This is a genomic window from Pseudomonas sp. MEJ108 (assembly GCF_030208985.1).
GTDB lineage: Bacteria > Pseudomonadota > Gammaproteobacteria > Pseudomonadales > Pseudomonadaceae > Aquipseudomonas > Aquipseudomonas fragariae.
On the sequence record NZ_JARVSW010000042.1, the window covers coordinates 1 to 57,671 of the forward strand.

The window sequence follows — 57,671 nt, forward strand, 5'->3', positions numbered from 1 at the left end:
TGGTTACTTTGGCCTCATCAAAGTAACTCGCCGAGGGGCGAAAAGGTGACCTGAGTCGAACCCGAATCCACCTGATATCGCAGAACCGCTGTGTGACGCGGAGCGTCATGAACTGCATGCCGACGCGGAGCGTCGGCACGATAGTCAACTTGCATCGGATCGAATCCTGCTCGCGTCCAGCAATCAGCGATCATCCAGAGGCTCAGCGCACCGCCGGATCAGGCGGCACATCGCCATCCTCGCTGGTGTCGATGCTCACGACCACCGACATCCCTGGCCGCAAGTGCTCAAGCATGGGCTGATCGGCATCGACCACGATGCGTACCGGGATACGCTGGGAAATCTTCACGAAGTTGCCGGTGGCATTGTCGGCGGGCAGCAGGCTGAATTCAGAGCCGGCAGCGGGCGAAATTCTTTGTACGTGGCCGTGCATCTCGTGGCCATCGAGCGCATCGACGGTAAAGCTCACCGGCTGGCCCAGGCGCACGTTGGCCATCTGGGTTTCTTTCATGTTCGCCACGATCCAGCGCTGCTCGGGCACCAGCGCCATCAATTGCGCGCCCGAATTGACATAGGCACCCAGACGTACGCCAATCTGCCCCAACTGCCCGTCCCGCGGGGCAACGATACGGGTGTTGTCCAGGTCTATGCGCGCCAGCTCGATCGCCGCCTGCGCATTGGCGACCGAGGCTTCCAGTGAGCCACGGTTGACGATGACGGTCTGCAGGTCCTCACGGGCGATCTGCAAGACTGCCCTGGCTTCGGCAACGGCGGCGTTTGCCTGTGCATCGGCGGCACGCGTGACATCCAGCTCGCTTTTCGAAACCGAACCGTCGGTCACCAGCGCCTGATTGCGCCGCAGATCGGCGGCGCTCTTGCGGCTCTGGGCGATGCTGTTCTGCAGTTCGGCCTGACGCTGGCCGATGGTGGCTTCGGCACTGCGCCGTTGTTGCAGATTATTGGCCAGCGAGGCCTTCTGCACAGCCAGTTGTGCAATGGCCTGATCCAGGCGCTGACGATAGATACGGTCATCCAGACGCACCAGCAAATCACCGGCCTTGACGAACTGGAAGTCCTGCACCGGCACCTCGTAGACATAGCCGCTCAGTTGCGGCCCGATCAGCGTGGTCTGGCCCTTGACCTGCGCGTTCTCGGTGCTCTCGATCGGGCTGGCAAACGGGGGCAGTTGCCAGGCGTACAGCACCACCAGCACCCCGGCCAGGGCGACGGCGCCGAAAATCACGGAAGACACGACACGCTTGCGGGTCGAGCGCGGCTTGCTGGTCACCGGGGACGTCAACGGTGCCGGTGGCGGCGAGTTGCGCGGAGCTTCGGTATCTGGGGTCTTGGATTCGGTCATGAAGATTTAACGCCGGAGTTGGATACGGAGGGCGAAGCAGCAGGTGCAACGGGTGCCAGCGCCAGAGGTTGAGTGGTCATTTTCAGCCACAGGACCCGGGCTGAAATCCAGATCATGGTCAGCACCGCAATCAGCGCGATCAGCATGAACACATCGTTGTAGGCCAGCACATTGGCCTCCCGGGTCGCTGCCGTGGCCATCGCGCGGATGCCCTGACTGTTGCGCAATGACGGGTCGGCGAGCACCGAGCTGTAACTGGCGCTGTAGCTCTGCAGTCGCGCCTGAACCAGCGGATCGATGAGGGTCAGGTGTTCAACGATGTAACTGGAATGAAATTTCTCGCGCACCACCTGAAAGGTGCCCAATGCAGCAGACCCGATCAGCCCGCCGATGTTCTGGGTGATCCCGAACAACACCGAAAAGCTGACCATGTTGCGCGGGTTCGCCAACACCCCGCTGATCCCCAGCACCAGGGTGGGCCCGAGGAAAAACGTGCCGCCGAACGCCAACAGAAACTGGCTGAGGTACATGTTCGATTGGCGGGTCAGGTTGGTGGAATGACTGTCCATCCAGGCCCCCACTGCCATCATCGCCAGAGAGATCAGCAAGGGTTTGATCAGATGCGCCGGGTTGATGGTCAGCGCACTGACCGCCAGCCCCGAGACGCTGCCGAGCAACATCACCAGATACAAGGTGTGCAACTGCTGACTGCCCATATTCAGCGCTTGAAGAAAACCGACAGCACCGACCGACTGTTCGGACAGCACCACGCGAAACAGGATAACCGCCAGGCCCAGACGCAGGATCGCCCCACTGCCCAGCCAGCGCGTGATCAGCAACGGATTGCTGCGGTTATGCTCGATAGCCAGCCCGGTGCAGATCAGCGCAATCGATGCCGCTGAGGCGATACCCAGCCACTGCGCTTCCAGCCACCACTCTATACGCCCCAGCGACAGCACCGCACAGAACAGCGCAAAGCCGCTGGCCAGCAGGCCGAAGGTCAGGAAATCGAGCTTCTCGAACGCCTTGAAGCGATCACCCGGCGGCAGTTTGAGCAGCAGCACGCAGCCCAGCGAGAGCAGCGCCATGCCCAGTTCGAACAGGTACAGGCCACGCCATTGGGCAATCTGCAGCAAGTCTTCCGACACCAGCCGGGCCAGCGGCGTTGCCAGCTGGGCGGTGCCAATCCCCAATACCAGCGCCTTGAGCCGCCACTTCTGCGGGAAAGCCTGAATCATGTAATACAGGCCCAGAGTGCTGAGCGCAGCGCCGACCATACCGTGTGCCGCACGTACAGCGATGGCCGAATCGATGTCGTTGACGAACAGATGTGCCAGCGTCACCAGCGCATACAGCACCAGAAACAGCTCGGTGAACGCACGCAGACCAAATTGCTGGCGAAACTTCACCAGCAGCAGATTCATCGACACGTTAGTCATGATGTAGGCCGCCGGCAGCCAGGCGATGTCCTGCGATGTCGCCCCCAGCGCGCCCTGCAAATACGGCAGGTTGGCGACTACCAGCGCATTACCGAGGCCGCCGGTCAGCGCGACGATAACCCCCACGACGGCAAACGCCCAACGCCGCGCGGTCGAATGCAGTGGCGTCGACGGCGAGCCGGGCATGGTCGGACGCTCGTGGGCGGCCCACTCGCGCGGGGCATACTTATCGCTCATAAACGACTGGCACGGGGACTTTCATGGGGTACACCTGAGGAATTCCCTTTTGTGACATTAATGACACTCATAATACTCATCCGCCAGGCAATGATTCGTATCGGTCAGTCCAATACCGCAACACTCAGGCACTTGCGAAGGCGTTAAACAGTGGCTATCTGAAACTTCAGACTATGCTTAAACGCAGTTTTGCTTTGCACATTTGCGCTGCTACGATCTTCTGCGACGCTCGAATGCTCGAATAAGAAAAAAGCGCAACCGAACAAGGAGTTCAGAATGAGTTCACAGGTTTCATCCGCCCGCCCGGTTCGACCGTCCGCCAGCCGGGATTCGATCGTTATCGACGTGCGTAACCACATCGGACACTTGACCCTCAATCGTCCGGAAGGCCTGAACGCAATCGATCTGGACATGGTCCGCACACTTCGCCAGCAACTTGAGCGCTGGGCCGACGACCCCTCGGTTCATGCCGTGGTCCTGCGCGGCGCAGGCGGCAAGGCGTTCTGCGCCGGTGGCGATATCCGTTCGCTGTATGAAAGCCACCAGAGCGGCCAGGATCTGCACCACACGTTTTTTGCCGAAGAGTACGAGCTGGACCTGGCCATTCACCGCTACCGCAAGCCGGTACTGGCCCTGATGGATGGCCTGGTGCTGGGCGGCGGCATGGGGCTGGTCCAGGGAGCCGACCTGCGCGTGGTCACCGAACGCAGCCGCCTCGGCATGCCGGAGGTCGCCATCGGTTATTTCCCTGATGTCGGCGGCAGTTATTTTCTCTCGCGGCTGCCCGGCGAACTCGGGACCTGGCTGGGCGTGACCGGGTCGCAGATCGGTGCTGCCGACGCGTTGTACTGCGGCCTTGCCAACTGGTCCATGAACAGCGAACTGCTGCCGCGCCTCGACCACATGCTCGATCATCTGAAATGGAAGTCGACCCCGCTCAAGGACCTGCAGGGTGCGCTGGCCAAGCTGGCGACCCAGCGTCTGCCCTCCCCTCCGCTGGAATCCCTGCGCCACGCCATCGACCACTTTTTCGGGCTGCCGGATGTTCCCAGCATGCTTGAGCAACTGCAACAGGTGGTCATCGGCGACACCCGCGAGTGGGCGCTGGATACCGTAGCCCGAATGAAAGCTCACTCACCGCTGGGCATGGCGGTGACCCTGGAAATGCTGCGCCGTGGCCGTCATCTGTCGCTGCCGGCCTGCTTCGCCATGGAGTTGCACCTGGACCGCCAATGGTTCGAACGCGGTGACCTGATCGAGGGCATACGTGCGCTGATCATCGATAAAGACAAGAAGCCGCAATGGAAACACGCCAGCGCGCAGGACGTCAGTGCCGCGCAGGTGCAGAGTTTCTTCAGCGGTCTGGAGAATTGAGCCGTGCACGACCTTGAATTGAGTGAAGAGCAGGTAATGATTCGCGACATGGCGCGCGACTTTGCGCGTAATGAAATCGCGCCGTATGCCCAGGCCTGGGAAAAGGCCGGCTGGATCGATGACGCACTGGTTGCCAAGCTCGGCGAACTGGGCCTGCTGGGCATGGTGGTGCCGGAGCAATGGGGTGGCACCTACATCGATTACGTCGCCTACGCCCTGGCGGTTGAGGAAATCTCCGCTGCCGACGCGGCCACCGGCACATTGATGAGCGTTCACAGCTCGGTGGGCTGCGGGCCGGTTCTCAACTACGGCACCGACGAGCAGAAACATGCCTGGCTGGAAAAACTGGCCACGGGCCGGGCCATCGGCTGTTTCTGCCTGACCGAACCACATGCAGGCTCTGAAGCCCACAACCTGCGGACTCGTGCCGAGTTACAGGGCGATGAGTGGGTGATCAACGGCGCCAAGCAGTTCGTCAGCAACGGCAAGCGGGCACAACTGGCTATCGTGTTTGCGGTGACCGATCCGGCGCTTGGCAAAAAGGGCCTGTCAGCCTTTCTGGTGCCGACCGAGAACCCCGGTTTCGTGGTGGATCGCAGCGAGCACAAGATGGGCATCCGCGCATCGGACACCTGCGCAGTCACCTTAAATAACTGCCGAATCCCGGCTGCCAACCTGCTGGGTGAGCGCGGCAAGGGCCTGTCGATCGCCCTCTCCAACCTGGAAGGCGGCCGCATCGGCATCGCCGCGCAGGCGCTGGGTATCGCCCGCGCCGCCTTCGAAGCTGCGCTGGCGTATGCGCGGGAACGTGTGCAGTTCGACAAACCGATCATCGAACATCAAAGCATTGCCAATCTGCTGGCCGACATGCACACCCGCATCAATGCCGCCCGCCTGCTGACCCTGCACGCTGCACGACTGCGCAGCGCCGGGCAAGCGTGCCTGTCGGAAGCCTCTCAAGCCAAGCTGTTCGCGTCGGAAATGGCCGAATGGGTGTGCTCCAAGGCGATCCAGATTCATGGTGGCTATGGCTATCTGGAGGACTACCCGGTCGAGCGTTACTACCGGGACGCGCGCATCACCCAGATATACGAAGGCTCCAGCGAGATCCAGCGCCTGTTGATCGCCCGTGAATTGCGCCATTATCTGGTCTGACAGGCACGAGTGCCCCGGTGACGTCGGTCGCCGGAGCATGCCCTCAGCGCCTCACAAAGCGCTCGCGCCCCAGCAATGTCACCAGCAACGCCACGGAATCCGCATTTTTGAGCATGACGTCGGTACGTTTATGGACGTCCTGGTAAAACACATCACGCGCTTCTTCGAGGGTCTTCTTGCCGCAGATACGCAGAATCGTCTGCTTACCGTTACCGTCCATTCGCCGCAAATCGCGCCACGTGTCTTCATCCAGTTGTTTGAACAGCTTGTCTCGGTCAGTCTGGTAGGACAGGGTTTTCTGCTGCTGGGTAATCAGTTCATTCCTGATGCGCAATCGATACGTCGGGGTATCCTCGATCAGGTCAACGTACGGGGCCTGAGAGTCGACATAGGCAATGTCGTCGGTCTTGAGCACCATATGCGATAACTCGTGAATCAGAATGGCGGCGCGATAATGCGGGCCATGCTTGAATTCACCCGAGCGAATGGCGCTGAGCTTGAAACGGTAAGTAGGTACACGAAAGAACTGTTCAGTCAGGAACACCCGCCTCAACGGATCCGCCTCGAAGATGAATGCGCTGGAGGCCTCATTGCCCATGCGGTTGATACCCACCACATAACGCTGAGAGTCGATGGGCGACATCGAAGGGTTCATCAATTCCTGATAAATATCGGTAATTGTCTTTTTAGTGACGTCGTACAATCGGTCGTCCGGATTCTTCTGACCAAAGAAATCGGCGATGATTTTTTCCGCGCGTGGTTCGACTGCTTTGGCGGATACGGGTATCGCCAGGTTGGCCAGGCTGTTTTCCAGATAGTACTGCGCCTGCTTGTGCGCGTCCTCGATGGCCAGGGCCATTTCCCGGTATGAGTGGCGGATCTCGGACATCCCCCGGGCGTTTACAACCATTATGTCGTCAACCAGGTCGTCGACAAGGCTGCCCTCCATACGCGTCAGCGCGCCCCCTCCGCCCCTCAGCCCGCCCTGGATATCAAGCTTCCATTGCTGGTCCGCATCAAGACTGACCGGGGGCCCTACCATGGTTCCCGAGACGATGAACCAGCCGTTAGCATCAGACTTCAATTCGTAGATCTTGCCACCAATGGCTGCATACTCTCTATTTGGGAGCGGATCGTGGTAGGTACTCAACAACTCATCTCTTTGCAGCGTGTTCAAGGCAACATCATGCACTTCGAATTGGCGCAGCCGCTCTCGTATCTGCTGGGTCAGTGAGCTGTTGCTCCAGGAAAACTCGGGCACATCGGCGTCGTCATCCAGCTGTACAAGCGGGTCAGACAGGACAGCTTCCTCCGCTGTCATGTTGACCTCGTCAACCGCCCGTGACGGGAATGCCGAGGGCGCCTGTCCAGAAGAAATCATCACACTCAGAGCAGCCATGAACTCCGAAAAAGCCTTGCCCCAGCTCTGATCCCCGGCCGAGATGACCGACATATTCAGCAGCGTCTGCCCCTGGATAATGCCGATCAACGCACCCACCCTCCCCGGCATGAGCGCCATGACTTGCTCGGCGCCCAGCGTGAACAGGTAGCGGGACGTAGCACGGTGCTGTTCGGCATTGGTAACGCTGTGCTGTTGCACCTGTAATTTCAGGATATCGAGGGCGCCCCTGAACATCAGCAGCAGACAGTTTCCCTCATACGGGTCGATTTGCAGGGTGACCGGTGCAGGTGTTTCAAAAGGAAAATCAAACGAAGACTCTGCACTGAAAGGCAGGTGCGGCTCCATAAAGCCACCGTTGTCGTAGAGCTTGCGCACATCGGGATCAACACGATCCAGAATGTATTGTTGAAGAAACGCAGAGGTGTGTATGTCATGCAACAGCGCGGCCCGATCCGGGTATTCCTTGAAAACGAAATCTTCATGCAGCGGCGCGTAAAGCACCCACGGTCCCGGCTGGTTGTCCATCGGCCCCATCAGATACGTATTCAGTACGACAGTCGGCTCCCAGCCTTCTTTGGCAGGGAGCAATTGCAAGGGGCTCAGCACCACTTTGCAGCCGTTGACAGGAAGTCGCGCGATGGCATCAGGCATGCTCAGCACATTTTCAATCACTTGGTAGGCTTGCTCGCTGAGCTCATTTTTAAGCCGGAGCGCAAACGCTTGCAGAATATCGAGAGAAGGGACCTGTTCGACGAACAGCCTGCGTCGCTCCGGATAATCCGCAGCCGTCACGGCCAGCCGCGAGTCCAGCAGGCTCCGGTAACCTGCGGCAATGTCCAGCGACTTCACCAGCTCACGCACATAAGCCGGCGTCAGCGACGCGTTCAGCGGCTGATCATCTCGTGAGGAGAGAAGAATGACGCCGTCCTGCCTGGACAGGAAACGGTTGATGGCAAACTCCGCCAGGTTTTCACTGACTGCGTCCGTGGCCGCCGGTATCGATTGAGGCGTCTGCCCCGGCGCGACTGGAGCGGGAACAAAATGCTCCAGGGTAACCCGGATGTTTTCAGGATCCGGACGAGGCTCGGTGAAATCGGTCTGGAACCTGAGCCTCAGTTGTTCACAGGAGTATTCGTAGAGGCTGGGAATATCAAATAGAAAGTCCTTCTTTCCAGCACAGGTCACATAGAAACGCCGTAGGGCATCAATCAGCATAACCTGATCGGCCCTGGACGCTTCGCGGACCCATGAGGGCACGATGGCTTTGTAGATGATGAACTGAATGGCGACCCCCAGATGGCTGAGATTCTGGCGATTTCGGTCATCCCGCTCCCCTGCCCCCAACAGGTTGACAAACAGTTCTGACGGCACCCGCCAGGTCACGGCCTGCTGATAAAGTTCTGCCATCGTGCGCCGCTGACGCTCTATCTCGTCGTGTTGCAAGGCCTCGATGAAATGCCCTTCGATGCGCTGCAATACGACCTTGAGGGTGAGAGCACCCTTCCGGGCACGATAGTCGAGCAACGTCTGCCGGTCAGGCTCGGCAAGAACGCCGGGCAAGTGCGATCCCAGTTCTTTGCCGGTAAACCGCTCAGCAACATACTGTTCCAGTACCTGCAGGGTTTCGAAACATATGAGCCCCTTGTTCACTATCCACAGAGCGGGCTTGTTGCCGGGCAACCTGTTATTGATCACGAATGCATTGGGCACTTTGATCGCGGCTGATTGCGGGTCGTACTCGACCGAGACGGTAAAAGCATCGACACGCGCCTCGCCCAGCGCAGCCCTGAGCGCTGGTAACGGTCTGTCCAGTACTTGCTGGACGTTCGCGATGACCGAATCAGGAAGCGTAGCGATGCGTTTTTCAACCAGCAGTTCCAGACGCAGCGAGTACTCCCGAATCAGACCGCACATCACGTCGGGCCGTAATCGGGTATCCAGATGACGTATCGAGCGTGAATAGAATTCGCTTATCTGCTCGTTGAAGCGGCGAGGGAAATCCAGCTGGACGCAGGACAGAATCTGCTCGATCAATGCCAAGGGCAAACGTTGCACCGGTTGATCCATAACCGGCTTCAGCAGCCCGGCAAGAACCACGCCGCCTGACAGCGGTGCCGGTGCATAACCGCAAACGCGGTCAAGCGCCAACGAAAGCAGGCGCACGGGCGGCGCATCGATGGCATCCGGTAACACCCAGAGCATCCATGCATCAAGATGCGGGCCGCCAATCACTGCCAGATAGCGGTTCAGCGCAAGACGCATGCAGCTGTCCACGCCCGTATGCAGGGCATCAACGCGCTCAAGCATCCAGTCGAGCTTTTTCAGTTTGCTGACCCAGTTATAGGACGGCTCGGGAATGAGGCTCGGCTGCACACTGGTGGTTTGCACAGAGGCACCCCAGGCCTGATCAAAGGTCAGACGTTCCGAGCGCCAGCGTCCTGAGTCGTGCAGATTCAGCAATCGGCCGTCCAGCAGCCCCCGAATATCCAGCGCATCATCAACCCGGACGGGAATTTTTGCCGCATCGATCGCCGGCAACGCCAGCGCGTAACGCAGATTGCGCTTTTGCAGGGCGATGAGCGACCCGACGAAATCACTGAAAAACTCTGTGGCGAGCGTATCCTGACGCACCTCCACGGGTCCTTGCATCCGAATGGAAACATGATCGTCCAGCGAAGAATAAAACAGCATTCCGTTACGTGAAGGGTCGCTCAGGACGTGCTCGATGGCGTTGGCCGAATCGCTGAAGCGCAGCAAACCCGATAACGAGGAATAAAGGTATACACCCGCCAGTTCGTCCGCCGGGAACTCGATCAGGGCCACACCGACCAGCTTGACCGGCTCCTGCCCCGCCACAGACACCGACAACCGTCGGACCCTGATCGATTGTGCATCGATCGCTTCAGGGGATGAAGGCAACAGGGTGAGCAAATGGCGGTACTCCGCGTCCGTCATCGCGCCATGTGCCCGGCTCGACAGCAGGTGCTGACGAAAGCACTCTGCCAAGGCGCGAGTGGCGAAGTCCTTCACGGTCCGGCCGTCGGGCCTTAGGGACGTCCAGTAGTCAACCAGCAATTGCTCGTAGGCAGCGCTGACTGCGGAAACCGAGTCAGACAATGCTTGCTCGAAGAGCGTTGACTGGGCCTGGGACAGGATATCCCCCCTGGCATCCAGAAACTGCCGCGTCAGACCTGTCGGAATCAACTCGCCGATGAAGACCTGCACAGCGGCATCGATCAGGTATTGGGTGCCCACGACCGATGGCAGTCCCGGATCGGCAGCAGGGGACATTTCCAGGATCTGCACGATCTGAGTGAAGACGTCGATGCCGTCTCCCAACCCACGCGCCAACAGAACCGCCTGCAAAGCCTTGCCACAGGCTGAATACAGATCAGGCAAGTCCTGTAACAGTGTCCACAGGTCTTCCAGGTACCGGGCTTGCTGGCGTATCACCGCAAGACTGCGCGCTTCGAACAACGCCTCTTCGACACGATCGGCTTCGACAATCGACATGTCGCTGACCTCGGCCAACCGCTGCTGCAATCCGGCGAGTAGCAAACTACGGCTAGCAAATCGCTCGATACCGAACGCCAATGTACTCAGAAAAACAGGAGCGTCAGCGTTATCGGGATCACTGATGAACAATGCTCCGGCCAGCTCGGCATTGCCTGCGGAGCCGTCTTCAATTGTCAGCCTGTCGACTCTCGGGGAGGTTGTGCCGGAATCTGCTGAAGTGTCTGTAGCGACCAGTGACCTTAGCCACCGTCCTTCGTCGCTGGTAATTCGAGCCTCATCCGTTGCGTACTGGATGTCCTGTGTAAATCTGCTCCGCAGAGCCTCACTGAAGAAATACGGCAGTGCTGCTGGCATGTACTGTTTCCCTTGGATAACTCCTCGTAGCGCATTGCGCGTGAGCGCATGGCAGAGGAAAAAAGGAAACAGCTTATTGAGGTAGCGCGAAGCGCCTGCGTTAGATAAAGCAATTTATCCGCAGACGCGCTTCGTCAGCGTCAGCGTCAGTTGGCGGAGACTTTGCCGTTCTTTTCGACCCAGGCGGCAAAGGCATCGATGAACTTCTGCAGGAAAGGCCTGGTTTTATCGGACAATGCGCCGGACTCGTCGAAAAAGCTCCCGGCACCGCCCAGGTAGGCTTCGGGCTGCTGGAGACACAGCACGTCTAGAAATACCAGCGACTGGCGCAGGTGATGGTTGGCACCAAAGCCACCGACAGCACCCGGCGAGGCACTGATCACTGCGCCCGGCTTGCCGCTGAAGGCACTTTTGCCATAGGGACGCGAGCCCACATCAATGGCGTTCTTCAGGGCACCCGGCACCGAGCGGTTGTATTCCGGGGTGACAAACAGCACGCCGTCGGCAGCGCCCAGCTGCTCGCGAAAGGTAGTGTATGCAGGCGGCGGTGAATCGCCGTCGATGTCCTCGTTGTACAACGGCAAGTCACCAATCTCGACGATATTCAGTTTCAGGCTGGCAGGTGCCAGTTCTGCCAGAGCAAGCGCGATCTTGCGGTTGATGGAGTCTTTTCGCAGACTGCCGACCAATACGGCAATGGTATGAACCTGGCTCATGAAAATATCCGTCATCTGATTCAAGGGAAGGTTAGGTATAGAACAGAAGCCCGGTTTAGACGACCTTTGCGCCGGTCAATTCCCTACGTGCTGGAACAGCAGGGATTATTTTTTCCCTCAAAGGCAAACTCACCTATAGATCAGTGGTCTACTAGCCTCGATGGATTCGTAAACCAGCAGTTATATTCAGTTTCAGAGGTTACAGAGCAAATGGCTTCAGTTCTCGTCGGACAATTTCATGCCAGGGACGCCGAAGGTCGCGTTTATCCGGTTCATGAGTTCCAGGAATCGCAGCCGGATGAGGCGCAGAGCGGGCAACCGGTGATCACCTACAGGCTGGCAATCGGCGACCGGGTCAAGCATCTGGGTGGTGAGGACTTCGAGCTGGTGCAATCGGGCATAAAAATTACCCGCACCCCCACGTAATACCGGCAGCATTCCCGCTTTGGCTGCACGGCCGGCGGGAAGCTGTTAATCCGAAAAGATCAGATACCAGAAAATCGCCGTTTCACGAGTGCTCGGATCGATGCCGCGATAGCGCATGTGATCCACCCCGCCGACCACGTACCCGCAACTCTCGTACAGCCTGCAGGCTCCCAGATTATTGTTCTGGGTTTCCAGAACGATGCCCGGCAGATCGCGCTTGCGAGTCCAGAATTGTGCGGCGTCGAGCAATGAACGTGCGACGCCATGACGGCGCGCCGACTCGTCTACCGCCAGTTCATCGATGTAGGCGAAGCCGCTCCAGTGAGTGCTCATCACGATATGGCCGACGGGGTGGTCATCCAGCCAGGCAACCATCACCGAACTGGTGGCGGCGTCACGATGATCGGCGAACTCCTGAGAGTCGATGCCGTAATTCTTGCTGTACGGCTCGACCAACTCGACCGGCCATGAATCCACGGGCTCGCCGATGCGCGGTTGGGCGTAGCCAAGCACTGTAAACGTGAATTCGCTATTGAGGATGTAGTCCTCGAAGCATTCGTCTGCAACCCGAATGCTCAAAGCAGGATGTGCCACGTTCAGTTCACCTTTGCCGCTTGCTGTCAGGAAGATGCCTGTGCTCCGGCTTCCAGCATCTGTACCCAGAGCGGAGGAGCACCGCAAGCCTTGGCGATGGTGCTCATACGCACTTCGTGCTCGGCCAGTTCACTTTCAGAAGCGCGAATGATGCGGCAAGGCTTGCGATCGGCCGGCAGGCGGCGAATTTCGCTGCCACGGTTGCCGGAGCCTTCGCCCGAACCATTGCCGTCGGAAGCATTGCCGGCCAGCGACAGGCTGGTCTGCCCGCCGGTCATCGCCAGGTAGACGTCGGCCAGAATCTCGGAGTCGAGCAATGCGCCGTGCAACTCACGGCCCGAGTTGTCGACGCCATAGCGCTTGCACAGTGCATCCAGGCTGTTGCGCTGACCCGGGTGGCGCTCTCGCGCCATCATCAGGGTATCGAGAATCGAACAGTGCTGGGTGATATCAGCCCTGTCCTGCGAACCCATCAAGGCAAATTCGTTGTTGATGAAGCCAACGTCGAACGCTGCGTTGTGAATGATCAGCTGCGCGCCCTTGATGAACTCGAAGAATTCATCGGCGACTTCGGCAAACCGCGGCTTGCCGACCAGAAATTCGTTGGTGATACCGTGAACACCGATCGCGCCTTCGTCACTTTCGCGATCGGGTTGCAGGTAAACGTGAAAATGCCGCCCGGTCAGGCGGCGACCGATCAACTCGACACAACCGATCTCGATGATGCGGTGACCATCCGTCACCGGCATACCGGTGGTTTCGGTATCGAGGACGATCGATCTGTTATCCAGGTTTTGCAATGCCATTGACTGTTGCCTCATGTACAGGCCGCGATTCTAGCACGCAGCGGCCGTTGCGAGCCCGTGCGCGTCTAGCCGTGCCGGATGCCGCGCACTTCGTCGACGCCACGGTTGGCGAGCTGGTCGGCACGCTCGTTGCCAGGGTGGCCGATGTGCCCACGCACCCACTGCCATTTCACCGTGTGGCGACTGACCTGTTCATCCAGAAGCTGCCACAGGTCGGCATTTTTGACCGGCTCCTTGGCAGCGGTTTTCCAGCCGCGCTTCTTCCAGTTGACCATCCACTCGGTAATGCCTTTCATCACGTACTGAGAGTCGGTCACCAGCGTCACTTCGCAGGGGCGCCTGAGTTCTTCAAGCCCGCGAATCGCACCGGTCAGTTCCATCCGGTTGTTGGTGGTATTGGCTTCGCCACCCCACAACTCTTTTTCGACGCCCTTGCACACCAGCAGGGCTCCCCACCCGCCCGGGCCAGGATTACCCTTGCAGGCACCGTCGGTGAAGAGTTCAACGCTATCGCTCATTACGACCTTTCCAGAATGATGGGCTTCATTTGCGGCATGGCATTGCTCAAGCCTGATCCTGAGTATTGCGGCTGACCTTGGCCATCGGCATGGGAATCAGCTTGCCGATCGGGTCACGGCGCACTTGGCGCAAAGGCCTGAGGCCTACCACCAGTTTGCGCGCCACCAGTACATAGAAGCCGCCACCGGGGCTCTGACGTCCCTCACCAAGGCGTTCAAGCCCTGCAAGACGCGACTGCCATGCTGCTGAAGCAAGGGGCGGACGATAGCATCCGAAGCGTCGTTTCTCCAGCGCGAAGCCCAGCAGATTCAGCCAGTCAGCGACCCGCGAGGATGAAATGCAGCGTGCCTTGCGCAGCGCATCCCGGGCGAATACATGGCGTATGCCCCAGGTGCTCCAGGGGTTGATACCGATAATCAGCAAGTGCCCGCCCGGTCGCACGCTGCTGGCCGCTTCGCGCAGCAGGCCGTGGGGCGACAGGCAGAAATCCAGGCCGTGTTGCAGTACCACGACATCGGCCGCGTGCTCACTCAATGGCCACGCCTGTTCTTCACAGACGATCTCGACACCCGGCAATGGCGCACCAAGGCGTACATTGCGCTGCACCTGGGGAGCCACCGGCGGGCTTTGCGCCGACGGGCCGTAATGCACCAGATAGCCACCGAAATACCGCCCCAGTTCTTCGTCGAGAATGCGCCGCTCCTCTTCGAGCAGAAGCTGCCCGAGCGGCCCGGAAAGCCATTCGCGGGCAGCGCGGATCAATGCAAGCCACTCAGGATCAGCCTGAGCGAACGCTTCATCGGTCATGAGTTCTCCTCCAGAGGTGCTCGCATACAGCGGCAACAGACTCTAAGATGCACCATTGTCCGCCGCTATGCGAACTGCGCCATGATACAGATCCACGCCCTTCCTGCTTTCAATGACAACTACATATGGTTGTTACAAGACCTTTCGAGCCAGCAGTGCGCTGTCGTCGATCCGGGCGACGCGAAGCCGGTGCTGGGCTGGCTGGCGCAGAATCCCGACTACCGGCTGACCGATATCCTGATCACGCACCACCACAATGATCATGTGGGCGGTGTTGCGGAACTCCAGCAGTCGACCGCGGCGCGGGTGCTGGGCCCAGCGGCCGAGACCATACCGGCGCGCGATATCGCGCTGGTCGACAATGACCGGCTGACCGTGCTGGGCCTGGAATTTGTGGTGCATGCGGTTCCAGGCCACACGCTGGGGCATATCGCGTTTTATCATGAGGACGCCACGACGTCCCTGCTGTTCAGCGGCGACACGCTGTTTGCCGCCGGCTGTGGACGGCTGTTCGAGGGCACGCCACAACAGATGCACGATTCTCTCGGCCGCCTGGCCAAACTGCCGGACAGCACACTGATCTACTGCGCTCACGAATACACGCTGAGCAACCTGCGCTTTGCCCAGGCCGTCGAGCCCGCCAATGTCGATATTGCCGAACGCCTGGCCGAAGTGACGCGCTGGCGCAGCGAAAATCGCATCAGTCTTCCTTCGAATATGGCACTGGAAAAACGCACCAACCCCTTCCTGCGTACCGGGGAAACATCCGTTAAAGAAAAAGCGGACGAACGGAGCGACGCGCAAAACACCTCGCAGAGTGCGGTCTTTGCAAGCCTGAGGGCATGGAAAGATAAGTTCTGACCCGACCCTAAAACCGCAATAAAATTCTGAAAGGTTGACCGACGGCAGGCTGCTTCCTAGAATCGCCCGACATTTTCGTCTGGATGTACCCCCCGAACAATGTCGTCATCTACCAGCAAGCCTTCACATTCGGACGCATTGACTCGGTTGGCTCAGGCCATGGCCGTCACCGCGAGTGCCCTTCTGGCCGGTTGCCAGAGCACCGCCAGCGTCGACCCGGCCAGCAATCATCGCGCGCCTAACCTGGCCGCCGGAATCAAGCAAAAACCGATTTTTCTGTCACACAAGCCTGCCACCCCTCTCGCACCTCCACAGGATGTCTGGGAGCGCATGCGTCAGGGCTTTCAACTGCAACAAGGCAACGATCAGAACCCCCGCATCGATCAACAGCGCCTGTGGTTCGCCAACAACCCTTCCTTTCTGGAAAACGCTGGCGAGCGCGGCAGCCTGTACATGCACTACATCGTCGAGCGCCTTGAAGAACGCAACATGCCGCTGGAACTGGCCCTGCTTCCGGTTATCGAAAGCGCCTACAACCCGATGGCCGTTTCACGCAGCCAGGCGGTCGGCCTCTGGCAGTTCATCCCGTCGACCGGGCGTTACTTCAACCTGCGCCAGACCAGCTTTTATGACGGACGTCGCGACATCCAGGCCTCGACTGTTGCGGCACTGGATTACCTGACCCGCCTGCACGACATGTTCAACGGTGACTGGCTGCTGGCCCTGGCAGCCTACAATGCCGGCGAAGGTACGGTGAGCCGCGCCATCGAGCGCAATGACAAGCTCAACCTGCCGACCGACTACTGGAACCTGCCGCTGCCGCAGGAAACCCGCGATTACGTGCCCAAGCTGCTGGCCCTGTCTCAGGTTGTATTGTCGCCGGAAGCTTATGGCGTCAATCTGAACCCGATCGCCAACCAGCCCTATTTCGAAGTCGTCGAGCTCAACAAGCGTGTCGACCTGTCCAAAGTGGCCAGCGCCGCCGACATCGACGAAGACGAGCTTATCCAGCTCAACCCCGCCTACAAGAAGCGCCTGACCGTCGATGGCCCCCAGCACCTGCTGGTGCCCACCTCCAAGGCGCAACTGCTGACGGCCAGCCTGCTGACCATGAAACAGGAAGAACTCGTCGCCTGGCAGCCTTACCGGGTGCGCAAGGGCGACACTCTGGAAAGCCTGGCAAGTCGTTATCAGGTCACGGTCAGCTCGCTCAAGGGCAATAACAAGCTGTCCGGCAACCGCCTGAAGGTCGGTCAGTCGCTGAGCATACCGGTCAAGCCGGGCATGCAGAATTCACAGCCTGTGTTCGAAGCGCTGGCCAGCAACGACAAGCCGTCACGTACCCGCAGCTACAAAGTGCGCAGCGGTGACAACCTGACCAACATCGCGCAAGCCAACAAGGTTGACGTCGAAGACTTGCAACGCTGGAACAAGCTGACCGGCAAGAAGCTCAAGGTCGGCCAGACGCTGGTCATGCAGGACACCAGCAAACCTGCCGGTAAAGCCGCCAGCAAGGCGGTCGCCAGCACCAGCGCCAAGGATGGCGAAAAGAAATCCATGCAGTACAAGATCCAGAAAGGTGACTCGATGTACCTGGTCGCCAAGCGCTTCAACGTCGAGATGCAACATCTCAAGCGCTGGAATCCACGTAGCGGGCAGGCCCTCAAACCCGGCCAGACCCTGACCGTTTACCTGCCACATTGATGAGCTCGGCCACTTGCCCTTCGATAACCTTGGGGCGGGTGGCCGATGCAGCCCCGGCGACGCCATCACCTGCAGTCTTTTTCCAGCTGGAACAAGCTGTTACTGTTAGCGACCCGAAAGCCCAAGCCGCCTGGATCGTGATACGTCCCTTCCTGCTAACCCTCAGCCTGGCCTTGAGCTTCTGCGCCAACGCAGCCATCACTGAAAGTCATGGTTACGCGCAGTTTGGTGTTCTCAAGTACCCGGCCAGCTTCACTCATTTCGACTGGGTCAATCCCGAGGCGCCGAAAGGTGGCACCCTGAGAATGATGGCCTTCGGCACGTTCGACACGCTCAACCCCTACACATTCAAGGGCAGCAGCCCGGTCTCGACCGGCAACTTCCTGCAATATGGCGTCAACGAGCTGAATGAACCGCTGATGGTCGGCACGGGCCAGTACGACCCGTCCGGCGATGAACCGACCTCCAGTTACGGGCTGATCGCCCAGTCCGTGGAATACAGCGAGGACCGCAGCTGGGTGGTGTTCAACCTGCGCCCACAGGCGCGCTTCCATGACGGCAAGCCCATCACCGCCTACGACGTGGCGTTTTCCTACCGGACACTGCTCAAGGACGGTCACCCTCAATACCGCACCGCCCTGCAGGAAGTGCAGCGCGTCGACATCCTCAATCGTCATCGCATCCGCTTTGTCTTCAAGCGCTCCGGCAACCCGCTGCTGATCCTGCGCCTGGGCGAACTGCCAGTGTTGCCGCAGCATTACTGGAAAGACAGGGATTTCAAGGCGACCACCTTCGAGCCGCCGCTGGGCAGTGGTCCCTACCGCATCACCCGCGTGCAGCCGGGTCGGCAACTGGTGTTCGAGCGGGTCAAGGATTACTGGGGCAAGGACTTGCCGGTCAACCGCGGCAAATACAATTTCGACCGCGTCGAGGTCGAGTTCTACCGCGACAGCGACGTGGCGTTCGAAGCGTTCAAGGCGGGTGAATTCGACATCTACATCGAGCATCAGGCCAAGAACTGGGCCAATGGCTATGACTTCCCTGCAGTCGCCAACGGTCAGGTGATCAAGGCGCAGATTCCGCACCGCATACCGACCCAGACCCAGGGCCTGTTCATGAACACGCGGCGCGCCGCCTTCGCCGACATCCGCGTGCGCGAAGCCCTGGGGCTGCTGTTCAATTTCGAATGGACCAACCGCACGCTGTTCAGCGACGCCTATGACCGCTCGACCAGTTACTACCCCAACAGCGAATTTTCCGCGACGGGCCTGCCGACCGGGGCTGAATGGCTGCTCCTGGCGCCCTACCGTGATCAGTTGCCTGCCAGCCTGTTCACCCAGCCGTTCGCCCCGTCGAAAACCGATGGCGGCGGGATCCCGCGCGAGACCTTGCGCAAGGCCCTGAAGCTGCTTGCCGAGGCAGGCTGGACGCTCTCGGACAAGGGTTTGCTCAATGCCGACAAGCAACCTTTGCGCTTCGAGATCCTGCTGGTCAATCCCAACCTGGAACGCATTCTGCAACCCTACATCGAAGACCTGCGCCGCCTGGGAATCAATGCAGGACTGCGTACCGTCGACCGCGCCCAATACAAGCAACGCCTGGACCGTTTCGATTTCGACATGATTCTGATGACCCTGCAACAGACCCTGAGCCCCGGTCTGGAGCAGTGGCAATACTTCCATTCCAGTCAGGCCGCGATCAACGGCAGCAAGAACTACGCGGGTATCGCCAACCCCGTGGTCGATGCCCTGCTGAACAAACTGCTGGCCGCGCAGACCCGCGACGATCAGGTCGCCGCGGCGCGGGCGCTGGACCGCGTACTGCTGTCTCAGCACTACAGCATTCCCAACTGGTATCTGAACAATCATCGGCTTGCCTATCGCAACCGATTCGCCATGGTCACTACCCCGCCCTATACCCTGGGGCTGCGTGCGTGGTGGCTCAAGACTCTGGAGAAGCCCCGATGAACCCTCTGCACTCCCTGCGCTCGCAGGCAGCCGGCCTGCTGCTGGCCAGCCTCGCCTGCACGGTACAGGCTGCGCCTCAGCATGGCGTGACGCTGTACGACGAAGCGCCGAAATACCCGGCTGATTTCAAGCATTTCGACTACGTGAACCCGGATGCCCCCAAGGGCGGCACGCTGCGCCAGGCAGGCTTCGGCGGTTTCGACAGTCTCAACCCGTTCATCAACAAGGGCGTACCGGCAGACGACATTGGTCTGATCTACGACACCCTGGCCCGCGCTAGCCTGGACGAACCCTTCAGTGAATACGGGCTGGTTGCCGGCAAAATCGAGAAAGCGCCGGACAACAGCTGGGTGCGCTTCTACCTGCGGCCTGAAGCACGCTTCCATGACGGCCACCCGATCCGCGCCGAAGATGTGGAATTCAGCTTCAAGACCCTGATGGAACACGGCTCGCCCATGTACAAGGGCTACTACGCCGACGTCGATCAGGTCGTCGTCGAAGACCCGCTGCGGGTGCTGTTCAAATTCAAGCACAAGGGCAGCCGCGAAATGCCGCTGATTCTTGGCCAGTTGCCCGTGCTGCCCAAGCACTTCTGGGCCGACCGCGACTTCAGCAAAGGCAACCTGGACTTCCCGCTGGGCAGCGGGCCGTACAAGGTGGTCGATGTAAAAGCCGGGCGCTCGGTGAGTTATGAGCGGGTCAAGGATTACTGGGCAAAGGATTTGCCGATCAACAAGGGTTTCTACAACTTCGATGTACTGACCACCGACTACTACCGCGACAACACAGTAGCGCTGGAGGCCGGCAAGGCCGGGCAGTTCGACTACTGGATAGAGACCAGCGCCAAGAACTGGGCGACCGCCTACAACACCCCGGCAGTTCGCGATGGCAGGCTGGTCAAGGAAGAGCTGCCCAACGGTAACCCGACCGGTATGCAGGGGTTCGTTTTCAACTTGCGCAAACCGGTATTCCAGGACGCGCGGGTGCGCGAAGCGCTGACCTTGCTGCTGGATTTCGAGTGGACCAACAAACAGCTTTTCAACGGTGCCTACAGCCGTACCAAAAGTTATTTCGACAACTCGGAAATGGCCTCAAGCGGCCTGCCCTCTGCCGAGGAACTGAAAATCCTCGAACCGCTGCGCGGCAAGATTCCGGATCGGGTATTCACCGAGGCTTTTCAGTTACCGGTTAACGACGGCAGCGGCATGATTCGCCCACAACAACGTCGGGCATTCCAGCTGTTGCAGGAAGCGGGCTGGAAGATCGTCGACGACAAGATGGTCGACGCGCAGGGCAACCCGGTAAAACTGGAGTTTCTGATCGCCCAGACCGAGTTCGAGCGCATTCTGCTGCCTTACAAGCGCAACCTGAGTGACCTGGGTATTGAACTGGTGATCCGCCGGGCCGACGTGTCGCAATACATCAACCGCCTGCGCTCGCGGGACTACGACATGATCGTCACGGGCTATCCGCAGTCCAGCTCGCCCGGTAACGAACAGCGCGTGTACTTCGACTCCTCCAGCGCCGACAACCCGGGCAGCCGCAACTTCATGGGCCTCAAGGACCCTGCGGTGGACTCTCTCGTCAACGGCCTGATCAACGCCGACTCACGGCAAAGCCTGATCACCCATACCAAGGCGCTGGACCGCGTGCTGCTGTGGGGCTTTTACGTCGTCCCGAACTGGCACATCAAGACCTGGCGGGTGGCTTACTGGAATCACCTCGACCATCCCAAGGCCGAAGCGCTTTCCGATATCGGCCTGATGACCTGGTGGGCCAAGCCGGATGTCAAACCGGTGACCGCGACCCCGTCAGCCCCTGATCAGGCCAAGCCTGCGAACGCGGAGCAATAAACATGCTGGCTTATATTCTGCGACGGCTGCTGCTGATCATCCCTACCCTGCTGGGCATCCTGATCATCAACTTCGTCATCATTCAGGCCGCCCCCGGTGGCCCGGTCGAACAGATGATCGCCAAGATCGAAGGCTTCGATGGCGCCACCAGCCGGATTGCCGGAGGCGGCGCCGAAGTATCGGTGGCAGGCTCCAACTACCGCGGCGCGCAAGGCCTGGACCCGGCACTGATCAAGGAAATCGAACGCATGTACGGTTTCGACAAGTCGGCGCCGGAACGTCTGTGGATCATGATCAAGAACTACGCCACGCTGGATTTCGGCGACAGCTTCTTTCGTGATGCCAAGGTCATCGACCTGATTGTCGAGAAGATGCCGGTGTCCATTTCCCTCGGGTTGTGGAGCACCCTGATCATGTACCTGGTGTCGATCCCGCTGGGGATTGCCAAGGCCACCCGCCACGGCAGCCAGTTCGACGTATGGACCAGTTCGGCGATCATTGTCGGCTATGCCATCCCGGCGTTTCTGTTCGCCATTCTGCTGATCGTGGTGTTTGCCGGGGGCAGTTACTTCAACTGGTTCCCGCTGCGTGGGCTGACCTCCAACAACTACGACGAACTGAGCACGCTGGGCAAGGTATTCGATTACTTCTGGCATCTGGTATTGCCGGTCACCGCGCTGGTGATCGGCAACTTTGCCACCATGACGCTGCTGACCAAGAACAGCTTTCTCGACGAAATCAGCAAGCAATACGTGACCACGGCCAAAGCCAAGGGCCTGAGCAACCACAAGGTGCTCTACGGCCATGTGTTTCGCAACGCCATGCTGCTGGTCATCGCCGGCTTCCCGTCGGCGTTCATCGGCATCTTCTTCACCGGCTCGCTGCTGGTGGAAGTGATCTTTTCGCTGGACGGCCTGGGCCTGATGAGCTTTGAAGCCGCGATCAACCGCGACTATCCGGTGGTGTTCGGCACGCTGTTCATCTTCACCCTGCTGGGGCTGGTGGTGAAGCTGATCGGTGATATCACCTACACCCTCGTGGACCCGCGCATCGACTTCGAAAGCAGGAAGCATTGATATGAAGCTGTCTCCTCTCAATCGCCGTCGCTTCGAACGCTTCAAGGCCAACAGGCGTGGCTGGTGGTCATTGTGGCTGTTCCTGATTCTGTTTGGCCTGAGCCTGGGCGCCGAACTGATCGCCAACGACAAACCGCTGGCCGTGCGTTATGACGGCAGCTGGTACTTCCCGGTATTCGAGCGTTACCCGGAAACCACCTTTGGCGGTGAATTCCCGCTGGAAGCCAACTACAAGAGCCCGTATATCAAGGAACTGCTCGCCGCGAAGGATGGCTGGACCCTGTGGGCGCCCATCCCGTTCAGCTACCAGAGCATCAACTACGACCTGAAAGTCCCTGCCCCGGCGCCACCTTCACGGGAGAACCTGCTGGGCACCGATGATCAGGGCCGAGACGTACTGGCACGGGTGATCTACGGTTTCAGGATTTCGGTACTGTTCGCCCTGACCCTGACCATCCTCAGCTCGATCATCGGCGTCATCGCCGGTGCCTTGCAGGGCTTCTATGGCGGCTGGGTCGACCTGCTGGGCCAGCGCTTCCTCGAGGTCTGGTCGGGCCTGCCGGTACTGTATCTGCTGATCATCCTCGCCAGCTTCGTACAGCCCAACTTCTGGTGGTTGCTGGGCATCATGCTGCTGTTTTCCTGGATGAGCCTGGTGGACGTGGTACGCGCCGAGTTCCTGCGTGGCCGCAACCTGGAATACGTAAGGGCCGCGCGGGCGCTGGGCATGGAGAACGGCGCGATCATGTTCCGCCATATCCTGCCCAACGCCATGGTGTCGACCATGACCTTCCTGCCGTTCATTCTCACCGGGGCCATCGGCACCCTGACGGCGCTGGACTTTCTGGGCTTCGGCCTGCCCGCCGGCTCACCGTCACTGGGCGAGCTGGTAGCGCAGGGCAAATCCAACCTGCAGGCACCCTGGCTGGGCATCAGCGCCTTCGCTGTGCTGGCCATCATGCTGAGCCTGCTGGTGTTCATCGGCGAATCCGCCCGCGATGCTTTCGACCCAAGGAAATAAGATGAACAATGACAATCTGATCGAAATCCGCGATCTGGCGGTCGAGTTCGTGACGGGCGACTCGCGGCAACGCGTGGTCGAGAACATCAGCTTCGATATTCGTCGCGGTGAAACGCTTGCGCTGGTCGGCGAAAGCGGTTCGGGCAAGTCCGTCACCGCGCACTCGATCCTGCGCCTGCTGCCCTACCCCATCGCCAGCCACCCGAGCGGCACGATTCACTACGCGGGTGAGGACCTGCTGAAAGTGGAAGAGAAAAAACTGCGCACGATCCGTGGCAACCGGATCGCCATGATCTTCCAGGAGCCGATGACCTCGCTCAATCCGCTGCATTCGGTGGAAAAACAGATCAACGAGGTACTGGGCCTGCACAAGGGCCTGACCGGCAAGGCGGCCACCGAGCGCACGCTGGAGCTGCTTGAACTGGTTGGCATCCCTGAGCCACACAAGCGCCTCAAAGCGCTGCCACACGAGCTGTCAGGTGGCCAGCGTCAGCGCGTGATGATCGCCATGGCCCTGGCCAACGAACCCGAGCTGCTGATTGCCGATGAACCGACCACCGCGCTGGATGTGACGGTACAGTTGAAGATCCTCGAATTGCTCAAGCAGTTGCAGGCTCGCCTGGGTATGGCACTGCTGCTTATCAGCCACGATCTGAACGTCGTAAGGCAAATAGCCAACCGAGTATGTGTCATGCAGCGCGGTTGCATCGTCGAACAGGCATCGTGCGAAGAATTGTTCCGTTCGCCGCAACATCCTTACACCAAAGTGCTGCTCAGCGCCGAGCCCAGCGGCGGTCCTTCGACCAACCCCGCAGGTGCTCCGCTGCTTGAAATCGAGGACCTGAAAGTCTGGTTCCCGATCAAAAAAGGCCTGCTCAAGCGCACCGTCGACCACGTCAAAGCGGTGGACGGCATACGTTTCAGCCTGCCGCAAGGGCAAACACTGGGTATTGTGGGTGAAAGCGGGTCGGGCAAATCGACGCTGGGCCTGGCGATTCTTCGACTGATCGGCAGTCAGGGCACCATACGGTTCAAGGGCAACGCGCTAGAATCCCTGTCGCAACAGCAGATCCGTCCGCTGCGCAGGCAGATGCAAGTGGTTTTCCAGGACCCGTTTGGCAGTTTGAGCCCGCGCATGTCAGTGGCTGAAATCGTTGGCGAAGGCTTGCGAATCCACGGCATGGGTACGCCCGCCGAACAGCAGACGGCGATCATCGAAGCACTCAGGGAGGTTGGTCTGGACCCGGATACCCGGCACCGCTACCCTCACGAGTTCTCCGGTGGCCAACGCCAGCGGATCGCCATTGCACGTGCGCTGGTCTTGAAGCCGGCGCTGATTTTGCTGGACGAGCCGACCTCGGCCCTCGACCGGACCGTACAGCGTCAGGTCGTCGAGCTGCTTCGCTCACTGCAAACCAAGTACAACCTGACGTATTTGTTCATCAGCCATGACCTGGCTGTCGTCAAAGCGCTGAGCCACCAGTTGATGGTGGTCAAGCAAGGCCAAGTGGTCGAACAGGGTGCAGCGCAGGATATCTTCGCCGCACCGCAACATCCTTATACACAGCAGCTGCTGGAGGCCGCCTTCTTGGCGCCGGTAGCTGTCGATTAACCTGAAGAGGAACAACACATGGGTTTTCTCGCCGGTAAGCGCGTCCTGATCGTCGGTGTCGCCAGTAAACTGTCCATCGCATCCGGTATTGCCGCCGCCATGCATCGTGAAGGCGCAGAGCTTGCCTTCACCTACCAGAACGACAAACTCAAGGGTCGTGTCGAAGAGTTCGCCGCAGGCTGGGGCTCGGGCCCTGAGCTGTGCTTCCCTTGCGACGTGGCCAGCGACGAAGAGATCAACAAGGTCTTCGAAGAGCTGAGCAAGAAGTGGGACGGCCTGGACGTGATCGTTCACTCGGTGGGCTTCGCGCCTGGCGACCAGCTCGATGGCGACTTCACCGAAGCCACCACGCGCGAAGGTTTCCGCATCGCTCATGACATCAGCGCCTACAGCTTCGTGGCCCTGGCCAAGGCCGGTCGCGAGATGATGAAAGGCCGTAACGGCAGCCTGCTGACCCTGTCGTACCTGGGCGCAGAGCGCACTATGCCCAACTACAACGTCATGGGCATGGCCAAGGCCAGCCTGGAAGCCGGCGTTCGTTACCTGGCCGGCAGCCTCGGCCCGGAAGGTACTCGCGTCAATGCTGTATCGGCCGGCCCGATCCGCACTCTGGCCGCGTCAGGCATCAAGAACTTCCGCAAGATGCTGGCTGCCAACGAAGCGCAGACCCCTCTGCGCCGCAACGTCACCATCGACGAAGTCGGCAACGCCGGCGCGTTCCTGTGCTCCGACCTGGCGTCGGGCATCAGCGGTGAAATCATGTACGTCGACGGCGGCTTCAACACCACCGCGATGGGCAGCATGGACGAGTAATACGGTAAACGCCGCTCCTCGCGAGCGGCACTTTCCCGGACTTAAAAAGAAGGCCGCTCAATGAGCGGCCTTTTTGTTGTCCTGAATTATCCGACTGCTTCGCCTTGCCCTTTCACGCTTTGGCAAAAATGGATGAAACTCCACATCAGCTATGAAAATGCCCTTTCGCTGATCCGCGATATCGCTGGAACCTCTGCTGTGATCATTAACCGATTTCCAGTGCACTGATCAGTCCGTCAGTCACTGCGAAGCTGAACCTCACCACGGCAGGGCTTCCAGGAAATGTTCCGCTAAGCCTTACCTTCACGATAACCAGTCCATCGCTTTCCAGGCTCTCGACAGGCTCGACGGTATATTGATATTTGTGTTTCGCCGCTCGCTTCCACGCCTTGATCGCTTCAATCCCGCAGACCGTCACTCCCTCATCAGTGACGCGGGCGTCATGGGTGAACAGGTCCTCCAGCACGTCCACGGCTGTGCCTGCTTCGCTGGCAAAATATGCTTCAATGACCGGGTACCGAGTGATATTCATCGAGATGCCTCATTATCAAATGACGAGACACTCATGATCATCGCCAAGGGGTAACCCCACAAGAACGCACGAAAAAGTAAGTGACAGCAATGAGCCATCGAACGTTGTATACACCGGACTCTGCTGCCGAAGACGTCAACAGCGTACTCGCGCTGTTGCGCGGCAGGTGGAAACTGGTGATTTTGTTCCACCTGTTCGACGGGAAGATTCAGCGCTTTTCAGATCTCGAACGCCGAGTGACAGGCATATCGCAAAAAATGCTCGCTCAACAATTACGTAGCCTGGAAAGCGATGGGTTGGTCATTCGAACCCTCCACGACTTCAAACCCCCTCAGGTTGATTATCGCCTTACGCCATGGGGACAACGGCTTTGTCCAGTGCTGGACAGCATGCTTGGATGGTCAGAGTCTCGTGAGTGAATACGAGTCATGACTTACCCTGACGCAGGTACGTAACTGGCCCACCGCCATCCAAAAAAAAGGCCGCTCAATGAGCGGCCTTCTTTGTTTGCGCGTTTCGAGATTAGAACTTCTCGATCTTCGCCTTGCTTTCCAACTGTGCACGGTACGCCGCGAAATCCTGTTGCCCCTCACGCGAGGAGAGGAAGCGACGGTATTGCGCCTTCTCGGCGTCAGTCGGTGCAGCCGCCTGATTGACGCCATTGAGACGGACGATCACGAAGCTGCCATCCGAAGCAGTGATGCTGGCGAATTCCGGCTTGTCCTTACCTGTCGGCTTGGGCATGCGGAACAGCGTCTGCAGCACTTGAGGGTCAACCCCTTCCTGACTGCGAGTGACCGCTTCCATCACCTTCCAGTCACGACCTTCCTGCTTGGCCGCCAACGGGATCTTGCCGTCACGCAGGCCGGCCAGCAGCGCCTCGCCCTTGGCCTTGGCAGCGGCCGAAGCATGTTCCTTGACCAGTTGAGCGCGAATCGAGCTGGCGACGCTCTCAAGTGGCAACTGCTGCGGCTGCAGGTGCTCTTTGGAGCGCACCACCACAACAGTTTCCGGATCCAGCTCCAGCGTGTTGCTGTTGGCGCCTTCTTCCAGCACTTCAGGGCTGAATGCCGCCTGGATGAGCGCACGGTTGGCCGTCAGGCCTTCGCCGCCTTCACGACCGAACGGTGCAGTGGTCTGAACCTTCAGGCCCAGGTCCTGTGCCGGCTGGGACAGGTCGGACGATTCGAACGCCGAGTCTTCCAGTTGCTTGGTCACTTCGACAAACTTCTGCTCGACCAGCTGCGATTTCAAATCGTTGGTCAGCTTGCCTTTCAGACTGGCAAAGCTCGGCACCGAAGGTGCTTCAACGCCCAGCAGCTTGATCAGGTGCCAGCCGAAGTCGGTGCGCACCGGCTGCGAAACCTGGTCCTTGTTCAAGGCATACAGCGCCTCTTCGAAAGCCGGGTCATAGACACCCTTGCCTGCGTAGCCCAGATCACCGCCCTTGTTCGACGAACCAGGGTCCTGCGAGTATTCCTTGGCCAGTGCCGCGAAATCCTCACCCTTGGCCAGACGCTGTTGAATTTCTTCAATCTTCGCCTTGGCCTGCTCGTCATTCAGCTTGTCGTTCACTTCGATCAGGATGTGTGCCGCACGACGCTGTTCGGACAGATTGGCGATTTCCTTCTGATAAGCCGCCTGCAAGTCCTCGTCCTTGACCTGCACCTTGTCGAAGAAGGACGACTTCTTCAATTCGATGTAGTCGAGTACGACCTGCTCACGGCTCATGAACTCCTTGGCATGCTCGTCATAGTGAGCCTTGACTTCGTCATCGGTCACTTTGACCGCCGAGGTATCGGCAGGCAGGGTCAGCGAAGCGAAATCACGGGTCTGCTTTTCGAGGCGTGCAAAGGCTTCAACCTGTGCGTCGGTTACAAAGGCGCTGCCGGCAACACCAGCACGCACCTGACCGATGAGCATTTCCTGACCCAGCATCTGGCGGAACTGCAGACGGCTGTAGCCTAGCTGGCGAATCACCTGATCGAAACGGTCTGCGTTGAATTTGCCATCCACCTGAAACTCAGGCGTCTGCAAAAGCTGCTGATCCAGTGCCGCGTCGGAAAACGAGAACTTGGCATCCGCCGCGCCTTGCAGCAGCAGCTTGCGGTCGATCAGGCCTTTGAGGGCTGATTCGCGCAACAGTTTCTCATCCAGCATGGCCGGATCGAAATCCTTGCCCAGCTGTTGCGAGAGCTGTTGAGCCAACTGACGGCGCTGCATGTCCACGGCCTGGCTCAACTCATTCTGAGAGATGTCCTCGCCGTTGACTTCAGCTGCGTTCTGTTTGTTGCTGGTAGCGGTAAACATCGCTTCGATGCCGGTGAAGGCCATCAAGGCGATGATGAGTCCGATAATTGTCTTGGCAATCCAGCCTTGTGAATTGTCCCTGATGTTCTGCAGCATTGCGTCCCCCAAAACGGTTGTACTGACTAACCAACCGCGGAGCGTGGGTAGAAAGCGGATAGAAGAAAGGCGCATCCGAGGATGCGCCTTCTCGTAACTGACGAAGCGGTAGGGCTCGAACCCCTCGGTGTCGCAACCGAATGCACCACCGCTCCGCTACTGGATCAGGACAGGCCCGATCCAGCGGGCAAAGGCATCGAGAGGCTTAGTTGACAGCTTCTTTAAGGGCTTTACCGGCTTTGAAACCTGGTTTCTTGGCAGCAGCAATTTCCAGCGTCTTGCCAGTCTGAGGGTTGCGACCGATGCGAGCGGGACGATCAGTCACGGAGAACGTACCAAAGCCAACCAAAACAACCGAGTCGCCAGCCTTCAGAGCGCCAGTGACGGATTCGATCACTGCGTCCAGCGCACGGCCAGCAGCAGCTTTCGGGATATCAGCAGATGCAGCGATAGCATCAATCAGTTCCGACTTGTTCACTCTAAGTCCCCTTATCTCTATATTGAGTATGTTTCTAAGTTTTAGGTGTTAAGCAAAACGAGCGCTGGAAGGCTTGCCGGTGATTGCTTTAAAGAGCCGCTTTATAACAAGGGCTCCAAAAAGCTGTCAAGGAAGCCTGCCCAGACTTAATGCGTGCTAATTCTGTCCTTAGAGTCAGACTCGCGCTTTTCTTCCTTGGCGACCAGATCTGTAGCCACGTCCGGCAAAGGCTCCGGCGCGTATTGCAGCGCAATTTGCAGGACTTCGTCAATCCATTTAACGGGCTTGATCTGCAGATCCTGCTTGATATTGTCAGGAATCTCCTTCAAATCACGCACGTTTTCTTCTGGAATGATCACCGTCTTGATTCCACCACGGTGTGCGGCCAGAAGTTTTTCCTTCAAACCACCAATCGCCAGCACTTGACCACGCAGGGTAATTTCGCCCGTCATTGCCACATCTGCCCGCACCGGAATCTGTGTAAGCGCCGAGACAAGTGCAGTGCACATGCCCACGCCAGCACTCGGCCCATCCTTCGGCGTAGCACCTTCCGGCATGTGGATATGCGTGTCGTGCTTCTCGTGGAAATCAGCTGGAATGCCCAGGCTGCGCGCACGGCTGCGAACCACGGTCTGGGCTGCGGTAATGGATTCGACCATCACATCACCCAGCGAACCGGTCTTGATCAACTGGCCCTTACCCGATACGACAGCCGCTTCGATGGTCAGCAATTCACCGCCCACCTGGGTCCACGCCAGACCGGTCACCTGACCAATCTGATCCTGCTGCTCTGCCAGCCCGTAGCGGAACTTGCGCACGCCCAGGAAGTGCTCGAGCATGTCGGCCGTGACCTGCACCGCAAAACGTTTTTCCATCGCGTGCTCTTTGACCGCCTTGCGGCAGACCTTGGCAATCTGACGCTCAAGCCCGCGCACGCCCGCTTCACGGGTGTAGTAACGAATGATGTCGCGGATCGCTTCCTCGTCAAAGCTGATCTCGCCTTTCTTCAAGCCATTGGCCTGAATCTGCTTGGGCGAGAGGTATTTGACCGCGATGTTGATCTTTTCGTCTTCGGTGTAGCCCGGCAGGCGAATGACTTCCATCCGGTCCAGCAACGCTGGCGGAATGTTCATCGAGTTCGACGTGCAGAGGAACATCACGTCCGAAAGATCGTAGTCGACCTCAAGGTAGTGATCGTTGAAATTGTGGTTCTGCTCGGGATCAAGCACCTCGAGCAACGCCGACGCCGGGTCGCCACGCATGTCGCTGCCCATCTTGTCGATTTCGTCAAGCAGGAACAGCGGGTTGCGAACGCCCACCTTTGTCATCTTTTGTATCAATCTTCCTGGCATCGAACCGATGTAAGTCCGGCGGTGACCACGAATTTCAGCCTCGTCACGCACGCCACCGAGTGCCATACGCACGAATTTGCGATTGGTCGCGTTGGCGATGGACTCGGCCAGGGAGGTTTTACCCACCCCCGGCGGACCTACCAGACACAGCACAGGGCCGCGAATCTTCTTCACGCGCTTCTGCACGGCGAGGTATTCGAGGATGCGTTCCTTGACCTCGTCCAGACCATAGTGGTCGGCATCGAGAATCGCTTCGGCACGCGCAAGGTCCAGACGTACTTTGCTCTGCGCCTTCCACGGCACCTGAACCAGCCAGTCGATGTAGGAGCGCACCACGGTCGCTTCAGCCGACATCGGCGACATTTGCTTGAGCTTGTTCAGCTCGGCATTCGCCTTGGTCAGAGCATCCTTGGGCAGGCCCGCAGCGTCGATACGCTTTTTCAGCTCTTCGATTTCGTTGTGGCCTTCGTCGCCATCGCCGAGCTCCTTCTGAATGGCCTTCATCTGCTCATTCAGGTAGTACTCGCGCTGGCTGCGCTCCATTTGCTTTTTCACGCGACCGCGAATGCGCTTTTCGACCTGCAGCAGGTCGATTTCGGCATCCAGCAAGGCCAGCACGTGCTCGACACGGGCTGACAGGTCGATAATCTCGAGGATTTCCTGCTTCTGCTCGATTTTGAGCGCCATGTGCGCAGCCATGGTGTCAACCAGGCGACCCGGCTCATCGATGCTGTTAAGCGACGACAGGACCTCTGCGGGGACTTTCTTGCCCAGTTGCACGTACTGCTCGAACTGAGCCAGCAGGCTGCGCACGAAGACTTCGGATTCACGGTCTGGCGCATCGACTTCTTCGATCAGCGCGACGTCTGCGCGGTAGTGGCCATCGACTTCGATGAAACGCTCTACCGAACCGCGCTGCTCGCCTTCGACCAGCACCTTGACGGTGCCATCGGGCAGCTTGAGCAACTGCAATACGGTGGCGATGGTGCCGACGCTGTACAGAGCCTTTTCATCAGGATCGTCGTCAGCCGGGTTTCTTTGCGCGAGCAGCAGGATCTGCTTGTCGCCTGTCATTGCCGCTTCAAGGGCTTCGATAGACTTCTCGCGCCCCACGAACAGCGGGATCACCATGTGCGGATAAACCACGACATCACGCAATGGCAAGAGAGGCAATTCAATAGTGGTCTTCATGATTTCGCCTCTACGGCGGCCCATTGGCCGGGACAGATGGAATTAGCTTGAAGCCAAGATGGGGGTAGCGTCCAAAAAAAACAAGCTCTAGAGGCGCGACCCGCCAAGATCAGTTTCTTCATACCAAACGAATGAACGGCTTAAAAATGCAAAAGGGGACCAAAAAGGCCCCCTTCAGTATTACTTCACACGCCTATGAACATGCGTTTATGCGTCGGGAGCAACCTTGGCAGGCGGCTCGCTGTTTTCGTATATCAACAGCGGCTTGGACGTGCCATCGATGACGCTTTCGTCGATCACCACCTTGCTCACATCGCTCTGCGACGGGATTTCATACATGGTGTCGAGCAGCACGCCTTCCAGAATCGAACGCAGGCCACGGGCACCGGTCTTGCGCTCCAGCGCGCGACGGGCGACCGATTTCAGCGCATCGGTCCGGAACTCGAGGTCCACACCTTCCATCTCGAACAGCTTGGCATACTGCTTGGTCAGTGCGTTCTTCGGCTCGGTGAGGATTTGAATCAAAGCAGCCTCATCCAGCTCGTCCAGCGTTGCCAGCACCGGCAGACGGCCCACGAACTCGGGGATCAGACCGAACTTGACCAGATCGTCAGGCTCGACTTCACGCAGCGACTCGCCAACCTTCTTGCCCTCCTCCTTGCTGCGAACCTCGGCGTTGAAGCCGATGCCGCCACGGGTGGAACGGTTCTGAATGACCTTTTCCAGGCCCGAGAAGGCGCCACCGCAGATAAAGAGGATATTACGCGTGTCCACCTGCAGGAATTCCTGCTGCGGGTGCTTGCGACCACCTTGCGGCGGAACGGAAGCCACGGTGCCCTCGATCAGTTTCAGCAAGGCTTGCTGCACGCCTTCACCGGACACGTCACGAGTGATCGAAGGGTTGTCGGATTTGCGCGAGATCTTGTCGATTTCGTCGATGTAGACAATACCCATCTGGGCCTTCTCTACATCGTAATCACATTTCTGCAACAGCTTCTGGATAATGTTTTCGACGTCCTCACCCACATAACCGGCTTCGGTCAGGGTGGTGGCGTCAGCGATGGTGAACGGTACGTTGAGCAGGCGGGCCAGTGTTTCGGCCAGCAGCGTCTTGCCGGAGCCCGTAGGGCCGATCAGCAGGATGTTGCTCTTGCCCAACTCGACATCGTCGTTCTTCTTGTCACGCTGGTTCAAACGCTTGTAGTGGTTGTACACCGCTACTGCGAGAACCTTCTTGGCACGTTCCTGACCGATTACGTACTGGTCAAGGATGCCGCTGATTTCTTTGGGCGAAGGCAATTTATGCGCGCTGCTTTCGGCCTGGGCTTCCTGCACCTCCTCACGGATGATGTCATTGCACAGGTCGACGCACTCGTCGCAGATAAAGACCGAGGGGCCGGCAATCAATTTGCGCACTTCATGCTGGCTTTTGCCACAGAAGGAGCAATAGAGCAATTTGCCGTTGTCCTCGCCGTTGCGGGTGTCAGTCATTCGATCGATCCAATCCGGTAGGCTTGCAACACAAGATGAAGGCTATTGCGGGCTTTTTCAAGTCCGCAGGCGGTCGGTTGTGCCGACCCCCTACATTTTGAGCCGCTTAGGCAGGCATTTGACGCTTGTTGATCACCGAGTCGATCAGGCCGTATTCGGCTGCACGCTCTGCGCTCATGAAGTTGTCACGCTCGGTATCGCGCTCGATGGTTTCGAGGCTCTGGCCGGTGTGATGCGCCAGCAGCGAGTTGAGGCGATGACGAATGTGCAGGATTTCCTTGGCATGGATGTCGATGTCCGACGCCTGACCCTGGAAACCGCCCAGCGGCTGGTGAATCATCATCCGCGAGTTGGGCAGGCAATGACGCTTGCCTTCTGCACCGCCGGCCAGCAGGAATGCACCCATGCTGCAGGCCTGACCGATACAGATGGTCGAAACGTCCGGCTTGATGAACTGCATGGTGTCGTAGATCGACATGCCAGCAGTCACCGAACCGCCCGGCGAGTTGATGTAGAGATGGATATCCTTGTCCGGGTTTTCCGCTTCAAGGAAAAGCAGTTGCGCCGCGATAAGGTTGGCCATGTAGTCCTCTACCGGACCAACCATAAAGATGACTCGCTCCTTGAGAAGGCGCGAATAGATGTCATAGGCGCGTTCGCCACGGGCGGACTGCTCGATAACCATCGGGACCAGGCCGCCAGCGGCCTGGATGTCAGAGTTCTGCTGAATATAAGAATTGCGGGACATGTCCTGCATTCACTCCCAAATAGTCGAGTCTTGAATACGCACAAGCCAGCGCGAAGGCTGGCTTGTGGGTGTTTTCGCACGAAAAGAGAAATCAGTCGGCTTTTGGAGCTTCCACCGGCTTGACAGCTTCTTCGTAGGAGACCGATTTGTCGGTCACGCTAGCTTTCTGCAAAACAGTATCTACAACTTGCTCTTCAAGCACAACAGAACGTACCTCGTTCATTTGCTGCTCGTTCTTGTAGTACCAGGCTACGACCTGCTCAGGCTCCTGATAGGCGGAGGCCATTTCCTGAATCATTTCGCGAACGCGAGCATCATCAGGCTTGAGGTCGAACTGCTTGACGACCTCGGCAACGATCAGACCCAGCTCGACGCGACGCTTGGCCTGCTCTTCGAACAGCTCTGCCGGCAGCTGGTCAGGCTTGATGTTGCCGCCAAACTGCTGAACGGCCTGCACACGCAGACGGTTGACTTCGTTTTCCAGCAGCGCTTTAGGCACTTCGATCGGGTTGGCGGCCAGCAGACCGTCCATGACCTGATTCTTGACCTTGGACTTGATCGCCTGACGCAGCTCGCGCTCCATGTTCTTGCGAACTTCGGTGCGGAAGCCTTCGATACCGGTTTCCTTGATACCGAACTGCTTGAAGAACTCTTCGTTCAGCTCAGGCAGCTTTGGTTCGGACACGGTGTTGACGGTCACGGTGAACTCGGCAGCCTTGCCGGCCAGCTCGAGGTTCTGATAGTCCTCAGGGAAGGTCACGTTCAGAACGCGCTCTTCACCGGCCTTGGCGCCAACCAGACCGCCTTCGAAACCAGGGATCATGCGGCCGGAACCCAGAACCAGCTGAGTGCCGGTAGCGGAACCACCAGCGAACACTTCACCGTCGACCTTGCCGACGAAATCGATGTTCAGCTGGTCTTCGTTCTGGGCAGCACGATCAGTCACTTCGAAACGAACGTTCTGCTTGCGCAGCACTTCAAGCATGTTGTCCAGATCGCTGTCGGCCACATCGGCAGACAGGCGCTCTACGGAGATGCTATCGAAGCCGGCAACGGTGAATTCCGGGAATACTTCGAACGTAGCCACGTATTCCAGATCTTTGCCTTTTTCGAACGACTTGGGCTCTACAGCAGGAGCACCGGCCGGGTTCAGCTTCTGCTCAACCACAGCTTCATAGAAAGTAGCCTGAATCAGATCGCCCAGTGCTTCCTGACGTGCGCCGTCCTCGTAACGCTGACGAATCACGCTCATCGGCACCTTGCCAGGGCGGAAGCCCGGGATCTTGGCTTTGCGCGCGGTCTGTTGCAGACGCTTGTTGACTTCAGTCTCGATGCGCTCGGCAGGTACGCCAATGGTCATGCGGCGCTCAAGAGCGGAAGTGTTTTCAACAGAAACTTGCATGGATATTCCTCGTTGCACAGACGTTAGCCGGCCGTTTCCGACCCCAGAATCAAGGGCATGCATTCTAGTGGGTCAAACTCAAGAAGTCACCCTACTGAAAAAGGGCGGGTTAACAAGAAGGAATCGGCCTACAGCCGGTCGAGATGGAAATGACCCTCTCACTAACCGCGACAGGTCTGGCACAGCTTCCTTTATATAAGGACGCATCCGCACAAGACGATCACCGACTCCATCTACACAGCGCCCCACTCGACCAGTGGTAATGTGACCACCGAACCAGCGAAACGTTAAAACGAATACCTTGAAACAAAAAAACCGCTCAAGGCGGCCATTTCGTGCAGCCGAGGAGCTCTCGCCCCGGCAATCCAGGCTCCGGCGGATGGCGATTACAAAATCAACCAAATGCCTGCTCCAACTTCGAAGCCTTATTCAACCCGGCGCGCATCGTACACAACGCAGCGATGCCGCGCCACCCATGGCAAGCAATTGACCGGACTGGCCTTTTTTACTCAGGCGGGTCGCGCAACCGCCTGACAACGAACAGGGGGGGGGCAAATACACCCCGGCTCGGCGATCGCCCTCCGTTCATCAATAACTGAAACTTATGGCAATAACCCCACTTCGCACATATCAAGCATCCAGGCGACGACGCTGCAAGTTATCGGGGACAAGACAACTTTTTGCTGACCTGACACCTACAAAACATCGACACGCGAAACACCTGAACTTTTATAACCACCTCGACACAAGCTCATAACAGCGGGACGTTCATGTCAATTCGCCTGAAAGCGATGGATCGCAGCGAGCGGCACGCAAAGCCGGCCTCCCACCTGACGCACGGAAAGATCAAGCCAGCCGGATCGCCTGGATCATTCAACGGGAGAACCTGGTCAACCCCGGAGCCTGGCGACCCTGCACCCTTGTGCTGCAGGGCTAAGCACTCCATAATCCGACCCCTGATTTTGCTGCCCGAGCAGCGGGGACAGAGGCTGCGACGACGATGAATCATATAATCTCCGCCTCGCGTCAATGCGCTGCCAAACCGTTAAAACCACTCAGCCCCTCCCCACAACATCGACATCTCCCAGGAAAAATCATGCTCAAGATGATTGCTGCAGTAAGTGTTCTCGCTATAACTTCAGCGATCATGACGGGGTGCAATGATAAAGACGGGAGCAAAGAAAGCGCAGCCAAAGTCACAAACTATGCAACAGACAAGTGCGCTATCGACTCGATTGGCGGAAAGACCGGATCAACTGTCTATTTAGCCAAAGGCATGGCCCAGTTCAACGGATGGGCCATCGACACAGCCAACCAGCGCGCCCCCAAGGAAATCAGACTTCGCCTGACGGGCTACAAAGGCACCCCCGTCACGTTCAAAGATCCTGTGATCGTGGACCGCCCTGATCTGATCAAAGCGTTCGGCAATGAAAACTTCCTGAAATCAGGCTTTTCATTCTCTGCCGATTTATCCTCACTGGAATCCGGCGGCTACAGCGTAGTCACTGAAATTCCGGGCGAGCACTCATCACTTCTGTGCCAATCCAGGGTTTTGCTGGTTATCGAATAAGCATACAGCCGCCATCAGGCTGAAATTGCAGTCCAGCGCGCCGCGAGCATGAACTACCGCTCGCGCCGCCGCAGCCTCTCCCCCTCAGCCATCGCCGACCAGATCCAAATTCGCACCACCTCACAGACACAGCCAAAACCGCAGATAAAACTGCCTAATGAGAAATCCAGGACAACAAAAAGCCCGCACTGGGCGGGCTTCTCTTGACTTTCGCGGCGCTCACTGGAACCCGACGAAAGTACATCTGGTGCGGACGGAGAGACTCGAACTCTCACACCTTGCGGCGCTGGAACCTAAATCCAGTGTGTCTACCAATTCCACCACATCCGCATTTCAGACTTTTAAAGCAAAGGCGCCAGACTATGAATCTGGCGCCCTTCTTAATATGGGGTGGACGATGGGGTTCGAACCCACGACCGCAGGAGTCACAATCCTGTGCTCTACCAACTGAGCTACGCCCACCATATTGCGCGTGACGATGCAACTTACTTGCTGTGCCAAAGCTGCCTTGAATGGCGCACCCGGCAGGACTCGAACCTGCGACCATCCGCTTAGAAGGCGGATGCTCTATCCAGCTGAGCTACGGGCACTTATATAATTTGTACTCTTGCGATAACAAACTAAAAGGCTTTCAATCGATCACACCGAGCTGATTTGCAACTCTGCCTGACCGAATCAACCAGTGCTAGCTTAACCAGTGCTGGGCTCTGCCCGGCAAGTGCGACGAATCTTATAGACGCCCCCTGGGGTCGTCAACCTTTTTTTGAAAAAAATTCAGCTAGATAAAGGAGTTAGCTGAATATGCAAAGCAATCGCCTTTGCCCTCGCGCCATGTCATGAGAGAATGCGCGCTCATTTTTTTCCTCTCGATGGTTAATCACGCGTCATGACTGCAAAACTAATCGACGGCAAGGCGATCGCCGCCAGCCTGCGCCAGCAGATCGCCAAACGTGTCGCCGAACGTAGCCAGCAAGGTCTGCGTACGCCGGGCCTCGCGGTGATTCTGGTCGGCAGCGACCCCGCCTCCCAAGTCTATGTCTCTCACAAGCGCAAGGACTGCGAGGAAGTCGGCTTTATCTCCCAGGCTTACGACTTGCCCGCTGATACCACTCAGGCAGCACTGACCGATCTGATCGACCGCCTCAATGAAGATGCCGCCGTCGACGGCGTCCTGCTGCAACTGCCCTTGCCCGCGCACCTCGACGCTTCGCTGCTGCTGGAGCGCATTCGCCCGGACAAGGACGTGGACGGCTTCCATCCTTATAACGTGGGTCGCCTCGCTCAACGCATTCCGCTGCTGCGCCCGTGCACTCCCAAAGGCATCATGACCCTGCTGGAAAGCACCGGTGTCGACCTGTACGGCCTGGATGCCGTCGTCGTCGGCGCATCCAACATCGTCGGCCGCCCGATGGCAATGGAACTGCTGCTGGCGGGCTGCACCGTCACGGTGACCCATCGTTTCACCAGGGATCTGGCAGGCCACGTGGGTCGTGCCGATCTGGTGGTGGTTGCCGCCGGCAAGCCGGGCCTTGTCAAAGGCGAATGGATCAAGCCGGGCGCGATCGTCATCGACGTCGGCATCAACCGCCAGGAAGACGGCAAGCTGGTAGGCGATGTGGTTTACGAGACCGCCCTGCCCCGCGCTGGCTGGATCACTCCGGTTCCGGGCGGCGTCGGCCCCATGACCCGCGCCTGCCTGCTGGAAAACACGCTGTACGCGGCAGAAACCCTGCACGACTGATCAGGCTGTTCTGCTCCCATAAAAAACGGCACCTGAGGTGCCGTTTTTTCATTCCCGAAAAAACTTACTTCCTGGCTGCTTCCCAGCTTTTCAGCAAGTCCGCATAGGCGATGGTTTCACCCTTGGGTTTCTCGTTGGCCAGCTTGCGCTGTGGCGCGAGGAACTCGCCGTTGCTCTCTTCGGCCTTCTTGTACCAGACTTCCGCAGTGGTTTCCTTATTCATCTTCGGTGCACATTTGCTGGGTTCCTGCACCTCAGAACGCTGGATGCGCATCATGATCGCATCCTGGTCCTTGGCCAGACCGTCGAGGGCCTCCTGCGCAGTCTTCTCGCCAGTGACCGCCTCGGCCACATGGCTCCACCACAGCTGTGCCAGCTTCGGATAGTCAGGCACGTTGGTGCCGGTAGGCGACCATTGCACGCGGGCCGGGCTGCGATAGAACTCCACCAGACCACCCAGCTTCGGCGCCAGCGCGGTCATTTCCTTGGAGTTGATGTCCGACTCGCGAATCGGCGTCAGGCCGACGATGGTTTTCTTCAGTGAAACGCTCTTCGAAGTCACGAATTGCGCATACAGCCACGCCGCCAGACGCTTTTTCTCGTCAGACGACTTCAGGAAGGTCCACGAACCCACGTCCTGATAGCCGAGCTTCATGCCTTCTTTCCAGTAAGGGCCTTTTGGCGAAGGTGCCATGCGCCATTTCGGCGTGCCATCGGCGTTCATGACAGGCAGACCCGGCTTGGTCATGTCGGCGGTAAAGGCGGTGTACCAGAAGATCTGTTGCGCGACGTTACCCTGCGAAGGCACCGGCCCGGATTCGGAGAAGGTCATGCCCGCCGCTTCCGGCGGCGCATAGGCTTTCAGCCAGTCGATGTATTTCTGCGTGGCGAACACTGCCGCCGGGCCGTTGGTGTCACCACCGCGGGTGATGCTGGAACCGACCGGATGGCAGTCTTCGACGCGAATACCCCACTCGTCCACCGGCAGACCGTTAGGCAAACCCTTGTCGCCGCTGCCCGCCATGGAGAACCAGGCATCGGTGAAACGCCAGCCCAGTGACGGGTCTTTCTTGCCATAGTCCATGTGCCCGAAGACTTTCTTGCCGTCGATCTCCTTGACGTCTTCGCTGAAGAATTTGGCGATGTCTTCATAAGCCGACCAGTTGACCGGAACACCCAGCTCGTAACCGTATTTGTCCTTGAATTTCTTTTTCAGATCAGGACGCTCGAACCAGTCGGCACGGAACCAGTACAGGTTGGCGAACTGCTGATCGGGCAATTGGTACAGCTTCGATTCGACAATGACTTTACCCGAAGCGTTCTTGACTTCGGGAGAGGTGGTAAACGAAGTGCCGATGAAGTCTTTCAGGTCCAGCGTCGGCGAGGTGACTTTACTGCCTTCCGGACTGGCCATCAGGTCGGTCAGAGACAGGGCCTTGCCGTAGCGGAAGTGCGTACCGATCAGGTCCGAGTCGTTGACCCAGCCGTCGTAGATGCTTTTGTCAGACTGCATGGCGGTCTGCAGCTTCTCGATGACATCACCTTCCTGCAGCAAGTCATGGGTGACTTTGATACCGGTGATTTCGGTGAACGCCTTGGCCAGGGTCTTGGACTCGTATTCATGGGTGGTCAGGGTTTCCGACACCACCTTGATGTCCATGCCACGAAACGGCTTGGCCGCTTCGATGAACCACTCCAGCTCTTTCAACTGCTCGGCATCAGAGAGCGTGCTCGGCTTGAACTCGCTCGCCGCCCACTTCTTCGCCGCATCTTCGTACTGATCCGCCCATGCCGACACACTCAACCCGCTGAGCATGATCATGGTTGCCAGCGTCACGCTATGTTGCAGCTTGTTTTTCTTATTGAACATAGTCATCTCCAGGTTGCTTTCATGTAGTCCCGCTTTTTCAATACTGCCGACCGGATCACCCCGGCAGCCACGCCCGGCCGCTCTCTACCCCCAACGCATCACCACCAACAGCCACACCAGGGAAGCCCCCGAAGCGATCCAGATGCTCCAGTCCGTCGCGCCGATCACCAGCAGATGCAGATAAGCGCTGCCCAGAAGCCCGATGAAAAGACGGTCGCCACGCGTGGTGGCAATCGGCAGAAAACCGCGACGCTCGATACTGGCCGAGCGCAGCTCCCATACGGTCATCCCTGCCAGCAGCAGCGCAATGCTGATGAAGAAGGACGCAGTGGGCAGTGTCCAGGACATCCACTCCATTTTTTCGACTCCTCAGACACGACCAAGAGCAAAGCCCTTGACCACATGGTTGCGAACGAACCAGATCACCAGCATGCCCGGCAGGATGGTCAACACCCCTGCCGCCGCCAGCACCCCCCAATCGATACCCGATGCCGACACGGTGCGGGTCATCACCGCAGCGATCGGCTTGGCGTTCACCGAAGTCAGGGTGCGCGCCAACAACAGCTCGACCCAGGAAAACATGAAGCAGAAAAAGGCGGTGACACCGATTCCCGAGCCAATCAGCGGGATGAAAATCTTCACGAAAAACTTGGGAAAGCTGTAACCGTCGATGTAGGCCGTTTCATCGATCTCCTTGGGAACGCCGGACATGAAGCCCTCCAGAATCCATACGGCCAGCGGAACGTTGAACAGACAGTGCGCCAGTGCCACGGCGATGTGCGTGTCAAATAGGCCGATGGACGAATACAGCTGGAAAAACGGCAGCAGGAATACTGCCGGTGGCGCCATGCGGTTGGTCAGCAGCCAGAAGAACAGGTGCTTGTCGCCGAGAAAACGATAGCGTGAAAACGCGTAGGCTGCCGGCAGTGCGACGCTCAGCGATATCACGGTATTGAGGCACACGTAATACAACGAGTTGAGGTAGCCGCTGTACCAGCTTTCGTCGGTGAAGATCACCTTGTAATTGGCCAGGGTGAAATCCTGCGGCCACAGGGTCAGACCACCGAGGATCTCGGTATTGGTCTTGAACGACATGTTGATCAGCCAGTAGATCGGCACCAGCAGAAACAACAGGTAAATCCACAGCGGTATGATTTTGCGCAGACTCATGACCAGCCCCTCAATTCTTTTCGCTGTGAGTCATGGCGGTGTAGAACACCCATGACACCAACAGAATGATCAGGAAATACACCAGCGAGAACGCCGCCGCAGGCCCCAGGTCGAACTGCCCGAGCGCCATGGTGGTCAGGGTCTGACTGAGGAAGGTGGTGGAGTTGCCCGGCCCGCCACCGGTCAGTACGAACGGCTCGGTGTAGATCATGAAGCTGTCCATGAAGCGCAACATCACCGCAATCAGCAGCACGCTTTTCATCTTCGGCAACTGGATATGCCGGAAGATCGCCCAGCCGGACGCCCGATCGATGCGTGCCGCCTGGTAATACACATCCGGAATCGCCCGCAGCCCTGAATAGCAAAGCAGAGCCACCAGCGAGGTCCAGTGCCAGACGTCGATGACCAGCACCGTCACCCAGGCGTCCGAGGCATTGGCGGCGTAGTTGTAGTTGATGCCCAGCACGTTGTTCAGCGTGTAACCCAGCAAGCCGATATCACCACGGCCGAAGATCTGCCAGATCGTGCCGACCACGTTCCACGGGATCAGCAGTGGAATGGTCATCACGATCAGGCACAGCGACGACCAGCGGCCCTTGGTCGGCATGGTCAGGGCAATCGCGATACCCAGCGGGATCTCGATCAGCAGTACACAGCCCGAATAAATGAACTGACGCAGCAGCGAGTCGTGCAGACGCGGGTCCTGCAGGACCTGCCGGAACCAGTCGGTGCCGACGAAATAGCGACTGGACTGGTCGAAGATGTCCTGCACCGAATAGTTGACCACGGTCATCATCGGGATAATCGCGCTGAATGCCACCAGCAGAAACACCGGCATCACCAGCCACCAGGCCTTGTTGTTCTGAACCTTACGCATGGGACACCTCACTGGCAGGGCCGGCTTCGAGCAGGTAATCATCTGCATAGAGCATCAGCCATTGCCCCGGAAAGCTGATCCAGGCCTGGCCTTGCGGTACCGGTTTGTCTTCCTGCAGACGCACCTTCAGCAGTTGTCCGGCCAGTTTCAGAGTGATGATCTTGTAGGTGCCGAGGTCTTCCACATAGGTCACGTCGGCGCACATCGCATCGTCGTAAGGTCCGTCCCAGACATGCACGAACTCAGGACGAATACCCACTTTCAGAGTTTTCCACGGCGTATTGGCCAGTTTTTGCTGCAACGACTCAGGCAACGGCAGGTGAATATCGGAAAAACCGACACCGCCCGGCTGCGGCGTAACGTCAATCAGATTCATCCCCGGGCTGCCGATGAAATAGCCGACAAAAGTGTGCGACGGCTTTTCGAACAGCTCCCGCGGCGTGCCGAACTGGACGATCTGTCCGCCATACATCACGGCGATCTTGTCGGCGAAGGTCGACGCCTCCAGTTGATCGTGGGTGACGTAAACCATGGTGATATTGAACTGCTCGTGGATCTGCTTGAGCTTGCGCCGCAGTTTCCACTTCAGGTGCGGATCGATCACGGTCAGCGGTTCGTCGAAGAGGATCGCCGACACGTCATCGCGCACCAGCCCGCGACCCATGGAGACTTTCTGCTTTTCGTCCGCACTGAGGTTGCGCGCCTTCTTTTTCAGCAGCGGCTGCAGGTCCAGGACATCGGCAATTTCGTTGACCTTGATGAGAATTCGCGCCTCATCCATGCCCTGATTGCGCAGCGGAAAAGCCAGATTATCGAACACGGTCATGGTGTCGTAGATCACCGGAAACTGGAAAACCTGAGCGATGTTGCGGCGTTCCGGGGGCAGCTCATTGACGATTTTCGAGTCGAACAGCACCTGCCCCTGCGACGGACTGAGCAGACCGGAAATGATATTGAGCAGCGTTGACTTGCCACACCCGGAAGGCCCGAGCAGCGCGTAGGCACCACCCTGCTCCCAGACGTGGCTCATCTCGCGAATGGCATAGTCATCAGGGCCAGGCTTGGCGCTGTAGCTGTGCGCCAGGTTCTGCAAGCGGATCTCGGCCATCAGGCAACCCTCGCCATACGCAGGCCCGGCGCCTGAATCAGGCCGCCCTGCTGATCGAATACAAACAATTTGTGGGTCGGGATGTACACCCGAATCGCCGCATCGACGTCATAGGCATGCACGCCTGGCAGATGCAGGACCAGCGAGAACAGCTCGTTGCGCACATGCAGGAAGGTTTCCGAGCCGCTGATTTCCGCCAGTTCGACAGTAACCGCCAGTTCCAGGTCGTCATCGTTGGACGGCACCAGGCTCAAATGGCTGGGGCGCACGCCGAAACGATACTCGCCATCGCCGACGGCCCGCAGGTCGACGTTGAGCGGGAAATGCACGAAGTTGGCGAAGCTGACTTCATTGCCTTCTATACGGCCCGGCATGAGGTTGATCGGCGGTTCGGAGAACAGCTCGGCGGCCAGCACAGTCGCAGGTCGATGATAGACCTCGGGGGTCTTGCCGCTCTGCACCACCCGCCCCTCATGCAGGATGGTGGTGGTGCCGCCCAGCGCCAGCGCTTCATTGGGCTCGGTGGTGGCGTATATGGCGATGGTATGGCGAGCGGCAAACAGCTCGCGCATTTCCTGGCGCAGCTCTTCGCGCAGCTTGTAATCGAGGTTGACCAACGGTTCGTCGAAGAGGATCAGTTCGGCGTCCTTGACCAGCGCCCTGGCCATCGCGGTGCGCTGCTGCTGCCCGCCGGATAGTTCGAGGGGGTGGCGTTGCAGGAATTTTTCGATGCGCAGCATCTTCGCGGTTTCCTGCACCCGGCTGTGGATCACGTCTTTGGAAAGACCCGCCTGACGCAGCGGCGAAGCGATGTTTTCGAACACCGTCATGCTCGGGTAATTGATGAACTGCTGATAAACCATCGAGACGTTGCGCAGGCGAACCGGACGATGGGTGACATCGACTCCGTTCATCAGCACTCGCCCGCTGTCCGGCTTGTCCAGCCCGGCCATCAGGCGCATCAGGCTGGTTTTGCCGGACAGGGTGCGCCCCAGCAGAACGTTGAATGATCCCGGCTCAAAGCTCAGGGAAGCGTTGTCGATCCAGACCTGACCATCGACGGCGCGACTGACATGCTCCAGCGTGAGTGACATGGCGTGCCCTTTGTTGTTTTTTTCTTAAGGGTGAATGCGTGACTGTTTGCAGATAGCGACATTCGTGCCAGCTCAGGCGGATCGCCGGTGAAGCCCGAAACAGAGCGTTCGCCCGTATTCAGGGGACGAAACGCCTTTCACAGCTGAACAATAATGAACAGAAAAGGCTGAACACTTGAACAAAATGAACATTGACTTTGAACACAACTGAACGACACTGGACGGACGTTGCGGGCAAGGATGGTCACGCCGACGGGACCTAAAAACAAAAACAATACGTCACATTCGCAGGCATCCTCATGTCTCAAACCAGCGCTTCGCTTGCTCACGACATCATCATTCAGGATTCATGGACCCGCTGCCGGGACTTCGGCCTCAATCATCAGACGCGCCCCTCATTCGGCCAATTGCCGGGGACGGAGGTTTCCAGGCTGCTGGAGCGCCATCACGGACTGGTACAGACCACCCATCAGGAGGTCCTGCCGGTCTACGAAAACATTCTCAGCAACTCCAGCTGTCTGATTCTGCTGGCCGACCCTCAAGGTCAGTTGCTCAAGTCATGGGGTGCACAACGCTTCGTCGAATCGTCCCAGGCTCAAGGCTTCATGCCAGGTGCCAGCTGGAACGAACGCGGCACGGGCACCAACGCCATCGGCACGGCGCTGGCCTGCGAAGAGGCCATCCATATTGAACCGGACGAGCATTTCCTCAAGGCCAACCGTTTCATGACCGGTTCGGCCTCACCGATCTTCGACGCAGACAGGCGCATCATCGCCGTGCTGGATGTGTCCAGCGACAGCTTCCTGCCACCCTCGCACACGCTGGGCATGGTCAAAATGATGAGCCAGTCGGTGGAAAACCGCCTGATCCTCGACCAGTTTCGCGATTCCCACTTCCAGCTGATCTTCAATACCGGCCTGAACAACCTCGACAGCCAATGGGCTGGCCTGCTGATTTTTGACGAAAGCGGCCAGATCCTGTGCGCCAATCGGCGTGCCGACGCCTTGCTGGGGACGACTCCGGCCGGTGCCAGCATCGAGACGCTGTTCAAGTGTCCGATCCTGCAACTGCTCAGAGAGACCGAAGCGCGTCCGTTTGCGCTGCATGCATTTGGCAACAATCGCTTTCAGTGCCTGCTCAAACGCCCGACTCGCAAACCATTGAAGCTGCATTGCGTCCAGGCTGCGCAGGTGCCTGCAGCACCATCACGAAACCTTGACCTGCAGGCCATCAGCATGGGCGATGCGAAAGTCGAGAAGGCTGTGCGTCAGGCGCAGCGGCTGCTGGAAAAAGACATCCCGCTGCTCATTCATGGTGAAACCGGGGTCGGCAAGGAAGTGTTTGTCAAAGCCCTGCATCAGGCCAGTGTGCGCGCCAGCCAGCCGCTGATCGCGGTCAACTGTGCAGCGATCCCGGCCGACCTGGTCGAGGCCGAGCTGTTTGGCTATGAAAGAGGCGCCTTCACCGGGGCCAACCAGAAAGGCAGCATCGGCCTGATCCGCAAGGCCGACAAAGGCACGCTGTTTCTCGACGAAGTGGGCGACATGCCGATGCCGGTACAGGCGCGACTGCTGCGTGTGCTGCAAGAGCGCTGCGTTCAGCCATTGGGCAGCAGCGAGCTGTATCCGGTCGATATACGGCTGATTTCAGCCACCAACCGGGGCCTGCGCGATCAGGTCCAGGCGGGCCTTTTTCGCCAGGATCTTTATTATCGGATCAGCGGCCTGAGCATCGAACTCCCGCCCCTGCGCGAGCGGACTGACAAACATGCGCTGATCCAGCGAATCTGGGAGCGGCACCGTGATGCTCACCAGCGCGCGGGCTTTTCCAGAGAAGTGCTTGAATTATTCGAGCATCACCCCTGGCCGGGCAACCTGCGTCAGCTCAACAGCGTGATTCAGGTGGCGCTGGCACTGGCCGACGAACAGCCGATCGGCACTGACCATCTGCCCGAGGACTTTCTGCTCGACGCTCACGCGGATGAGGAATGCCGTGCCCCGGTCAGGACTCAGGAGTCGGCCACGCGCCTTCACTCGAGCGAAGACCTCGGCCAATTGTTTCAAGCGGCAGGCGGGAATATTTCACAGCTGGCCAAACGTCTGGGCGTCAGCCGTAACACGCTGTACAAGCGGTTGCGGGAGCAGCGGATCGTTTAGTGTTTGACGCTCGGCAGGCAGCACATCATCGAGGACAGGACGCGGAGCGTCCAGAACAGCATGCCCATGCGGAGCATGGGCACAATAGTGTTTCAGGAACAGTCCTTGATCAGTCCGCCAGACGCCAGGTCGTGCCGCCCTTGCCGTCTTCCAGAAGCACACCCATGGCAGTGATCTGGTCGCGGATACGGTCGGACTCGGCCCAGTCTTTTGCGGCACGCGCCGCCAGACGCGCTTGAATCAGCGCCTCCACTTCAGCCGCATCGACCCGTCCTTCCGCGCCAGCGCGCAAAAAGTCGTCGGCTTCGAGCTGCAGAACACCCAGCACGCTGGCCAGTTGCTTCAAACGTGCCGCCAGACCCGCCGCCGCTGCGACATCGGATTCGCGCAGACGATTGATCTCGCGAACCATCTCGAACAGCACCGCACAAGCTTCAGGCGTACCGAAGTCATCGTTCATCGCCGTGCTGAAACGCTCGACGAACGCCTCGCCACCCGCAGGTTCGGCGACCGGCAGGCCCTTGAGCGCGTGATAGAAACGCTCCAGTGCCGCCTTCGACTCACGCAGGCTGTCTTCGGAATAGTTGATCGCGCTGCGGTAGTGGCTCGACACCAGCAGGTAACGCACCACTTCCGGGTGGTATTTCTCCAGCACGTCGCGAATGGTAAAGAAGTTGTTCAGGGACTTGGACATCTTCTCGCCATTGATACGAATCATGCCGCAGTGCAACCAGGCATTGGCGTAGGTCTTGCCGGTGGCCGCTTCGCTCTGGGCGATTTCGTTTTCATGGTGCGGAAACTCCAGATCGCTGCCGCCACCATGAATATCGAAAGTCTCGCCCAGGCAGCAGGTCGACATCACCGAGCACTCGATATGCCAGCCTGGACGCCCTGCACCCCAGGGCGATTCCCAGCTTGGCTCGCCCGGCTTGACGCCCTTCCAAAGGACGAAGTCCAGCGGATCTTCCTTGGACTCGTCCACTTCGATGCGTGCGCCGATGCGCAGGTCTTCGATCTTCTTGCGCGACAGCTTGCCGTAACCCTGAAACTTGCCGACCCGGTAATACACATCGCCGTTACCCGGCGCGTAAGCATAGCCCTTGTCGATCAGGGTCTGGATCATGGCGTGCATGCCAGGGATATGGTCGGTGGCACGCGGCTCCATGTCCGGCTTGAGGATGTTGAGGCGCGCCTCGTCCTCGTGCATGGCCTCGATCATGCGCGCGGTCAGTGCGTCGAACGACTCACCGTTTTCCCGCGCCCGGTTGATGATCTTGTCGTCGATATCGGTAATGTTGCGCACATAGGTCAGTTCATAACCGCTGAAGCGCAACCAGCGCGTCACCAGATCGAACGCAACCATGCTGCGGCCATGGCCCAGGTGGCAGTAGTCGTACACGGTCATCCCGCAGACGTACATGCGCACCTTGTTGCCATCCAGCGGCTTGAAAACTTCTTTGCTCTTGGTGAGCGTGTTGTAGATAGAAAGCACGTGCTCCCCCTCAAACGTACAGCATCAGGTCCAGGAATCCCGCAACGTCACGGTGCGGTTGAAGACAGGTCGACCGGGTTTGGAGTCCTTGATGTCCGCGCAGAAATAACCTTCGCGTTCGAACTGGAAACGGTCTTCCGGTTGCGCTTGCGCCAATGAAGGCTCGGCGCGACAACCGGTCAGTACTTGCAGGGAGTCCGGGTTGATGTTGTCCAGAAAGCTTGCGCCCTCTTCGGCTTTTTCAGGGTTCGGCGAACGGAACAGACGATCGTACAAACGCACTTCGCACTCTACGCTCTCGGCTGCCGGCACCCAGTGCACGACGCCCTTGACCTTGCGGCCTTCAGGGTTCTTGCCCAACGTTTCCGGGTCGTAGGAGCAACGCAGCTCGATGATGTTGCCGTCGGCATCCTTGATCGCCTCATCGGCACGGATCACATAGCTGCCGCGCAAACGCACTTCACCATTGGGCTCAAGACGCTTGTAGCCCTTCGGCGGCTCTTCCATGTAATCGTCGCGATCGATGTACAGCTCCCGCGAGAACGGCAGCTCGCGCATGCCCAGATCTTCTTTCGGGTGGCGCGGCAGTTCCAGCTTCTCGACCTGGCCTTCCGGGTAGTTGGTGATGACCACTTTCAGCGGGCGCAGCACGCACATGGCGCGCGGCGCGCTGTGGTCCAGGTCGTCGCGGATGCTGAATTCGAGCATGCCGAAATCGACCACGCCATCAGAGCGGTTGGTGCCGATCATTTCGCAGAAATTGCGAATCGATTTGGGCGTGTAGCCACGGCGACGGAAGCCCGACAGCGTCGACATGCGTGGGTCATCCCAGCCATTGACGTGTTTCTCGTCAACCAGTTGCTTGAGCTTGCGCTTGCTGGTGATGGTGTAGTTCAGGTTCAGGCGCGAGAACTCATACTGACGCGGCTTGCACGGCACCGGCAGGTTGTCGAGAAACCAGTCGTACAGCGGACGATGGCTTTCGAACTCCAGGGTGCAGATCGAGTGGGTGATGCCTTCGAGGGCATCCGACTGACCGTGGGTGAAGTCATAGATCGGATAGATGCACCACTTGTCGCCGGTCTGATGGTGATGCGCATGGCGAATGCGGTAGATGATCGGGTCACGCAGGTTCATGTTCGGCGAGGCCATGTCGATTTTGGCGCGCAGTACGCGAGCGCCATCCTCGAACTCACCGGCTTTCATGCGCGCGAACAGGTCGAGGTTTTCCTCGACGCTACGCTCGCGGAACGGACTGTTCTTGCCCGGCTCGGTCAGGGTGCCGCGATATTCGCGCGCCTGCTCGGGGGTCAGATCGTCCACATAGGCCTTGCCTGCCTTGATCAGCTCGACCGCCCAGTCGTGCAACTGGTCGAAATACTGCGAGGCGTAGCGCACTTCGCCCGCCCACTCGAAGCCCAGCCACTTGACGTCACTCATGATGGCGTCGATGTATTCCTGGTCTTCCTTGGCCGGGTTGGTGTCATCGAAACGCAGGTGCGTATCGCCACCGAACTCCTGGGCCAGACCGAAGTTCACGCAGATCGACTTGGCGTGACCGATGTGCAGGTAGCCGTTGGGCTCCGGCGGAAAGCGGGTCACGATTTTGCTGTGCTTGCCCGAGTCCAGGTCTGCCTGCACGATAGGACGCAGGAAATTGGTCGGTACGGCTGGACCTGCCTTTGAATGGGCAGCGGGTTCTGGAGTGGGCTTGCTCATAGGATCCTTGGACATACGTGCGCGGCCAGGGTAGGCCGACTAAATCAAAGCGCTTATCATAGCCGAAGCTGTCAAGTCCCTGACAACAGACTGCGTATTTGAAGGCATAAAAGCTGCAAAAGCGCTGAAAAATGTAACCTCGTCTGTAAACTGCGCGTCAGGGTCATAATCCGCCCATTCATGCATGACTAGAGAGCGACTTCCCAAATGCCTAATGTAAAGCTGACTACCAACCACGGCGACATCGTGCTGCAACTGAACGAAGAAAAAGCGCCGCTGACCGTTGCCAACTTCATCGAATACGTTAAAGCCGGCCACTACGAAAACACGGTTTTCCACCGTGTGATCGGCAATTTCATGGTTCAGGGCGGCGGTTTCGAGCCTGGCATGAAAGAAAAGAAAGACAAGCGCCCGAGCATCCAGAACGAAGCCGACAACGGTCTGCCGAACAAGAAGTACAGCGTCGCCATGGCCCGTACCATGGAACCGCATTCGGCCTCTGCGCAGTTCTTCATCAACGTCGCTGACAACGCCTTTCTGAACCACAGCGCCAAGACCGTTCAGGGCTGGGGTTACGCTGTGTTCGGTGAAGTGATCGAAGGCACCGACGTGGTCGACAAGATCAAAGGCGTGGCGACTTCCAGCAAGGCCGGCCATCAGGACGTCCCGGTAGAAGACGTGATCATCGAGAAAGCCGAGATCGTTGAGTGATACTGCTGATCTCCGATCTGCATCTTGAACAGGAGCGCCCGGACATTACCCGGGCGTTTCTGGATCTGCTCGCAGGACGCGCTCGCGAAGCCGAGTCGCTGTATATCCTCGGGGATTTCTTTGAAGTCTGGATCGGTGACGACGCGATGTCGCCGTTCCAGCTTTCGATCTGCAAGGCCCTGCGCGAATTGAGCGACAGCGGCACACGAATTTTTCTGATGCACGGCAACCGTGATTTCATGCTCGGCAAGGGTTTCTGCAAGGCAGCGGGCTGCACGCTGCTGAGCGACCCGAGCGTTGTGCAACTGAACGGTGAGCCGGTGCTGCTGATGCACGGCGACAGTCTGTGCACCCGCGATGAAGGCTATATCCGGATGCGCCGCTATCTGCGCCATCCGCTGACGCTGTTTATTTTGCGCCATTTGCCGCTGGGTACTCGGCACAAGCTGGCGCGCAAGTTGCGCAATGAAAGCCGTGCACAAACCCGTATGAAGGCCAATGATATTGTCGATGTGACGCCGGACGAGGTGCCGCGAATCATGCAGCAGTTCGGTGTGCGTACGTTGGTCCACGGCCACACTCATCGTCCGGCTATTCATAAGTTGCAGATTGGCGATCAGGCGGCCAGGCGCATTGTGCTGGGTGACTGGGATCGTCAGGGCTGGGTGTTGCAAGTCGATGAGCAGGGTTTCAATCTGAGTTCGTTCGACTTTGTGCCCGAGACGGTTGCGCTGTTGAATTGATGGTGCGGGATCGCGTGAACTGAACCCGAAAAGCTGGACGGTTGACTATCGTTCCCATGGTCCGCGTGGGAATGCAGTTCGTGACGCTCTGCGTCACACAGCGGTTCTGCGATGTCAGGTGGATTGGGGTTCGGCTCAGGTCACCTTTGGATTGGGGCTCGACACAGACTCTCGTTCCCACGCTCCGCGTGGTAATGCCTTTCGTGACGCTCTGCGTCACACGGCGGTTCTGCGATATCAGGTAGATTGGCAGTAGGCTCAGGTCACCTTTTCGCCCCTCGGCGACTCACTTTGAGGGACCAAAGTGAGCAAAGTCCCCGCTCCTGTTTCCGGCCCGACTTCGTCGGGTTCCTTCGTCCTGACACTGATCCGGGGGTCGCTGCAACGGGCCATCCCTGGCCCGGTGCAGCTAACTCGGCATCCTTGCCGAGTTTCCCCCGGATCAATGTCAGGACTCAGCCGTCACTTACGTCGCAATCTGTGTCGTCAGTGCCATCGTGGTTGAAAAACACTTTTGCGGCAGTGGCTGCGGGTAAGGCATGAGATTGTTTTGAATATCGTTCCCATGCTCCGCGTGGGAATGCAGTTCGTGACGCTCTGCGTCACACAGCGGTTCTGCGTCGTCTGTGCCATCGTGGTTGAAAAAGCACTTTAGAGCAGTTTGGCCATAGACACGGTTCAGATAGGCGCACAAGAAACTAGTGCCCGCCGCCTGCCGCAGGCCCGGCCTTGGCGGCGAATGGGGGTTTGGCCAGCCAGACGAGCAGGATCAGTCCGGCGAATATCCAGCCCAGCAGGTAGAAGTAATCCACGGTGGACATCATGTAGGCCTGTGCGTTGAGGGTCTGCTCCAGTTGCGCGTAGGCTTGCGGGCTGGCGCCGCCCAGGCTGTCGAGGGCGTGGCGGGTGGCGGGGTCGAAGGTGCTGATGTTTTCGCTCAGGTAGGCATGATGCTGGTTGGCGCGGCGGATCCAGATCCAGGTGGTCAGCGATGCTGCGAAGCTGCCGCCCAGGGTGCGCAGGAAGGTTGCCAGTCCGGAGCCATCGGCGATCTGATCAGGCGGCAGGTCGGACAGCAGAATGCTCAGGGTCGGCATGAAGAACAGTGCCACGCCGATGCCCATGAACAACTGCACCATCGCCACGTGTTCGAAATCCACATCGGTGTTGAAGCCCGCACGCATGAAGCAGCTCAGCCCCATCGCCAGAAACGCCAGCCCGGCCAGCAGACGCAGGTCGAACTTGTGCGCGTACTTGCCGACAAAGGGCGACATCAGTACCGGCAGGATGCCAATCGGCGCGACAGCCAGCCCCGCCCAGGTCGCGGTATAGCCCATCTGGGTCTGCAACCACTGCGGCAATATCAGGTTGATGCCGAAGAAGCCGGAATAGCCGCCGATCATGACCAGCGTGCCGATGCGGAAATTGCGGTAGGCAAACAGGCGCAGATTGACGATCGGGTGCTTGTCGGTCATTTCCCAGATGACGAAGAAAACCAGCGCCACCAGCGAAATTAGCGAGCCGAAGATGATGAAGTTCGACTCGAACCAGTCCAGATCATTACCCTTGTCGAGGACTATCTGCAGCGCACCCACACCGACGATCAGCGCCAGCAGGCCAATGTAGTCCAGCGGTTGGCGAGCCGTGCTGACCGGTCTCTTGGCCAGCTGCGTACGCACTACCAGCACAGCGAACAGACCGATGGGAATGTTGATGAAGAAGATCCACGGCCAGCTGTAACTGTCGGTAATCCAGCCACCGAGGATCGGCCCGGCAATGGGTGCAACTACCGTCACCATCGCCAGCAATGCCAGAGCCATGCCCCTTTTGGCGGGCGGGTACACCGCAATCAGCAGAGTCTGACTCATCGGGTACAGCGGCCCGGCGACCATGCCCTGCAGCGCCCGGAAGCCCACCAGTTCCGGCATGGACTGGGAAATGCCGCACAGAAACGAAGCGATCACGAACAGAATGGTGGCCCACAGGAACAGCTTGACCTCACCGAAGCGGCGACTGAGCCAGCCGGTCAGTGGCAAGGCAATCGCGTTGCTGACCGCAAACGAGGTGATCACCCAGGTGCTCTGCTCTGAACTGACGCCCAGGTTGCCGGCGATGGTCGGCAGCGCCACGTTGGCAATCGTGGTATCGAGCACCTGCATGAAGGTCGCCAGCGACAGACCGATGGTGCACAGCAACAGACTTGGCGGGGTAAAAGAAGCGGGGGCGTTGTTGCTCATCGCGAATCCCTGAAGACGAATGCGACACCCCGGCCAGCAGGCCGGGGCTCACGGATTGGCGGTTCAGCGCTGAACGGCAGTCTTGCCACCGGGCGCACTGTTCTCATGAATCAGGCGGGCGATCAGCGCGTCGGCGTCAGCCAGCTGCTCGGTGTACACCTGAGTGCTGAAAGCGGCCTGCTTGCGCGGCTGTTGCGCCAGGACCGGACCGCTCTGGTCGTGCAGGTTGACCTCAACCGTGGTCGACAGGCCTATGCGCAACGGGTACTTCGCCAGCTCTTCAGGATTGATGTGCACCCGCACCGGCACACGCTGGACAATCTTGATCCAGTTGCCAGTGGCGTTCTGCGCCGGCAGCAACGCAAAGGCACTGCCGGTACCGGCCCCCAGGCTGTCGATGGTGCCGCTGTACTTCACATCGCTGCCATACAGGTCGGAGCTGATCTCCACCGGCTGACCGATGCGCATCTTGCCCAACTGGGTCTCCTTGAAGTTGGCATCGATCCACAACTGATCCAGCGGGATGACCGCCATGGTAGCGGTGCCCGGCTGAATGCGTTGCCCCAGTTGCACGGTGCGCTTGGCCACGTAGCCGGTGACCGGTGCCACGAGTGTTGAACGTGCGTTGGTCAGGTAGGCCTGACGCAACTGCGCAGCCGCTGCCTTGACGTCCGGGTGCGAGGACACCACGGTGTCATCGACCAGCGCCACGCTGGTGCTCAATTGCTGCTGAATATTGTTCAGGGCGCTCTGCGCGCTGGTCAGGCTGTCCCTGGCGTGCGACAGCTCTTCCTGGGAAATCGCCCCGCCGGCTGCGAGGCTGCGACGGCGGTTATAGTTGTCCTGAGCGGTCTGCACGGCAGCACGCTGCGCGGCCAGTTGCGCCCTCATGCCATCGACATTGCTATAGAGGCCACGTACCTGGCGCACGACCTTGCCCAGATTGGCCTCGGCGCTTTGCAGCGAGACTTCGGCATCGCTCGGGTCGAACTTGAGCAGAACCTGCCCTTCGTGCACCAGATCACCATCGTCCGCACCAATACTGATGACGGTTCCGGTGACCAGCGGGGTGATTTCGACCACGTTGCCATTCACATAGGCGTCGTCGGTCTCTTCGCTCCATTGGCCGTAGATCTCGTACCAGGCCCAGATGCCCAGTGCGAGGATCACCACGACAATGGCAAGCCCGATCAGCATGAACGTGCGCTTGCCGGACTTCGGCTCCTGTTCAGGAGCCGGGGCAGATGTGTTTTCAGCGGCAGCAGTGGCCATGGCAGTTACCTTTAATCAGCGAAGCGACGGAACGACGGCGATCAGGCTCACGCCTGCCAACACGTCGGCCGCTCAGCGTTTAGCTTTGGGGTTGAAGCTCAAACGAGTCAGAGTGATGTGGTCATCAGCAGCCACCAGCACTTTGGTGAGAATTCTTTTCAGGCTCTCGACCTCTTCACTGTCGAGCGCCGCGAACGTGTCGTTCATCGCGTCCGCGCCAATCTGCGGCAGCAGATCGGAGAGCGCCTGCCCCTGCTCGGTCAGCGCCAGACGCACCTGACGGCGATCGGTCGCGGAGCGCTGGCGCACCACCAGCCCCTTCTGTTCCAGGCGATCGAGCATGCGGGTCATCGAACCACTGTCCAGCGACAGGTGCCGACACAATTCCACGGGGGTATCGGTAGAAAACTGGGCAATGATGATCAGCACCTTGAATTGCGCGAACGTTACGTCGTAGGGCAGCAGGTACTTGTCGAGCATGCGGTCTTTGAGCGCATTGGTACGACCGACCAGCAGCCCGATGAGGCTGGATTCAAAATTGTCGGGGCTGAAATGTTTCATGGATTGACCCAGATAGCTGCCTAGGCAGTGATTGCAAAATATTACTGCCTAGGCAGCCGTTGTCAAAGCATTTATTAGCTTGCTTACTAAATGCCCATAAAAAAACGACCGCTGGCAAGGCGGTCGTTTTGGAGGGAACGCGAGAGCAATCAGGCGGCGACAGGTACGCCACTGTGAAAGCGGAACTCTTCGTCAGGGCTTTCGATCAGCTCACGCTCGGCCAGACGGATCTCCTCGATCTTGGCATCGACATCAGCCTTGTCGCCGTAGCTGTAAGCCAGCTTGAGGTAGTCCTGAAAGTGCCGCGCTTCGGACTTCAGCAGGCCGCCATAGAACTTGGCCAGCTCTTCGTCCAGATGCGGCACCAGCGCGGCGAAGCGTTCGCAGGAACGCGCCTCGACGATGGCACCGACGATCAGCGCATCGGTCAGCCGGTACGGGTTGTGATTGCGCACCAGCTTGCGCAGCGCTCCGGCATAACGGGCCGAGCTGATATTGGCCATGGGGATCTGGCGCTTTCTGATAATGCTGATGACTTGCTCGAAATGGCGCAGTTCTTCCCGGGCCAGACGTGACATCTTGCTCAACAGGTCGAACTTGTCGTTGTACTGAAACATGAACTGGAACGCGGCCCCGGCGGCCTTCTTCTCGTTGTTCGCATGGTCGATCAGCAGGATGTCCAGATTGCGCAGCGCGGCCTGGACCCAGCTGTCGGGGGTGTGGCAAAGCAGGAAGGCTTCGATTTCAGGGATCGGGTACATAGGCTCACAGAATGACGGAGAGGCACGGCCGGGCATTATACGAGCAGCAACGATGCCCCGCGACACAAAAGCATGCCGGGTTTGTCAGGCGCCGAAGGCGTCGCGCAAAAAGCCTGGCGCGATGTAACGCTGATAGTGCGCCTCGGACAGCAGGAAAAACTCGCGGTCGATCGCATCGCGCAGTTCCGGCAGCGTCCAGTCGCGGAACTCCGGCAACAGCACAAAACCATAGGCCTCGACCTGGCTGATGACCCGGGCACCACGGGCGATCAACTGGTAAGACCAGCAATATTCGGACTGGTGCGGCACAAAGCGGATCTTGCGCTGGATGAGCTGCGCACGCAGCCTGTCGGCATCGAAGACTTCGAGCTTGGCAGTCATAACCTGGACCAGCAGTTGCTCCAGACGCAGCCAGACGGCTCTTTTTTCGTCTTCGTTATAGCCGTTCCAGTGGATGACCTCGTGGTGGAACCGCTTGCAGCCACGGCACACCAGATCCCCGTAAACAGTGGAGCAGAGGCCGACGCAGGGAGTTTTGATAATGTAATCGGGCATGTCAGGCAGGACTGCGGAAGGCGAAACAGGGACTCATGTTAGCCCTTTGTCTAAGCAAGTTCACCCCCGAAGATGTAGGGGCTAACTTACCTTTGGCAAAGTTTTGGCGTAGAATCAGCGAGCCTTTTAAGGCGCCAATGTCCGTTGGAAGCTGTTTTCAAAGCGTCACGAGCACAGTCAAGTTAATCCCGCAGTGCGGCGTCGACAGGCCATTCCCTCATCACGAATGGCCGTGTCGACCGCCACTCCCCCCGCCCTGCAGGCGTAAAACTTTGAAAACAGCTTCTGTTAGGAATCACCGATACCCTGCCAACAAGGCTCAATAAGCCTTGCGTGGGTACGGGCGATTTCTGGATGAGCGTCCCGGACACCCATTTGGGACCACTGATGAGGGTTAATACTGTGCTTGAAGCCTACCGTAAACATATCGAAGAGCGTGCCGCCCAGGGCATCGTGCCCCAGCCGCTTAACGCCGAACAAACTGCAGGCCTGGTCGAGCTGCTGAAGAATCCCCCGGCTGGCGAAGAAGCTTTCCTTGTCGATCTGATCACCAATCGCGTTCCGCCAGGCGTTGACGAAGCTGCCTACGTCAAGGCCGGTTTCCTGTCTGCCCTGGCCAAGGGCGAAGCCACTTCTCCCCTGATCGACAAAAAACGCGCTACCGAACTGCTCGGCACCATGCAAGGTGGCTACAACATCGTCACCCTGGTTGAACTGCTCGACGACGCCACCCTCGCGCCAGTCGCTGCCGAACAACTCAAGCACACCCTGCTGATGTTCGACGCCTTCCACGACGTGGCCGAAAAAGCCAAGAACGGCAAT

General features: G+C 58.7%; 47 protein-coding genes and 3 tRNA genes (1 of these 50 running past the window's edge). 19 read left to right on the top strand and 31 right to left on the bottom strand.

Features of this window, described 5'->3' with window-relative positions; genetic code table 11:
- Positions 1-202: 202 nt before the first annotated feature.
- Entirely contained in the window at positions 203-1,360 is a 1,158-nt protein-coding gene (locus QRN50_RS18595) for an HlyD family secretion protein (protein ID WP_057458485.1), read from the bottom strand.
- Positions 1,357-3,036, bottom strand: a complete 1,680-nt coding sequence (locus QRN50_RS18600) for an MFS transporter (protein WP_003404439.1) — start codon at positions 3,034-3,036, stop codon at positions 1,357-1,359. Before QRN50_RS18600 ends, QRN50_RS18595 begins: the two co-directional genes overlap by 4 nt.
- Positions 3,037-3,312: 276 nt before the next feature.
- On the opposite strand from QRN50_RS18600, the gene QRN50_RS18605 reads away from it, so the two are divergent.
- Together QRN50_RS18605 and QRN50_RS18610 are read left to right on the top strand one after the other, a co-directional pair.
- A complete protein-coding gene (locus QRN50_RS18605) occupies positions 3,313-4,410 on the top strand; it encodes an enoyl-CoA hydratase/isomerase family protein (protein ID WP_003404441.1) in 1,098 nt (365 codons plus the stop codon).
- Between the two features lie 3 nt (positions 4,411-4,413).
- The gene (locus tag QRN50_RS18610; RefSeq protein ID WP_011267227.1) at positions 4,414-5,565 is read left to right on the top strand and encodes an acyl-CoA dehydrogenase family protein; all 1,152 of its coding nucleotides are present in this window, start codon (positions 4,414-4,416) and stop codon (positions 5,563-5,565) included.
- Between the two features lie 43 nt (positions 5,566-5,608).
- On the opposite strand, the gene QRN50_RS18615 is transcribed toward QRN50_RS18610, so the two are convergent.
- Positions 5,609-10,837, bottom strand: coding sequence for a dermonecrotic toxin domain-containing protein (locus QRN50_RS18615; RefSeq protein ID WP_096127386.1), 5,229 nt, complete (start codon positions 10,835-10,837; stop codon positions 5,609-5,611).
- 146 nt (positions 10,838-10,983) lie between these two features.
- Positions 10,984-11,553 carry an NADPH-dependent FMN reductase gene (locus QRN50_RS18620; protein WP_003404446.1) on the bottom strand — a complete coding sequence of 190 codons (570 nt, stop codon included), beginning with the start codon at positions 11,551-11,553 and terminating at the stop codon, positions 10,984-10,986.
- Between the two features lie 210 nt (positions 11,554-11,763).
- On the opposite strand from QRN50_RS18620, the gene QRN50_RS18625 reads away from it, so the two are divergent.
- Complete coding sequence (locus QRN50_RS18625) at positions 11,764-11,979, top strand: hypothetical protein (protein WP_003404447.1); 216 nt, start codon at positions 11,764-11,766, stop codon at positions 11,977-11,979.
- A gap of 45 nt (positions 11,980-12,024) precedes the next feature.
- Here QRN50_RS18625 and QRN50_RS18630 read toward each other — a convergent pair whose 3' ends face one another.
- The 4 genes from QRN50_RS18630 to QRN50_RS18645 all read right to left on the bottom strand — a co-directional run bounded on the left by QRN50_RS18630 (position 12,025) and on the right by QRN50_RS18645 (position 14,705).
- A complete protein-coding gene (locus QRN50_RS18630; protein WP_024639681.1) occupies positions 12,025-12,579 on the bottom strand; it encodes a GNAT family N-acetyltransferase in 555 nt (184 codons plus the stop codon).
- 20 nt (positions 12,580-12,599) lie between these two features.
- Positions 12,600-13,379, bottom strand: coding sequence for a DNA polymerase III subunit epsilon (gene dnaQ / locus QRN50_RS18635; protein ID WP_003368580.1), 780 nt, complete (start codon positions 13,377-13,379; stop codon positions 12,600-12,602).
- A 65-nt stretch (positions 13,380-13,444) separates the two neighbouring features.
- On the bottom strand, positions 13,445-13,897 hold the full coding sequence (gene rnhA / locus QRN50_RS18640; protein ID WP_024642086.1) for a ribonuclease HI: 453 nt from the start codon (positions 13,895-13,897) through the stop codon (positions 13,445-13,447).
- Positions 13,898-13,943: 46 nt separating this feature from the next.
- Complete coding sequence (locus tag QRN50_RS18645; protein WP_003404449.1) at positions 13,944-14,705, bottom strand: methyltransferase domain-containing protein; 762 nt, start codon at positions 14,703-14,705, stop codon at positions 13,944-13,946.
- Between the two features lie 81 nt (positions 14,706-14,786).
- On the opposite strand from QRN50_RS18645, the gene gloB reads away from it, so the two are divergent.
- The 8 genes from gloB (at position 14,787) to fabI (ending at position 25,612) form a co-directional block, all read left to right on the top strand.
- On the top strand, positions 14,787-15,566 hold the full coding sequence (gloB, locus tag QRN50_RS18650) for a hydroxyacylglutathione hydrolase (RefSeq protein WP_096127385.1): 780 nt from the start codon (positions 14,787-14,789) through the stop codon (positions 15,564-15,566).
- Positions 15,567-15,665: 99 nt separating this feature from the next.
- On the top strand, positions 15,666-17,270 hold the full coding sequence (locus QRN50_RS18655; RefSeq protein ID WP_011267223.1) for a lytic transglycosylase domain-containing protein: 1,605 nt from the start codon (positions 15,666-15,668) through the stop codon (positions 17,268-17,270).
- 137 nt (positions 17,271-17,407) lie between these two features.
- Positions 17,408-19,237, top strand: a complete 1,830-nt coding sequence (locus tag QRN50_RS18660; RefSeq protein WP_011267222.1) for an extracellular solute-binding protein — start codon at positions 17,408-17,410, stop codon at positions 19,235-19,237.
- The gene (locus QRN50_RS18665) at positions 19,234-21,090 is read left to right on the top strand and encodes an extracellular solute-binding protein (protein ID WP_011267221.1); all 1,857 of its coding nucleotides are present in this window, start codon (positions 19,234-19,236) and stop codon (positions 21,088-21,090) included. Before QRN50_RS18660 ends, QRN50_RS18665 begins: the two co-directional genes overlap by 4 nt.
- A gap of 2 nt (positions 21,091-21,092) precedes the next feature.
- On the top strand, positions 21,093-22,166 hold the full coding sequence (locus tag QRN50_RS18670; RefSeq protein WP_002552742.1) for a microcin C ABC transporter permease YejB: 1,074 nt from the start codon (positions 21,093-21,095) through the stop codon (positions 22,164-22,166).
- Position 22,167: 1 nt separating this feature from the next.
- Positions 22,168-23,187 carry an ABC transporter permease gene (locus tag QRN50_RS18675; protein WP_003315267.1) on the top strand — a complete coding sequence of 340 codons (1,020 nt, stop codon included), beginning with the start codon at positions 22,168-22,170 and terminating at the stop codon, positions 23,185-23,187.
- Between the two features lies 1 nt (position 23,188).
- Entirely contained in the window at positions 23,189-24,799 is a 1,611-nt protein-coding gene (locus tag QRN50_RS18680; RefSeq protein WP_096127384.1) for an ABC transporter ATP-binding protein, read from the top strand.
- An 18-nt stretch (positions 24,800-24,817) separates the two neighbouring features.
- Positions 24,818-25,612: an enoyl-ACP reductase FabI gene (gene fabI / locus QRN50_RS18685; protein WP_003368564.1), complete on the top strand. Its 795-nt coding sequence runs from the start codon at positions 24,818-24,820 to the stop codon at positions 25,610-25,612.
- A 205-nt stretch (positions 25,613-25,817) separates the two neighbouring features.
- Here the strand turns inward: fabI and QRN50_RS18690 are convergent, their stop codons facing one another.
- On the bottom strand, positions 25,818-26,144 hold the full coding sequence (locus QRN50_RS18690) for a nuclear transport factor 2 family protein (RefSeq protein WP_011267219.1): 327 nt from the start codon (positions 26,142-26,144) through the stop codon (positions 25,818-25,820).
- An 89-nt stretch (positions 26,145-26,233) separates the two neighbouring features.
- Between QRN50_RS18690 and QRN50_RS18695 the strand changes: the two genes are divergently transcribed.
- A complete protein-coding gene (locus QRN50_RS18695) occupies positions 26,234-26,563 on the top strand; it encodes a winged helix-turn-helix transcriptional regulator (protein WP_024639684.1) in 330 nt (109 codons plus the stop codon).
- Positions 26,564-26,666: 103 nt separating this feature from the next.
- On the opposite strand, the gene QRN50_RS18700 is transcribed toward QRN50_RS18695, so the two are convergent.
- Positions 26,667-28,550, bottom strand: coding sequence for a SurA N-terminal domain-containing protein (locus QRN50_RS18700; RefSeq protein WP_060400665.1), 1,884 nt, complete (start codon positions 28,548-28,550; stop codon positions 26,667-26,669).
- 81 nt (positions 28,551-28,631) lie between these two features.
- Between QRN50_RS18700 and QRN50_RS18705 the strand changes: the two genes are divergently transcribed.
- The gene (locus QRN50_RS18705; RefSeq protein ID WP_257207138.1) at positions 28,632-28,763 is read left to right on the top strand and encodes a hypothetical protein; all 132 of its coding nucleotides are present in this window, start codon (positions 28,632-28,634) and stop codon (positions 28,761-28,763) included.
- Here QRN50_RS18705 and QRN50_RS18710 read toward each other — a convergent pair.
- From QRN50_RS18710 to tig, 5 genes are all read right to left on the bottom strand, one after another.
- Positions 28,756-29,028, bottom strand: coding sequence for an HU family DNA-binding protein (locus QRN50_RS18710; protein ID WP_002552737.1), 273 nt, complete (start codon positions 29,026-29,028; stop codon positions 28,756-28,758). The genes QRN50_RS18705 and QRN50_RS18710 overlap by 8 nt on opposite strands.
- A 146-nt stretch (positions 29,029-29,174) precedes the next feature.
- On the bottom strand, positions 29,175-31,571 hold the full coding sequence (lon, locus tag QRN50_RS18715; protein ID WP_003423227.1) for an endopeptidase La: 2,397 nt from the start codon (positions 31,569-31,571) through the stop codon (positions 29,175-29,177).
- 207 nt (positions 31,572-31,778) lie between these two features.
- Positions 31,779-33,062: an ATP-dependent Clp protease ATP-binding subunit ClpX gene (clpX, locus tag QRN50_RS18720; RefSeq protein ID WP_002552735.1), complete on the bottom strand. Its 1,284-nt coding sequence runs from the start codon at positions 33,060-33,062 to the stop codon at positions 31,779-31,781.
- A 106-nt stretch (positions 33,063-33,168) separates the two neighbouring features.
- The gene (gene clpP, locus QRN50_RS18725) at positions 33,169-33,810 is read right to left on the bottom strand and encodes an ATP-dependent Clp endopeptidase proteolytic subunit ClpP (RefSeq protein WP_002552734.1); all 642 of its coding nucleotides are present in this window, start codon (positions 33,808-33,810) and stop codon (positions 33,169-33,171) included.
- A 91-nt stretch (positions 33,811-33,901) separates the two neighbouring features.
- Positions 33,902-35,212, bottom strand: coding sequence for a trigger factor (tig, locus tag QRN50_RS18730; RefSeq protein WP_096127383.1), 1,311 nt, complete (start codon positions 35,210-35,212; stop codon positions 33,902-33,904).
- Between the two features lie 1,096 nt (positions 35,213-36,308).
- Between tig and QRN50_RS18735 the strand changes: the two genes are divergently transcribed.
- Positions 36,309-36,782, top strand: coding sequence for a hypothetical protein (locus tag QRN50_RS18735; RefSeq protein WP_003404470.1), 474 nt, complete (start codon positions 36,309-36,311; stop codon positions 36,780-36,782).
- A gap of 245 nt (positions 36,783-37,027) precedes the next feature.
- On the opposite strand, the gene QRN50_RS18740 is transcribed toward QRN50_RS18735, so the two are convergent.
- From QRN50_RS18740 to QRN50_RS18750, 3 genes are all read right to left on the bottom strand, one after another.
- Positions 37,028-37,112 (bottom strand) — tRNA-Leu (locus QRN50_RS18740).
- Positions 37,113-37,168: 56 nt separating this feature from the next.
- Positions 37,169-37,244: transfer RNA gene (locus QRN50_RS18745), tRNA-His, on the bottom strand.
- 51 nt (positions 37,245-37,295) lie between these two features.
- Positions 37,296-37,372 (bottom strand) — tRNA-Arg (locus tag QRN50_RS18750).
- Between the two features lie 296 nt (positions 37,373-37,668).
- Between QRN50_RS18750 and folD the strand changes: the two genes are divergently transcribed.
- Complete coding sequence (gene folD / locus QRN50_RS18755) at positions 37,669-38,523, top strand: bifunctional methylenetetrahydrofolate dehydrogenase/methenyltetrahydrofolate cyclohydrolase FolD (protein WP_003404473.1); 855 nt, start codon at positions 37,669-37,671, stop codon at positions 38,521-38,523.
- Positions 38,524-38,587: 64 nt separating this feature from the next.
- Here the strand turns inward: folD and QRN50_RS18760 are convergent, their stop codons facing one another.
- The 6 genes from QRN50_RS18760 to QRN50_RS18785 form a co-directional block, all read right to left on the bottom strand.
- The gene (locus tag QRN50_RS18760) at positions 38,588-40,393 is read right to left on the bottom strand and encodes an ABC transporter substrate-binding protein (protein ID WP_024639687.1); all 1,806 of its coding nucleotides are present in this window, start codon (positions 40,391-40,393) and stop codon (positions 38,588-38,590) included.
- Between the two features lie 84 nt (positions 40,394-40,477).
- Complete coding sequence (locus QRN50_RS18765) at positions 40,478-40,750, bottom strand: DUF2160 domain-containing protein (protein WP_011267211.1); 273 nt, start codon at positions 40,748-40,750, stop codon at positions 40,478-40,480.
- Between the two features lie 12 nt (positions 40,751-40,762).
- Complete coding sequence (locus tag QRN50_RS18770) at positions 40,763-41,563, bottom strand: carbohydrate ABC transporter permease (protein ID WP_003315280.1); 801 nt, start codon at positions 41,561-41,563, stop codon at positions 40,763-40,765.
- A gap of 10 nt (positions 41,564-41,573) precedes the next feature.
- Positions 41,574-42,440, bottom strand: coding sequence for a carbohydrate ABC transporter permease (locus QRN50_RS18775; protein ID WP_002552729.1), 867 nt, complete (start codon positions 42,438-42,440; stop codon positions 41,574-41,576).
- A complete protein-coding gene (locus QRN50_RS18780) occupies positions 42,433-43,548 on the bottom strand; it encodes an ABC transporter ATP-binding protein (protein WP_003404485.1) in 1,116 nt (371 codons plus the stop codon). Before QRN50_RS18780 ends, QRN50_RS18775 begins: the two co-directional genes overlap by 8 nt.
- Positions 43,548-44,642: an ABC transporter ATP-binding protein gene (locus tag QRN50_RS18785; protein WP_024642082.1), complete on the bottom strand. Its 1,095-nt coding sequence runs from the start codon at positions 44,640-44,642 to the stop codon at positions 43,548-43,550. The genes QRN50_RS18780 and QRN50_RS18785 overlap by 1 nt, the downstream gene beginning before the upstream one ends.
- A 299-nt stretch (positions 44,643-44,941) precedes the next feature.
- On the opposite strand from QRN50_RS18785, the gene QRN50_RS18790 reads away from it, so the two are divergent.
- Positions 44,942-46,798: a sigma-54-dependent Fis family transcriptional regulator gene (locus QRN50_RS18790; RefSeq protein WP_096127382.1), complete on the top strand. Its 1,857-nt coding sequence runs from the start codon at positions 44,942-44,944 to the stop codon at positions 46,796-46,798.
- 109 nt (positions 46,799-46,907) lie between these two features.
- On the opposite strand, the gene cysS is transcribed toward QRN50_RS18790, so the two are convergent.
- Both cysS and QRN50_RS18800 read right to left on the bottom strand, forming a co-directional pair.
- Complete coding sequence (gene cysS / locus QRN50_RS18795; RefSeq protein ID WP_024639690.1) at positions 46,908-48,290, bottom strand: cysteine--tRNA ligase; 1,383 nt, start codon at positions 48,288-48,290, stop codon at positions 46,908-46,910.
- A 24-nt stretch (positions 48,291-48,314) separates the two neighbouring features.
- Positions 48,315-50,009, bottom strand: a complete 1,695-nt coding sequence (locus QRN50_RS18800; protein WP_024642214.1) for a glutamine--tRNA ligase/YqeY domain fusion protein — start codon at positions 50,007-50,009, stop codon at positions 48,315-48,317.
- Between the two features lie 207 nt (positions 50,010-50,216).
- Here QRN50_RS18800 and QRN50_RS18805 point away from each other — a divergent pair, with 207 nt between their 5' ends.
- Together QRN50_RS18805 and lpxH are read left to right on the top strand one after the other, a co-directional pair.
- Positions 50,217-50,720, top strand: coding sequence for a peptidylprolyl isomerase (locus QRN50_RS18805; protein WP_003404493.1), 504 nt, complete (start codon positions 50,217-50,219; stop codon positions 50,718-50,720).
- Complete coding sequence (gene lpxH / locus QRN50_RS18810) at positions 50,717-51,463, top strand: UDP-2,3-diacylglucosamine diphosphatase (RefSeq protein WP_011267205.1); 747 nt, start codon at positions 50,717-50,719, stop codon at positions 51,461-51,463. Before QRN50_RS18805 ends, lpxH begins: the two co-directional genes overlap by 4 nt.
- A gap of 698 nt (positions 51,464-52,161) precedes the next feature.
- On the opposite strand, the gene QRN50_RS18815 is transcribed toward lpxH, so the two are convergent.
- The 5 genes from QRN50_RS18815 to QRN50_RS18835 all read right to left on the bottom strand — a co-directional run bounded on the left by QRN50_RS18815 (position 52,162) and on the right by QRN50_RS18835 (position 56,849).
- On the bottom strand, positions 52,162-53,721 hold the full coding sequence (locus tag QRN50_RS18815; protein ID WP_225650789.1) for a DHA2 family efflux MFS transporter permease subunit: 1,560 nt from the start codon (positions 53,719-53,721) through the stop codon (positions 52,162-52,164).
- A 42-nt stretch (positions 53,722-53,763) separates the two neighbouring features.
- A complete protein-coding gene (locus tag QRN50_RS18820; RefSeq protein WP_032657457.1) occupies positions 53,764-54,972 on the bottom strand; it encodes an HlyD family secretion protein in 1,209 nt (402 codons plus the stop codon).
- A 72-nt stretch (positions 54,973-55,044) separates the two neighbouring features.
- Positions 55,045-55,533 carry a MarR family winged helix-turn-helix transcriptional regulator gene (locus QRN50_RS18825; RefSeq protein WP_003404499.1) on the bottom strand — a complete coding sequence of 163 codons (489 nt, stop codon included), beginning with the start codon at positions 55,531-55,533 and terminating at the stop codon, positions 55,045-55,047.
- Positions 55,534-55,682: 149 nt separating this feature from the next.
- The gene (locus QRN50_RS18830; protein WP_096126557.1) at positions 55,683-56,294 is read right to left on the bottom strand and encodes a MiaE family protein; all 612 of its coding nucleotides are present in this window, start codon (positions 56,292-56,294) and stop codon (positions 55,683-55,685) included.
- An 84-nt stretch (positions 56,295-56,378) separates the two neighbouring features.
- Positions 56,379-56,849 carry a DUF1289 domain-containing protein gene (locus tag QRN50_RS18835; protein ID WP_096126558.1) on the bottom strand — a complete coding sequence of 157 codons (471 nt, stop codon included), beginning with the start codon at positions 56,847-56,849 and terminating at the stop codon, positions 56,379-56,381.
- A gap of 402 nt (positions 56,850-57,251) precedes the next feature.
- On the opposite strand from QRN50_RS18835, the gene acnB reads away from it, so the two are divergent.
- Positions 57,252-57,671: the beginning of a bifunctional aconitate hydratase 2/2-methylisocitrate dehydratase gene (acnB, locus tag QRN50_RS18840; protein ID WP_003409708.1), read on the top strand. The gene runs 2,181 nt beyond the window's last position; only the first 420 of its 2,601 coding nucleotides appear in the window; the start codon lies at positions 57,252-57,254; its stop codon lies off the right edge, out of view.

What these genes read in the sequence shown, in the direction of transcription:
- QRN50_RS18830 (WP_096126557.1), bottom strand. Translation starts at nt 56,294, where the DNA reads ATGTACCCGATCCCTGAAATCGAAGCCTTCCTGCTTTGCCACACCCCC.
- QRN50_RS18760 (WP_024639687.1), bottom strand. Translation starts at nt 40,393, where the DNA reads ATGTTCAATAAGAAAAACAAGCTGCAACATAGCGTGACGCTGGCAACC.
- rnhA (WP_024642086.1), bottom strand. Translation starts at nt 13,897, where the DNA reads ATGAGCGATAGCGTTGAACTCTTCACCGACGGTGCCTGCAAGGGTAAT.
- folD (WP_003404473.1), top strand. Translation starts at nt 37,669, where the DNA reads ATGACTGCAAAACTAATCGACGGCAAGGCGATCGCCGCCAGCCTGCGC.
- QRN50_RS18600 (WP_003404439.1), bottom strand. Translation starts at nt 3,036, where the DNA reads ATGAGCGATAAGTATGCCCCGCGCGAGTGGGCCGCCCACGAGCGTCCG.
- QRN50_RS18800 (WP_024642214.1), bottom strand. Translation starts at nt 50,009, where the DNA reads ATGAGCAAGCCCACTCCAGAACCCGCTGCCCATTCAAAGGCAGGTCCA.
- QRN50_RS18770 (WP_003315280.1), bottom strand. Translation starts at nt 41,563, where the DNA reads ATGAGTCTGCGCAAAATCATACCGCTGTGGATTTACCTGTTGTTTCTG.
- clpX (WP_002552735.1), bottom strand. Translation starts at nt 33,062, where the DNA reads ATGACTGACACCCGCAACGGCGAGGACAACGGCAAATTGCTCTATTGC.
- QRN50_RS18655 (WP_011267223.1), top strand. Translation starts at nt 15,666, where the DNA reads ATGTCGTCATCTACCAGCAAGCCTTCACATTCGGACGCATTGACTCGG.
- QRN50_RS18695 (WP_024639684.1), top strand. Translation starts at nt 26,234, where the DNA reads ATGAGCCATCGAACGTTGTATACACCGGACTCTGCTGCCGAAGACGTC.
- QRN50_RS18615 (WP_096127386.1), bottom strand. Translation starts at nt 10,837, where the DNA reads ATGCCAGCAGCACTGCCGTATTTCTTCAGTGAGGCTCTGCGGAGCAGA.
- QRN50_RS18675 (WP_003315267.1), top strand. Translation starts at nt 22,168, where the DNA reads ATGAAGCTGTCTCCTCTCAATCGCCGTCGCTTCGAACGCTTCAAGGCC.
- gloB (WP_096127385.1), top strand. Translation starts at nt 14,787, where the DNA reads ATGATACAGATCCACGCCCTTCCTGCTTTCAATGACAACTACATATGG.
- QRN50_RS18790 (WP_096127382.1), top strand. Translation starts at nt 44,942, where the DNA reads ATGTCTCAAACCAGCGCTTCGCTTGCTCACGACATCATCATTCAGGAT.
- lon (WP_003423227.1), bottom strand. Translation starts at nt 31,571, where the DNA reads ATGAAGACCACTATTGAATTGCCTCTCTTGCCATTGCGTGATGTCGTG.
- QRN50_RS18605 (WP_003404441.1), top strand. Translation starts at nt 3,313, where the DNA reads ATGAGTTCACAGGTTTCATCCGCCCGCCCGGTTCGACCGTCCGCCAGC.
- QRN50_RS18705 (WP_257207138.1), top strand. Translation starts at nt 28,632, where the DNA reads ATGCGCCTTCTCGTAACTGACGAAGCGGTAGGGCTCGAACCCCTCGGT.
- QRN50_RS18690 (WP_011267219.1), bottom strand. Translation starts at nt 26,144, where the DNA reads ATGAATATCACTCGGTACCCGGTCATTGAAGCATATTTTGCCAGCGAA.
- QRN50_RS18595 (WP_057458485.1), bottom strand. Translation starts at nt 1,360, where the DNA reads ATGACCGAATCCAAGACCCCAGATACCGAAGCTCCGCGCAACTCGCCG.
- QRN50_RS18670 (WP_002552742.1), top strand. Translation starts at nt 21,093, where the DNA reads ATGCTGGCTTATATTCTGCGACGGCTGCTGCTGATCATCCCTACCCTG.
- QRN50_RS18775 (WP_002552729.1), bottom strand. Translation starts at nt 42,440, where the DNA reads ATGCGTAAGGTTCAGAACAACAAGGCCTGGTGGCTGGTGATGCCGGTG.
- clpP (WP_002552734.1), bottom strand. Translation starts at nt 33,810, where the DNA reads ATGTCCCGCAATTCTTATATTCAGCAGAACTCTGACATCCAGGCCGCT.
- tig (WP_096127383.1), bottom strand. Translation starts at nt 35,212, where the DNA reads ATGCAAGTTTCTGTTGAAAACACTTCCGCTCTTGAGCGCCGCATGACC.
- QRN50_RS18835 (WP_096126558.1), bottom strand. Translation starts at nt 56,849, where the DNA reads ATGCCCGATTACATTATCAAAACTCCCTGCGTCGGCCTCTGCTCCACT.
- QRN50_RS18665 (WP_011267221.1), top strand. Translation starts at nt 19,234, where the DNA reads ATGAACCCTCTGCACTCCCTGCGCTCGCAGGCAGCCGGCCTGCTGCTG.
- QRN50_RS18825 (WP_003404499.1), bottom strand. Translation starts at nt 55,533, where the DNA reads ATGAAACATTTCAGCCCCGACAATTTTGAATCCAGCCTCATCGGGCTG.
- QRN50_RS18620 (WP_003404446.1), bottom strand. Translation starts at nt 11,553, where the DNA reads ATGAGCCAGGTTCATACCATTGCCGTATTGGTCGGCAGTCTGCGAAAA.
- QRN50_RS18780 (WP_003404485.1), bottom strand. Translation starts at nt 43,548, where the DNA reads ATGGCCGAGATCCGCTTGCAGAACCTGGCGCACAGCTACAGCGCCAAG.
- QRN50_RS18645 (WP_003404449.1), bottom strand. Translation starts at nt 14,705, where the DNA reads ATGACCGATGAAGCGTTCGCTCAGGCTGATCCTGAGTGGCTTGCATTG.
- QRN50_RS18625 (WP_003404447.1), top strand. Translation starts at nt 11,764, where the DNA reads ATGGCTTCAGTTCTCGTCGGACAATTTCATGCCAGGGACGCCGAAGGT.
- QRN50_RS18805 (WP_003404493.1), top strand. Translation starts at nt 50,217, where the DNA reads ATGCCTAATGTAAAGCTGACTACCAACCACGGCGACATCGTGCTGCAA.
- QRN50_RS18680 (WP_096127384.1), top strand. Translation starts at nt 23,189, where the DNA reads ATGAACAATGACAATCTGATCGAAATCCGCGATCTGGCGGTCGAGTTC.
- QRN50_RS18820 (WP_032657457.1), bottom strand. Translation starts at nt 54,972, where the DNA reads ATGGCCACTGCTGCCGCTGAAAACACATCTGCCCCGGCTCCTGAACAG.
- QRN50_RS18785 (WP_024642082.1), bottom strand. Translation starts at nt 44,642, where the DNA reads ATGTCACTCACGCTGGAGCATGTCAGTCGCGCCGTCGATGGTCAGGTC.
- QRN50_RS18735 (WP_003404470.1), top strand. Translation starts at nt 36,309, where the DNA reads ATGCTCAAGATGATTGCTGCAGTAAGTGTTCTCGCTATAACTTCAGCG.
- QRN50_RS18765 (WP_011267211.1), bottom strand. Translation starts at nt 40,750, where the DNA reads ATGGAGTGGATGTCCTGGACACTGCCCACTGCGTCCTTCTTCATCAGC.
- dnaQ (WP_003368580.1), bottom strand. Translation starts at nt 13,379, where the DNA reads ATGGCATTGCAAAACCTGGATAACAGATCGATCGTCCTCGATACCGAA.
- fabI (WP_003368564.1), top strand. Translation starts at nt 24,818, where the DNA reads ATGGGTTTTCTCGCCGGTAAGCGCGTCCTGATCGTCGGTGTCGCCAGT.
- QRN50_RS18700 (WP_060400665.1), bottom strand. Translation starts at nt 28,550, where the DNA reads ATGCTGCAGAACATCAGGGACAATTCACAAGGCTGGATTGCCAAGACA.